Source organism: Brenneria tiliae (assembly GCF_023347575.1).
Classification (GTDB): domain Bacteria; phylum Pseudomonadota; class Gammaproteobacteria; order Enterobacterales; family Enterobacteriaceae; genus Brenneria; species Brenneria corticis.
Genome location: NZ_JAKPCB010000084.1, coordinates 1 through 56,993, shown reverse-complemented (window position 1 = coordinate 56,993; position 56,993 = coordinate 1). Strand labels below are relative to the sequence as shown.

53 protein-coding genes, 2 tRNA genes and 4 pseudogenes are annotated in these 56,993 nt (G+C 56.3%); 15 read left to right on the top strand and 44 right to left on the bottom strand.

From position 1 onward, the window contains the following. Positions 1 to 19 precede the first annotated feature (19 nt). The gene (locus tag MFP24_RS01960) at positions 20 to 1,504 is read left to right on the top strand and encodes a sensor domain-containing diguanylate cyclase (RefSeq protein ID WP_407061967.1); all 1,485 of its coding nucleotides are present in this window, start codon (positions 20 to 22) and stop codon (positions 1,502 to 1,504) included. Here MFP24_RS01960 and MFP24_RS01955 read toward each other — a convergent pair. After that, positions 1,499 to 2,410 carry an AEC family transporter gene (locus MFP24_RS01955; protein ID WP_249228889.1) on the bottom strand — a complete coding sequence of 304 codons (912 nt, stop codon included), beginning with the start codon at positions 2,408 to 2,410 and terminating at the stop codon, positions 1,499 to 1,501. The two genes, MFP24_RS01960 and MFP24_RS01955, sit on opposite strands and share 6 nt — an antisense overlap. Before the next feature lie 378 nt (positions 2,411 to 2,788). Further along, positions 2,789 to 2,956 carry a YqaE/Pmp3 family membrane protein gene (locus MFP24_RS01950; RefSeq protein ID WP_249228890.1) on the bottom strand — a complete coding sequence of 56 codons (168 nt, stop codon included), beginning with the start codon at positions 2,954 to 2,956 and terminating at the stop codon, positions 2,789 to 2,791. A 255-nt stretch (positions 2,957 to 3,211) separates the two neighbouring features. Between MFP24_RS01950 and MFP24_RS01945 the strand changes: the two genes are divergently transcribed. Further along, entirely contained in the window at positions 3,212 to 3,667 is a 456-nt protein-coding gene (locus tag MFP24_RS01945; RefSeq protein WP_249228891.1) for a cupin domain-containing protein, read from the top strand. Between the two features lie 204 nt (positions 3,668 to 3,871). Here MFP24_RS01945 and MFP24_RS01940 read toward each other — a convergent pair. Then, positions 3,872 to 3,961: transfer RNA gene (locus tag MFP24_RS01940), tRNA-Ser, on the bottom strand. A gap of 93 nt (positions 3,962 to 4,054) precedes the next feature. Between MFP24_RS01940 and mtfA the strand changes: the two genes are divergently transcribed. From mtfA to MFP24_RS01925, 3 genes are all read left to right on the top strand, one after another. Continuing rightward, positions 4,055 to 4,852 (top strand): DgsA anti-repressor MtfA, encoded by a 798-nt coding sequence (gene mtfA / locus MFP24_RS01935; RefSeq protein ID WP_249228892.1) that lies wholly within the window; start codon positions 4,055 to 4,057, stop codon positions 4,850 to 4,852. 108 nt (positions 4,853 to 4,960) lie between these two features. Continuing rightward, a tRNA-Asn gene (locus MFP24_RS01930) sits at positions 4,961 to 5,036 on the top strand. 308 nt (positions 5,037 to 5,344) lie between these two features. Further along, a complete protein-coding gene (locus tag MFP24_RS01925) occupies positions 5,345 to 5,734 on the top strand; it encodes a conjugal transfer protein TraG N-terminal domain-containing protein (protein WP_438839182.1) in 390 nt (129 codons plus the stop codon). A 7-nt stretch (positions 5,735 to 5,741) separates the two neighbouring features. On the opposite strand, the gene MFP24_RS01920 is transcribed toward MFP24_RS01925, so the two are convergent. From MFP24_RS01920 to MFP24_RS01885, 7 genes are all read right to left on the bottom strand, one after another. Beyond that, positions 5,742 to 6,032: a DUF3742 family protein gene (locus tag MFP24_RS01920; protein WP_249228893.1), complete on the bottom strand. Its 291-nt coding sequence runs from the start codon at positions 6,030 to 6,032 to the stop codon at positions 5,742 to 5,744. Positions 6,033 to 6,105: 73 nt separating this feature from the next. Further along, positions 6,106 to 6,522: a PIN domain-containing protein gene (locus MFP24_RS01915; protein WP_249228894.1), complete on the bottom strand. Its 417-nt coding sequence runs from the start codon at positions 6,520 to 6,522 to the stop codon at positions 6,106 to 6,108. Beyond that, on the bottom strand, positions 6,509 to 6,745 hold the full coding sequence (locus tag MFP24_RS01910; protein ID WP_249228895.1) for an AbrB/MazE/SpoVT family DNA-binding domain-containing protein: 237 nt from the start codon (positions 6,743 to 6,745) through the stop codon (positions 6,509 to 6,511). The genes MFP24_RS01915 and MFP24_RS01910 overlap by 14 nt, the downstream gene beginning before the upstream one ends. A gap of 313 nt (positions 6,746 to 7,058) precedes the next feature. Then, on the bottom strand, positions 7,059 to 7,484 hold the full coding sequence (locus MFP24_RS01900; protein WP_249228896.1) for an MFS transporter: 426 nt from the start codon (positions 7,482 to 7,484) through the stop codon (positions 7,059 to 7,061). Beyond that, positions 7,481 to 8,704, bottom strand: coding sequence for an MFS transporter (locus tag MFP24_RS01895; RefSeq protein WP_249228897.1), 1,224 nt, complete (start codon positions 8,702 to 8,704; stop codon positions 7,481 to 7,483). The genes MFP24_RS01900 and MFP24_RS01895 overlap by 4 nt, the downstream gene beginning before the upstream one ends. After that, the gene (locus MFP24_RS01890; RefSeq protein WP_249228935.1) at positions 8,701 to 9,744 is read right to left on the bottom strand and encodes a zinc-binding alcohol dehydrogenase family protein; all 1,044 of its coding nucleotides are present in this window, start codon (positions 9,742 to 9,744) and stop codon (positions 8,701 to 8,703) included. Before MFP24_RS01890 ends, MFP24_RS01895 begins: the two co-directional genes overlap by 4 nt. A 20-nt stretch (positions 9,745 to 9,764) precedes the next feature. After that, positions 9,765 to 10,955, bottom strand: coding sequence for a serine hydrolase domain-containing protein (locus MFP24_RS01885; protein WP_249228898.1), 1,191 nt, complete (start codon positions 10,953 to 10,955; stop codon positions 9,765 to 9,767). Between the two features lie 122 nt (positions 10,956 to 11,077). Here MFP24_RS01885 and MFP24_RS01880 point away from each other — a divergent pair, with 122 nt between their 5' ends. Next, positions 11,078 to 12,007 carry a LysR family transcriptional regulator gene (locus MFP24_RS01880; protein WP_249228899.1) on the top strand — a complete coding sequence of 310 codons (930 nt, stop codon included), beginning with the start codon at positions 11,078 to 11,080 and terminating at the stop codon, positions 12,005 to 12,007. A gap of 29 nt (positions 12,008 to 12,036) precedes the next feature. On the opposite strand, the gene MFP24_RS01875 is transcribed toward MFP24_RS01880, so the two are convergent. Next, positions 12,037 to 13,263: an MFS transporter gene (locus MFP24_RS01875; RefSeq protein ID WP_249228900.1), complete on the bottom strand. Its 1,227-nt coding sequence runs from the start codon at positions 13,261 to 13,263 to the stop codon at positions 12,037 to 12,039. Between the two features lie 109 nt (positions 13,264 to 13,372). Between MFP24_RS01875 and MFP24_RS01870 the strand changes: the two genes are divergently transcribed. Beyond that, complete coding sequence (locus MFP24_RS01870; protein WP_249228901.1) at positions 13,373 to 14,287, top strand: LysR family transcriptional regulator; 915 nt, start codon at positions 13,373 to 13,375, stop codon at positions 14,285 to 14,287. 132 nt (positions 14,288 to 14,419) lie between these two features. On the opposite strand, the gene MFP24_RS01865 is transcribed toward MFP24_RS01870, so the two are convergent. After that, complete coding sequence (locus MFP24_RS01865) at positions 14,420 to 15,118, bottom strand: FMN-dependent NADH-azoreductase (RefSeq protein WP_249228902.1); 699 nt, start codon at positions 15,116 to 15,118, stop codon at positions 14,420 to 14,422. Between the two features lie 115 nt (positions 15,119 to 15,233). Here MFP24_RS01865 and MFP24_RS01860 point away from each other — a divergent pair, with 115 nt between their 5' ends. Then, entirely contained in the window at positions 15,234 to 16,136 is a 903-nt protein-coding gene (locus MFP24_RS01860; protein WP_249228903.1) for a LysR substrate-binding domain-containing protein, read from the top strand. On the opposite strand, the gene MFP24_RS01855 is transcribed toward MFP24_RS01860, so the two are convergent. Beyond that, on the bottom strand, positions 16,126 to 16,437 hold the full coding sequence (locus MFP24_RS01855) for a DUF3363 domain-containing protein (protein WP_438839183.1): 312 nt from the start codon (positions 16,435 to 16,437) through the stop codon (positions 16,126 to 16,128). The two genes, MFP24_RS01860 and MFP24_RS01855, sit on opposite strands and share 11 nt — an antisense overlap. 77 nt (positions 16,438 to 16,514) lie before the next feature. Here MFP24_RS01855 and MFP24_RS01850 point away from each other — a divergent pair. Further along, a pseudogene (locus MFP24_RS01850) lies at positions 16,515 to 16,640 on the top strand (helix-turn-helix domain-containing protein); the annotation flags it as partial. A 92-nt stretch (positions 16,641 to 16,732) separates the two neighbouring features. On the opposite strand, the gene MFP24_RS01845 reads toward MFP24_RS01850, so the two are convergent. Genes MFP24_RS01845 through MFP24_RS01825 form a run of 5 tightly spaced genes read right to left on the bottom strand, consistent with a single transcriptional unit; the run spans position 16,733 to position 22,441 of the window. Then, positions 16,733 to 17,131: an Imm10 family immunity protein gene (locus tag MFP24_RS01845; RefSeq protein ID WP_249228904.1), complete on the bottom strand. Its 399-nt coding sequence runs from the start codon at positions 17,129 to 17,131 to the stop codon at positions 16,733 to 16,735. Continuing rightward, entirely contained in the window at positions 17,128 to 17,475 is a 348-nt protein-coding gene (locus MFP24_RS01840; RefSeq protein ID WP_263458380.1) for a hypothetical protein, read from the bottom strand. The genes MFP24_RS01845 and MFP24_RS01840 overlap by 4 nt, the downstream gene beginning before the upstream one ends. Before the next feature lie 33 nt (positions 17,476 to 17,508). Continuing rightward, on the bottom strand, positions 17,509 to 17,778 hold the full coding sequence (locus MFP24_RS01835; RefSeq protein WP_249228906.1) for a MafI family immunity protein: 270 nt from the start codon (positions 17,776 to 17,778) through the stop codon (positions 17,509 to 17,511). Further along, complete coding sequence (locus MFP24_RS01830; RefSeq protein ID WP_249228907.1) at positions 17,778 to 21,989, bottom strand: RHS repeat-associated core domain-containing protein; 4,212 nt, start codon at positions 21,987 to 21,989, stop codon at positions 17,778 to 17,780. Before MFP24_RS01830 ends, MFP24_RS01835 begins: the two co-directional genes overlap by 1 nt. An 11-nt stretch (positions 21,990 to 22,000) precedes the next feature. Next, positions 22,001 to 22,441, bottom strand: a complete 441-nt coding sequence (locus MFP24_RS01825; protein ID WP_249228908.1) for a DcrB-related protein — start codon at positions 22,439 to 22,441, stop codon at positions 22,001 to 22,003. A gap of 284 nt (positions 22,442 to 22,725) precedes the next feature. On the opposite strand from MFP24_RS01825, the gene MFP24_RS01820 reads away from it, so the two are divergent. Further along, positions 22,726 to 23,478, top strand: coding sequence for a hypothetical protein (locus tag MFP24_RS01820; protein ID WP_249228909.1), 753 nt, complete (start codon positions 22,726 to 22,728; stop codon positions 23,476 to 23,478). 82 nt (positions 23,479 to 23,560) lie between these two features. Here MFP24_RS01820 and MFP24_RS01815 read toward each other — a convergent pair. The 3 genes and pseudogenes from MFP24_RS01815 to MFP24_RS01805 all read right to left on the bottom strand — a co-directional run. Then, positions 23,561 to 23,683, bottom strand: a pseudogene (locus tag MFP24_RS01815) (IS256 family transposase); the annotation flags it as partial. A gap of 152 nt (positions 23,684 to 23,835) precedes the next feature. Continuing rightward, positions 23,836 to 23,991, bottom strand: a complete 156-nt coding sequence (locus tag MFP24_RS01810; protein ID WP_249228910.1) for a hypothetical protein — start codon at positions 23,989 to 23,991, stop codon at positions 23,836 to 23,838. Between the two features lie 263 nt (positions 23,992 to 24,254). Beyond that, positions 24,255 to 25,283, bottom strand: a complete 1,029-nt coding sequence (locus tag MFP24_RS01805; RefSeq protein ID WP_249228911.1) for an LLM class flavin-dependent oxidoreductase — start codon at positions 25,281 to 25,283, stop codon at positions 24,255 to 24,257. A 209-nt stretch (positions 25,284 to 25,492) separates the two neighbouring features. On the opposite strand from MFP24_RS01805, the pseudogene MFP24_RS01800 reads away from it, so the two are divergent. Next, positions 25,493 to 25,623: pseudogene (locus MFP24_RS01800) on the top strand (NadS family protein); the annotation flags it as partial. A gap of 50 nt (positions 25,624 to 25,673) precedes the next feature. Here the strand turns inward: MFP24_RS01800 and MFP24_RS01795 are convergent. Next, positions 25,674 to 26,213 carry a DUF2058 domain-containing protein gene (locus MFP24_RS01795; RefSeq protein ID WP_249228912.1) on the bottom strand — a complete coding sequence of 180 codons (540 nt, stop codon included), beginning with the start codon at positions 26,211 to 26,213 and terminating at the stop codon, positions 25,674 to 25,676. Between the two features lie 125 nt (positions 26,214 to 26,338). Continuing rightward, positions 26,339 to 26,443, bottom strand: a pseudogene (locus MFP24_RS01790) (oxidoreductase); the annotation flags it as partial. A gap of 226 nt (positions 26,444 to 26,669) precedes the next feature. Here MFP24_RS01790 and MFP24_RS01785 point away from each other — a divergent pair. Next, a complete protein-coding gene (locus tag MFP24_RS01785; RefSeq protein ID WP_263458379.1) occupies positions 26,670 to 27,950 on the top strand; it encodes an NTP/NDP exchange transporter in 1,281 nt (426 codons plus the stop codon). Between the two features lie 17 nt (positions 27,951 to 27,967). On the opposite strand, the gene MFP24_RS01780 is transcribed toward MFP24_RS01785, so the two are convergent. From MFP24_RS01780 to MFP24_RS01770, 3 genes are all read right to left on the bottom strand, one after another. Beyond that, the gene (locus MFP24_RS01780) at positions 27,968 to 28,249 is read right to left on the bottom strand and encodes a hypothetical protein (protein WP_249228914.1); all 282 of its coding nucleotides are present in this window, start codon (positions 28,247 to 28,249) and stop codon (positions 27,968 to 27,970) included. A 547-nt stretch (positions 28,250 to 28,796) separates the two neighbouring features. Then, positions 28,797 to 30,035, bottom strand: a complete 1,239-nt coding sequence (locus tag MFP24_RS01775; protein ID WP_249228915.1) for a winged helix-turn-helix domain-containing protein — start codon at positions 30,033 to 30,035, stop codon at positions 28,797 to 28,799. 196 nt (positions 30,036 to 30,231) lie between these two features. Beyond that, the gene (locus tag MFP24_RS01770; protein ID WP_249228916.1) at positions 30,232 to 31,902 is read right to left on the bottom strand and encodes a methyl-accepting chemotaxis protein; all 1,671 of its coding nucleotides are present in this window, start codon (positions 31,900 to 31,902) and stop codon (positions 30,232 to 30,234) included. 751 nt (positions 31,903 to 32,653) lie between these two features. Here MFP24_RS01770 and MFP24_RS01765 point away from each other — a divergent pair. Next, positions 32,654 to 33,556, top strand: a complete 903-nt coding sequence (locus MFP24_RS01765) for a helix-turn-helix domain-containing protein (protein ID WP_249228917.1) — start codon at positions 32,654 to 32,656, stop codon at positions 33,554 to 33,556. Positions 33,557 to 33,654: 98 nt separating this feature from the next. On the opposite strand, the gene MFP24_RS01760 is transcribed toward MFP24_RS01765, so the two are convergent. The 8 genes from MFP24_RS01760 to MFP24_RS01725 form a co-directional block, all read right to left on the bottom strand. After that, complete coding sequence (locus tag MFP24_RS01760; RefSeq protein WP_249228918.1) at positions 33,655 to 34,845, bottom strand: ABC transporter substrate-binding protein; 1,191 nt, start codon at positions 34,843 to 34,845, stop codon at positions 33,655 to 33,657. Positions 34,846 to 34,918: 73 nt separating this feature from the next. Beyond that, entirely contained in the window at positions 34,919 to 35,887 is a 969-nt protein-coding gene (locus tag MFP24_RS01755) for a branched-chain amino acid ABC transporter permease (protein WP_249228919.1), read from the bottom strand. Between the two features lie 14 nt (positions 35,888 to 35,901). Next, positions 35,902 to 36,765 carry a branched-chain amino acid ABC transporter permease gene (locus tag MFP24_RS01750; protein ID WP_249228920.1) on the bottom strand — a complete coding sequence of 288 codons (864 nt, stop codon included), beginning with the start codon at positions 36,763 to 36,765 and terminating at the stop codon, positions 35,902 to 35,904. A gap of 4 nt (positions 36,766 to 36,769) precedes the next feature. After that, complete coding sequence (locus tag MFP24_RS01745; protein ID WP_249228921.1) at positions 36,770 to 37,483, bottom strand: ABC transporter ATP-binding protein; 714 nt, start codon at positions 37,481 to 37,483, stop codon at positions 36,770 to 36,772. Further along, complete coding sequence (locus tag MFP24_RS01740) at positions 37,480 to 38,319, bottom strand: ABC transporter ATP-binding protein (RefSeq protein ID WP_249228922.1); 840 nt, start codon at positions 38,317 to 38,319, stop codon at positions 37,480 to 37,482. Before MFP24_RS01740 ends, MFP24_RS01745 begins: the two co-directional genes overlap by 4 nt. A 256-nt stretch (positions 38,320 to 38,575) precedes the next feature. Further along, on the bottom strand, positions 38,576 to 39,790 hold the full coding sequence (locus MFP24_RS01735) for an MFS transporter (protein ID WP_249228923.1): 1,215 nt from the start codon (positions 39,788 to 39,790) through the stop codon (positions 38,576 to 38,578). A gap of 147 nt (positions 39,791 to 39,937) precedes the next feature. After that, positions 39,938 to 41,125 (bottom strand): aminotransferase-like domain-containing protein, encoded by a 1,188-nt coding sequence (locus tag MFP24_RS01730; protein WP_249228924.1) that lies wholly within the window; start codon positions 41,123 to 41,125, stop codon positions 39,938 to 39,940. Positions 41,126 to 41,167: 42 nt separating this feature from the next. After that, positions 41,168 to 42,622 (bottom strand): amino acid permease, encoded by a 1,455-nt coding sequence (locus tag MFP24_RS01725; protein WP_249246712.1) that lies wholly within the window; start codon positions 42,620 to 42,622, stop codon positions 41,168 to 41,170. Between the two features lie 405 nt (positions 42,623 to 43,027). On the opposite strand from MFP24_RS01725, the gene MFP24_RS01720 reads away from it, so the two are divergent. After that, positions 43,028 to 43,927 (top strand): helix-turn-helix domain-containing protein, encoded by a 900-nt coding sequence (locus MFP24_RS01720; RefSeq protein WP_249228926.1) that lies wholly within the window; start codon positions 43,028 to 43,030, stop codon positions 43,925 to 43,927. Positions 43,928 to 43,986: 59 nt separating this feature from the next. On the opposite strand, the gene MFP24_RS01715 is transcribed toward MFP24_RS01720, so the two are convergent. From MFP24_RS01715 to dalD, 5 genes are all read right to left on the bottom strand, one after another. Beyond that, complete coding sequence (locus MFP24_RS01715) at positions 43,987 to 44,865, bottom strand: ABC transporter permease (protein WP_249228936.1); 879 nt, start codon at positions 44,863 to 44,865, stop codon at positions 43,987 to 43,989. A 115-nt stretch (positions 44,866 to 44,980) separates the two neighbouring features. Next, complete coding sequence (locus tag MFP24_RS01710; RefSeq protein ID WP_249228927.1) at positions 44,981 to 46,480, bottom strand: sugar ABC transporter ATP-binding protein; 1,500 nt, start codon at positions 46,478 to 46,480, stop codon at positions 44,981 to 44,983. Positions 46,481 to 46,528: 48 nt separating this feature from the next. Continuing rightward, on the bottom strand, positions 46,529 to 47,488 hold the full coding sequence (locus tag MFP24_RS01705) for a substrate-binding domain-containing protein (RefSeq protein ID WP_249228928.1): 960 nt from the start codon (positions 47,486 to 47,488) through the stop codon (positions 46,529 to 46,531). Between the two features lie 116 nt (positions 47,489 to 47,604). Then, positions 47,605 to 49,074: a xylulokinase gene (gene xylB, locus MFP24_RS01700; protein ID WP_249228929.1), complete on the bottom strand. Its 1,470-nt coding sequence runs from the start codon at positions 49,072 to 49,074 to the stop codon at positions 47,605 to 47,607. A gap of 32 nt (positions 49,075 to 49,106) precedes the next feature. Then, positions 49,107 to 50,507, bottom strand: a complete 1,401-nt coding sequence (dalD, locus tag MFP24_RS01695; protein ID WP_249228930.1) for a D-arabinitol 4-dehydrogenase — start codon at positions 50,505 to 50,507, stop codon at positions 49,107 to 49,109. A 185-nt stretch (positions 50,508 to 50,692) separates the two neighbouring features. Here dalD and MFP24_RS01690 point away from each other — a divergent pair, with 185 nt between their 5' ends. Beyond that, positions 50,693 to 51,655 (top strand): sugar-binding transcriptional regulator, encoded by a 963-nt coding sequence (locus MFP24_RS01690; protein WP_249228931.1) that lies wholly within the window; start codon positions 50,693 to 50,695, stop codon positions 51,653 to 51,655. 35 nt (positions 51,656 to 51,690) lie between these two features. Here the strand turns inward: MFP24_RS01690 and MFP24_RS01685 are convergent, their stop codons facing one another. The 5 genes from MFP24_RS01685 to MFP24_RS01665 form a co-directional block, all read right to left on the bottom strand. Continuing rightward, positions 51,691 to 52,632, bottom strand: a complete 942-nt coding sequence (locus MFP24_RS01685; RefSeq protein ID WP_249228932.1) for a glycyl-radical enzyme activating protein — start codon at positions 52,630 to 52,632, stop codon at positions 51,691 to 51,693. Between the two features lie 52 nt (positions 52,633 to 52,684). Further along, positions 52,685 to 55,174 carry a (2S)-3-sulfopropanediol dehydratase gene (gene hpsG, locus MFP24_RS01680; protein ID WP_249228933.1) on the bottom strand — a complete coding sequence of 830 codons (2,490 nt, stop codon included), beginning with the start codon at positions 55,172 to 55,174 and terminating at the stop codon, positions 52,685 to 52,687. Beyond that, on the bottom strand, positions 55,171 to 55,974 hold the full coding sequence (gene ssuB / locus MFP24_RS01675) for an aliphatic sulfonates ABC transporter ATP-binding protein (protein ID WP_009112174.1): 804 nt from the start codon (positions 55,972 to 55,974) through the stop codon (positions 55,171 to 55,173). Before ssuB ends, hpsG begins: the two co-directional genes overlap by 4 nt. Continuing rightward, positions 55,971 to 56,762, bottom strand: a complete 792-nt coding sequence (ssuC, locus tag MFP24_RS01670) for an aliphatic sulfonate ABC transporter permease SsuC (protein WP_249228934.1) — start codon at positions 56,760 to 56,762, stop codon at positions 55,971 to 55,973. The genes ssuB and ssuC overlap by 4 nt, the downstream gene beginning before the upstream one ends. 134 nt (positions 56,763 to 56,896) lie before the next feature. After that, a partial coding sequence (locus MFP24_RS01665) for an IS3 family transposase (RefSeq protein ID WP_249228937.1) occupies positions 56,897 to 56,993 on the bottom strand: 97 nt, incomplete at its 5' end.

Here is a 56,993-nt window from a genome sequence, read left to right as displayed (position 1 = left end):
TGCGTTGCTGACAGGATTGATGACAAATTCACTCTGGCTGAATAAACCACGGGCAATTGTGTTATTTGCCATCATGCTGCTCACCGCATTTCTGATTATTAGCTGGACCAGCTATGAAGTGGCAAAAAAATCGCTGGAGGCCGACATCAAAGAAAACACCCTGCCCCTGACCAGCGATAACGTCTACTCCGAAATCCAGCAAGACCTGCTGAAACCCATCTTTATCTCATCGCTGATGGCTCACGATACCTTTGTGCGCGACTGGGTGCTCAATAATGAAAACGACCCGCAGGCGATGATTCGCTATCTGAAAGAGATCGACCGCCGCTTCGACACCTTATTTTCCTTTTTTGCCTCCGAGAAAACCAGGCGCTTCTACGACCCCCTGCGCATTCAGCGCATTATCTCGCCGCAATCCCCCGAGGATCAGTGGTATTTTCAGGCCAAAGCCCTGTCGGACGACGTGCCCTACTTCACCGATATCCGCGTCGATCCCGAAGACCGCTCGCATATGGACATCTTTATCAACCACAAGGTTATGGATTATGAAGGCAATTTCCTTGGCGTTACCGGCATCGGCATTCCCGTCGAGCGGGTAAAACAGCTTATCGAAAAATACCAGCAGCGCTATAACCGGACGATCTATTTTGTCGATAAAACCGGTAACGTAACCTTGCATGGCAAAAGCTACGACCGACCGTTGAAGATCCAGCAACAGCCGGGGCTGTCGGCGTTTGCCACCGCCATTCTCACGGTGCCCGGCGGCGCTTATGAATACCAGTCACAGGGCAACAAAGTATTTCTTAATACCCGGCTGCTGCCCGAGTTTGACTGGTACCTGATGATAGAGCAAAACAGTCACCCGGGTGAGCGACGGCTTTTCGCCACGCTGATGAAAAATCTTAGCGTCAGCGTCGTCGTCAGCATCCTGTTTTTATTCCTGCTGTGGGTGACCATTGGCGGCTATCAGCGCCGTTTGGAGCAAATGGCGACCACGGATAAGCTGACCGGCATGATGAACCGTCAGGCTTTCGATTATTTCTTTAAGCGTCTGTACGCCAAACAGTCGGTTCAACATAAGCCCCTATCCATCCTGCTGATTGATCTTGATAATTTCAAACAGATCAACGATCGCTACGGGCACGGCGTGGGGGATTTGGTGTTGCAAAAAATAGCCCGGCTGCTTCAGCAGTCAATACGCCATAGCGATCGAGCATGCCGCTGGGGGGGCGAAGAATTCGTGGTCCTGCTGGATAACTGCAATATCGACAATGCGCTGCAACGCGCGGAAACGCTGCGCCGCGAGGTTGAAATAACGGCGGTGCCGTATCGCGACGAGGTCATTCATATCACTATCAGCTGCGGCGTAGCGCAATGCCGGCAGGATGAAACGCTGGATACGCTGATCAACCGGGCGGATATCGCGTTGTATCAGGCCAAGCAGCAAGGACGTAACCGGGTGGTCAAATCCGGCAACGCCGCCGACGGGTCGCCGTCCTTATGACTGCATCAGCGTCAACAACGTCGTCATGATGGTAATACTGATGATGACCGATAAGGAGTTGGCAAAGCTGGAGACCGACGCGTACATCACGCTGAATCTCGAGGTAAACAGAGGCGCCAGCGACGATACCGGCGAAAACACCGCCACCGCAAGCACCTGACGGATTTCCAGCGGCAGCGGCGTATAATAATAAAACGCGACGGCAAACAGGGTGGCTGCGCTATAGCGCAGCAACAGCACCTTGGCGACGTTCGCCAGCGCCGCCCGGTTAATATTGATTTCCAGCATCATGCCGATAATCAACATGGCAAGAAACGGGTTGGCGTTGCCGATGGTCGAGGTAATCAAGGTAATCTGGCTGGGAAGGTACAGATCAAACAGCGCGGCGATCAACAGCAGCATATAGACATCAAAGGGGATGGAGGAAAATAGCCGCTTAAAGGTATTTTTCAGGCCGGCGCTGCGCCCCGTAGCATGGGATGCCGCAACGTAGCTGCCGCCGGTACAGATAACGGAATTCCCGGCATCGAACAGACAGGTGGCGACGATGCCCACCGGCCCGAGAAAACTCTGGACGTAGGGCAAGGTAAAACAGCCGATGTTGTAGCCCGGCGAATTGATCATATAGAAGGCTTTCTTCTCATCCGGGCCTTTGCGGGCAATCCAATACCCCGCCCCCATCAGTAAAAGATTACACCCCAGCCCCAGCGCCACCAGAATCAGCAATGAATGATCGACCTTGAAGCTGGCGAACCCGGTGATCACCGCCGCCGGCAAGGTGATATTCATCATGATTTTCGACAGCGCCAGGCTATCGGAACGTTGCAATACGCCACGCTGCTTCAGCCAGTATCCGATAATAATAACAAAAACAAACGAGAAGGCTTTTATCAGCACATCAACCATCTTGATTCCCCGAACGCGACAAAGCTCGCTGCTGCATCCGCATTTTTAATTAATAGAATGGCAAGGCGCGGATACCTGTACATACTGCATATCTTGTTTTAGCGCACAACAGGCCGCTCGCCACCAGCGATAAAGACCCAAATCGATGATGAAACAGACGGTTTTAAGGCGTTGGCGACACGGATATGCGGTAGCAGCAATAGGCGATCAGAATAACATTTCTGGCTGCATACTGAACAGCATCATGGGAGGAATCTCTGGCGGGAATACGGCAAAAAACGGACGACGCCAATGGCGTCGTCCGTTCGAGATAATGCATCGTGCTATGTTATTTATCGTGCAAACCCGCGCGGTTACCGGATTCGGCGCGGCGCTTGCTCAAATACCGTCGGTTTTCGCCTGCACCCAAAAGGCGTGAATCAACCCCGGGAAATATCCCAGCAATGTCAGAATGATATTCAGGATAAATGCCCAGCCGATGCCTTTCCCCAACAGCACGCCCAGCGGCGGCAGAATAATAGTAAAAACGATGCGCCAAAAACCCATATCAACCTCCGTAATCTGATGATTGACTATGAAATTAGTACATAGGGCGCAATCTGACAAATTTACCCGGCGATAAAGGGTTGAATTTACTCGCGGCAGCGGCGCCGATTGAAGTAATCGGCGCAACCACCTGGCCCGCCGTCGCAGGATAGGCGTAGTATCCCGCACCGTGCGGCACGCGTTGCAACGCCTTCGTACAATACGGGCTTAAACAGATAGTGGTTAACTAACAACACATCACAGGGACTGCAGTTAATGAAAAAAGCAAAATTACTTCTTTTGGCGCTGGCCGGTTTATCCGTATCCATGGCCGGATACGGTGCGTCGTCAGCGGCGACAGAAAGCGCCGACGCGCGCATACCGGCAATCAAGCTAATCAATACGCCGGACAACCACTCGGCCTTTTTAACCGGAAGTATTCCGGCGTTGGAAAAGATCCCGGCGCAAAAATTCTGGATCAGCAACTCCACGGAAGATTGGGAGAAAAACGTTCATCCGGCGCCAAGAAAACAGTACGTCATCACGCTGAAAGGCACGCTGAAATTTAAAGTCAGCGACGGCGCCACATTTATCATTGCCCCTGGAACCGTGCTTCTTGCCGAAGATCTCCAGGGAGAAGGACACAGCTGGGAAATCATTGACGGCAACGAATGGGTACGAGCATACGTCCCTATCGTAGATGACAACGATTACTTTACTGCCGGAAAGTAACCACGCCTGCGCGGCAAGCCCCGATCACCGGGCTTGCTGATGATCATATCATCGCCTGGTACTCTGCCAAAACGCGCGCCGCGGCGCAGTTTTCCGTGTTACGCAGCCGGCTATTGCGGCATATTTGCAACGGGGATAACGGGGAGGCGATATATCAAGTGTGATGGATGTCGTAGACGTACAATGGGCTAACTGTTTGAATAGTGGCGGAGAGAGAGGGATTTGAACCCTCGGAGGGATTGCTCCCTCAACGGTTTTCGAGACCGTCCCGTTCAGCCGCTCCGGCATCTCTCCATTTAAGCGGTTGCTATAATGCCCGCTTTTGCGGCATTTTAACAGCACTAGCTCTTGTCTTTAAACTCAAGTGATGACTTTGCGAGCAACAGCATGATTAAGTGGCCGTGGAAAACAAATGAACTTCAGGCGGAACCGCCCGACCTCTGGCTGCCGGCAATCTCTATTCCGCTACTGGCGCCTTTGAACGACGCGGAGCGGCAGCGGCTGATTAATATCGCCGGCCAGTTGCTGAGGCAAAAACGCCTTATTCCCTTACAGGAACTGTCGTTAACGGAAATCATGCAGCAGCGCATCGCATTACTATTTGCTTTGCCGGTGCTGGAACTGGGCCTTGAATGCCTGAACGGCTTCCATGAAGTACTGATTTATCCCGGTCCCTTTATTGTCGATGACGAATGGCAAGACGATATCGGCCTGGTGCATACCGGCCAGATTGTCCAGTCGGGGCAGAGCTGGGACCAAGGGCCGATCGTCCTTAACTGGCAGGAAGTACAGGATTCATTCGACCTGTCCGGGTTTAATCTGGTTATTCATGAAGTGGCGCACAAGCTGGATATACGCAGCGGCGGCATCGCCACCGGCGTTCCACCAATCGCGCTGCGCGATATCGCCCTATGGGAACAGCATTTACACGCCGCGATGGAAGCGCTGCAGGAAGAAATTGATTTGGTGGGCGAAGCCGCGGCCAGCATGGATCCCTATGCCGCCCAGGACCCCGCCGAATGCTTTGCGGTACTTTCCGAATATTTCTTCAGCGCGCCGGAACTACTGGCTGAACGATTCCCGGCGTTATACCAATGTTTTACCGGGTTCTACCGTCAGGATCCGCTGAGCCGTCTCAAAGCATGGCAAAACAGTACCAACTACCGGGCGCCCGCGATTTATTAACCGGCGATAAATAAGAATTGTACAGGGTCTAAACAGTCGGACCACAACGCCGATTTTGCCGTTGACAGCACCGCAGACGCCGGATATGATGCGCCCCGTTCACACGATTCCCCCGTAGTTCAGTCGGTAGAACGGCGGACTGTTAATCCGTATGTCACTGGTTCGAGTCCAGTCGGGGGAGCCAATTCTTGTTCTGCGGATGTCTACTGACGTCCACAGGTCATTGAAAGATGGATAAAAATCATCTTTCCACGTTCCAACGACTTCCACTGAAATCCACCTGTATCCGATACTTTTAAGTCCATTATTAAGTCCATCGGAAAGAGGGAGGATTGCATTCGCATTGTTGCTATTAGCCCTGTGCAATTGGAAACCAGAATCCAGCTCTGACTTGTAATCAGGAGCGACGATTATGGCACTTTCCGATACCACCGTACGGCGGGCTAAAGCCACCGGTAAAGCCTATACCCTTTCCGATGATGCATCCCGCTCGTGCTGACTCTTGCCACCTACGATCTGAAAGCTTTTGTCACTGTCAGTTGCGTGCTCTTCGCCCTGTACTTCGTCGAATTTTGGTTCGAACTCGCGCGATGGGTGGATTCCACGATCCTCGATGCGCTGTATAGTCCTGCCGGATTCGGGAGCGATCGCCCTCATGCCAACTTCGACCCACTGATTGGGATCAACAATACTTTCGGCGACATGCTATTGAACTTCGTGATGGCGACGATGTTTATCGTACTTCCGTCCTTTTGGGTGGCAGCTTTAGCTTGGGCGGGATTTCGAATTGGTGGAATAGCCCAAAGTTTAGGCATGGGTACCAAAGAAGGCAAGGATAGGGGTGGAGCAGCCGTCAACAAGGTTACAAATAAGGTCTTGTAGGATTAGGCTAATACCGAACCATCTCAATCTTCGTCATCAGGATCATGCGGATCAACGCGTTGACCACTTGAGGAATGACGAGTAATACGGCCAACCAGAATCCCACGTAGTAAAGCAGAAGACCGAGGACAAACAGCCTGAAGCACCACGGCACTACCCTCGCAATGCCTGCCGGGACATTCCGCTTGATCAGCCAGGCAACAAAACGTTGCTCCTCTCCTACCCAATTTCGCCAGACTTGGCCCACATACTGGCCAATCCTGTGGGCACGGCTTTCAGAGTGCGAATCTTTTGCCATCTGCTTCACTCCTATCCCGAGTCGGCCTTTGCTGTAGCCGCACACAACATATCAGCGGCGGGATGAAGGCAACTCAGATTCTAACGAACGGATTCCTGATGGTGAGACTGTCTTCCAGGATCTGGCCGTGGTTCATGTCCTCACTGTACAGCGTCTGGCACCCGGCCACTGCGGCCGCGGCAACGATGCACGCATCATAGAACGACAACAGGTGCCGTTCGGCAATGTAGCGCGCCCGGTCATGCACCTCCACCGTCAGCGGCACCACATCGCAGAAGTTGCGAACCAGATCGAGAAAACTCCCGATATCCTGCCAGCTCATCGCCAGTTTACGACGACACACGGCGGCCACCTCGTTGAGAACCTGGACACTGATCACAGGGTTCGTCTTCAACAATGCCTCAGCGCCGTCGGCTTTGGCGGCATCATCGGACAACAGGTACAGCACAACGTTGCTGTCCAGGAAAGGCCGCAATTTACCCACGCTCATTGGCGTCGTCCCTGCTGAACTTGAAGTCCGCCGGCAGCTTGCCACGATAGCCGCGTAGCCGCTCCAGCAGTTCATCCGCGCCAGGCTTCTTCCTGACTGCAAACGTACGCGGGTCGTCTACCACGATCTCGATGTCATCGCCTTCTTGCAACTCCAAGGCTTCGACCAAACTTGCCGGCAATCGGATCGCCAAACTGTTGCCCCACTTTGATACCTGCATCATCGCCCCCTAAAGATATACATTATTTTATTGTATATCCATTTATTCAAGCCTGCAATCCTCTCGGATTCATCCATAAGCGCACCTAGTTCTTGTTTCTGCATCCTGATAGCGCGCAACAGCGGCGATTGTTCGATGTGCAGTTCTTCGGCTACGGCCTGGAAGCAGCGCAGGTGGCGCAGCGCCAAGCGTTCCCCCTCCCTCGTCCTCCTGTAACCCAGGCCGTTCCGTCAACGGCCGCATCGCCGCTCAACCCCGACCAGCGGGCTGGGCGGTCGCGTGGTATCCGCAGTGTGCTTTGCCAGCGCAGCGTCGTTCATGCGGCCTCGCTTGCCCACCAGGGTTTCCTGGCCAGCACCGTAGAAACCGCCAACGCCGCAAACAGCCAGCCGCTCCAAACCGTTCCCTGCATCCCTGCCGCGTCGATGAAGCCGCCGCCGACCGCCGCCCCCAGCACCACGCCGAAGCTGGGCGCCCAGGCCGACAGCAGGCTGCACAGGCTGAAGACCAGCAGCGAGGCGGCCAGCACCTTGCGCCGGTCGAAGCGCGACAGCCACAGCACCATGGCCGGCCCGCAGACCACGACCACGCCCGCGAACAGCGCCACCAGCCACCCGGCCAGCGCGACCGTGATGCCGTAACGCTCGACGACGGCCGGCAGGATGCCGACCACGCCGAACTCGACCGCATACAGGCCGAACAGGCCCAGTGCGATGAAGAACAATGGCCGGGTGCCGTTCATGGCCGCGCCCCGGTCCGTCGATCGGACATCGCCGGGCACGCGCCGGCCGCCAGCGCCGGGGCGGGAAAGCCATGCCGCCCGGCGGCCCACACCACCACCAGCGTTGCCGCCAGCAACCCCAGCAAGGCCGGTGCGAAGGCGTCGACGCCCAGGCGTTCGAGCAGCACGCCCCCGACGATGCCGCCGCCGGCAATCGCCGTGTTCCAGGCGGTGACCAGCATGGACTGCGCGACATCCGCGGCGTCTCCTGCCGTTTTGGCCAGTGCCGTCTGGAACAACGTCGCCGAACCGCCGAAGGCCAGGCCCCAGGCGGCCACCGCCGCATACACCACGCCGGGCGCATCGCCCGCCACGCCGAGTGTCAGCGCAGCCAGGCCGAACACGAACGTACTGGCAAGCGTCAGCACGCGTAGGTAGCGGTCGATCAGCACGCCAACGATCCAGATGCCCAGCAGGGATGAGACGCCGAACACCAGCAGCACCAGATCCGTCCGTTCGGCCATGCCCGCCGCCGCCAGGAACGGTGCGATGTAGGTATAAAGGATGTTGTGCGCCAGCACGAAGGCCAGCACCACGAACAGCACCGGCCGCACGCCGGGTACCGTGAACACCTGCCCCAGCGAAAAGCGCTTGCCCGTGGCCTGGCCGGCGAAGTCCGGCAACTTGATGCGCGCCCACACCATTAGCACCAGCGCCAGTGCGCTCATGATGCCGAAGCAAGTCCGCCACCCGACCAGATTGCCGAGGAAGGTGCCGGCCGGCACGCCCAGCGACAGCGCCAATGGCGTGCCGACCATCGCAATGGCTATGGCGCGCCCCTTTTGGTGCTCCGGCACCATGCGCGCGGCATAGCCCGCCAGCAGCGCCCACAGCAGCCCGGCCGACACGCCCGCGAGGAAGCGGGCCACCATCGTCAGGAGATAGCTGCCGGAGAACGTGGTCACAGTATTGGCGACGACGAAGCCCGCGATAGCCGCCAGCAGCAGCGGGCGCCGCCGCACGCCCTGCGTGGCGGCGGTCAGCGGGATGGCCGCCAGCAGCGAACCGATGGCGTAGATCGTGACGGTCTGGCCGACCCAGGCCTCGGACACCGCCAGGCCCTGCGCCATCTGCGGCAGCAGACCGGCCGGCAGCGCCTCGGTCAGGATAGTGATGAAGGCCGCCATGGCCAGCGCCAGCAGCGAGACCAGTGGCAGGCGGTCGTGGGCAGTGGCGCTCATCGTCCAGCCTCCCGCGCGGGTTGTGCCGTGTCGTCCACTGAACGTGCCACGACCACCTTGCCGGCGACGCCGCCGCCTTCCACCAGCCGATGGGCTTCGATCAGGCGGGTTGCGTCCAACGGATGGAGCACGTGGCTGACGGTCGAGCGCAGCACGCCCGCGTCCACCAGCGCGGCCACTTCGTCGAGGATGCGGTGCTGCGCGATCATGTCCGGCGTGCGGTACAGCGGACGGGTGAACACCATCTCCCAATGCAGCGACACGCTCTTGGCCTTGAAAGGCGCTGCGTCCAAGGTGTCGTGATCGTCGATGATCGCCAGCCGACCCTGCGGCGCGATCAGTTCGGCCAGATGGTCGGCGGTATGCGACAGCGCGGCGATGTGGGTGACGAGCGGCACCGGCAGCGCGCCGACCTGTGCCGGCAGTGGCAGCCGGTGGTCGATGACATGGTGGGCACCCAGGGCGAGGCACCAGTCGCGGCTTGGCGCGCGCGAGGCGGTGGCAACCACCGTCAGGCCGGTCAGGCTCCGGGCGAGTTGGATCAGCATGGAGCCGACCCCGCCAGCGCCGCCCAGAACCAACAGGCTACCGGCATCAGCCGGCTTGCCGGGTGCCACGCCTAGGCGGTCGAACAGCAGTTGCCAGGCCGTCAGCGCGGTCAGCGGCAGCGCCGCCGCTTCGGCGAAGCTCAGAGTACGGGGCATGTGGCCGACGATGCGCTCGTCCACCAGGTGGAACTGTGCATTACTCCCGGTGCGATCGAAGGAGCCAGCGTAGTAGACCTTCTGACCCGGTTGGAACAGCGTGACCGTTTGGCCGACGGCTTCGACGATTCCCGCCGCATCCCAGCCCAGCAAGCGGACGCCATCGGGCACTGCGACCGAACCCGCCCGGATCTTGGTGTCCACCGGATTGACCGAGACGGCATGAACCGCGACGCGCAAGTCGTGCGGCCCCGGCTCGGGACGCTCGGTTTCGATATCGGTCAGGCAGTCGAGATCGTCCAGCGTGGCACCGCGGCGAAACGCAATGGCCGCCATGTGTGCGGGTAGCGTCTTCATCACCGCACCTCCAGCGCGCCATAGACGGCATCGCGCAGGTCGGTGACGAAGCGGCCGGACATGCCTTCGTACAGCGTGTTGGTGAAGGCCACGACGCTCAGGCCCTGCGCGCGATCTACGAACCAGGAATGGCCATAGGCGCCGCCCCAGCGCCAGGTGGCTGCCGATTCCGGCGACGCGGCCAGCCGAGGGTCGCGCAGTACTGAGAAGCCCAGGCCAAAACCGAAGCCCGGTGCGGCGGCCAACTCAAGGCCACCGGTCTGGTCGCGTCCCATTTCCTCGACCAGTTCGCCGGGCAGCAACGCGCCGCCACCCTGGCGCAGGATTTCCAGCAGGCGCAGGAAATCCCCGGCCGTGCCGGCCATGCCGGCGCCACCCGACGGGTAGGCCTGCGCATCGAAGATGCGGGCCGGGCTGTAGGCGATGCCGACGGCGCCCTCGAAGGCCGAGACAATCTCACCCTCGGCCAGTTGATGCGGCTGCGGTGTGCCGTTCACATAGGCGGTGGCCACGCGCTCTGGCTCGCGCGCGACGAAACCGGTATCCACCATGTGTAGCGGGCCGGTCACCAGTTGGCGCACCGCGAAGTCCAGCGGCGCGCCATGCACCCGTTCGATCAAGGCACCCAGCACGTCGGTTGCCAGTGAATACCCCCAGGCGGTGCCCGGCTCGTACAGCAGCGACACGCTGGCGAGGCGGCGCAGGTTCTCGGCCAGGGAGATGCCGGATGCATCCATGCCATCCGAGACGCCGGCCCGCGCATAGGGAGCGTCTGTGTCAGCCTCGAAGAAGCGGTAGCCCAGCCCCGCCGTATGGCTGAGCAATTGCCGCGTCGTGATGCGCGCCTCGCGGCCATCGACCAACCGGGGCCGGAACCCGGGCAGCCAGCGCTCGATGCCCGCCTCCAGGTCGAGCCGCCCCTGCCCCACCAGCGCCAGCGCCGCCGTGGAGACGATGGGCTTGCTCACCGAAGCCAGCCGGAAGACCGTCTGCAGGGCCATCGGCCGTGCGCTTTCGCGGTCGGCGAAGCCGGCGGCCTGCTGGTGGATCAGTTCGCCATCGCGGGCGACCAGGACGACGGCACCGACCAGTCGCTGGTCGTCCAGTGCCTGCTGCACGGCGACCTGGATACGTGCGGACAGGTGCGCGGGCGGAACACCCTGGCGCAGGGGAAATTGCAGACTCGTCACGGCAAATACCTCGATTCAATAGGCAATGCCTTGACGATATAAATATCTCGATTAAAGAAAAAGTAGGCTACAGTTCCTTGATGTGCGGAACAAAATGTCCGCAATTGTGAGAGGAGCGGATTATGGACAGCCTGAATGGCTTCTTGGTGTTCGTACAGGTCGCCGAGACGCGCAGCTTCGTCGCCGCCGGCCGGCTGCTGGGTGTGTCGGCCTCGGCCGTCGGCAAAAGCGTGGCGCGGCTGGAAGAGAAGCTGGGGGTACGCCTGTTCCACCGCAGCACGCGCAGCGTCACGTTGACCGCCGAGGGCACGCTGTTCCTGGAGCGCAGCCGCCGCATCCTGGCCGAGATCGAGGCGGCGGAACTGGAGCTGTCGCAAGCCACCGCCGCACCGCGCGGTCGCCTGCGGGTGAGCCTGCCGCTGGTCAGCTCGCTGGTGCTGCCGGTACTCGGCGAGTTCATGCGCGAGTACCCCGAGATCGAGCTGGACCTGGACTTCACGGACCGGATGGTCGATGTGGTCGAGGAAGGCTTCGATGCCGTGGTGCGTACGGGCGAACCGGCCGACTCGCGCCTGTCGGCCCGTCGTCTGGGCACCTTCCAGATGCGGCTGGTGGCCTCGCCGGATTATCTGGCCCGCCGAGGCACGCCCGTGGCGCCCGCCGATCTGCGCCAGCACACCTGCCTGCACTATCGCTTTCCCAACAGCGGCAAGCTGGAGACCTGGGCGCTGCGGCAAATGCCCGGCGAGCCCGAATTGCAACTGCCCACCTCGATGATCTGCAACAACATCGAGACGCGCGTATGTTTTGCATTGCAGGGACTGGGGATCGCCTATCTGCCGGACTTCGCCATCCGCGAGCCATTGGCCGACGGCCGGCTTCACCCCATCCTCGCTGACCATGTAGAGCGCGCCGGCGTCTTCCATGTGCTGTGGCCGGCGAGCAAGCACCCCTCGCCGAAAGTGCGGGCGTTGGTGGACTTCCTGTGCGCACGGGTGTTTCCGGCTACGCTGAGCAAGCCCCCCAGACCCAGAGGTCAGCGCAGTCGATAACGCGGGGTGGCCCACGCCGCCTCCTTGGCTCACCGAGCTCGAACATCGTTCGAGGTCACTGAGCCTGCACCTGCCTCTCTTTGATCCAGCCAACCGCTCCACACCGTCAGCAGCAGGCCAATGCCGACCATGATCGCGCCGACCCACGGCGTTGCACCCAGCCCCAACCGGGATTCCGCCACCAACCCGCCGATGACAGCGCCAAGCGCAATGCCGGCATTCGCCGCCGACACGTTGATGGTCGAGGCGATGTCCACGTTGCCGGGCCGATGGCGCTGGGCAAGCTGCACGACGTACAGCGCCAGGCCCGGCACGTTGCAGAACATCAGCGCGCCTAGCACGCCCAGCGTCAGGATCGAGCCGAATATGGACGACGCGGTGAAGGTGAAGATCAGCAGCACCGCCGCCTGCGCGCCAAGCATCAGCGCCAGCGCCGGCACCACCTTCTTGTCGGAGACGCGCCCGCCAAGAAAATTGCCGACGATCACCGAGACACCGTAGAGGGCCAGCATCCACGCCACGCCGTTCGGGCCGAAGCCGGTGATGTCGGCCAGGATGCTGGGCAGATAGGCGAAGGCGACGAAGGTGCCGCCCCAGGCACAGAAGTTCATGCCGAACGCGATCAGCAGGCGTCCGCTGCCCAGCACCTTGACCTGTTCGATGAGGCTGCCGGCCGGCGCGATGTCGATCTTGCGCGGCAAGGTGGCCGCCATCGCCAGCAACGACACCAGACCGATGGCTGCGACAAACCAGTAGGCCATCGGCCAACCCAGGCGCTGGCCGATGGCGGTCGCAATCGGTACGCCGGCCGCGACCGCGATCGTCAGGCCGCCGAACACGATCGCCACCGCCGAGGCCCGCCGGTCTTCCCCCACGAGGCTCGCAGCGATCGCTGCGCCGACACCGAAGAAGATGCCATGCGGCAACGCGGAGACGATGCGCGCGACGATGAGGAATTCGTAGCTCGCGCTCAATGCGGCGGCGGCATTGGCCAGGACGAACAAGGTCATGACCGCCAGCATCAGCGTCTTGCGCGACAGGTTTCCCGTCAGCGCCGCGAGGATCGGCGATCCGAAGCTGACGCCCAGCGCATAGCCGCTGACGACCAGCCCGGCGCGCGCCAGGTTGACGCCGAAGTCGTCGGCTATCTGCGGCAGCACGCCGACGCTCGCGTACTCGGTGGTGCCGACGGCGAAGCCACCGACCATCATGGACAACAAAGCGGGCAAGGTGCCGCGCTGGGTGGAAACAGCCATCACGAACTCCGTAATAGATGAATTGAATCTATTCTTTCGGAGTGTAGAGAGAACAGCTATGATGAAATAGATGCTTCAGTTCAATTCACTATTGAAATGGATTCCTTGAATGTCTAGGCAAAACATCAATCGCGCCTTCGAGATGGAAGTGTTCATCGCGGTGGTCGCCGCCGAAGGCCTCACTGCGGCCGCCGAACCGTTGGGTATGACGGCCTCGGCCGTCAGCAAGCTCATCAATCGGTTGGAAACGCGCCTGGGGACGAAGCTGCTGCATCGCACCACGCGCAAGCTGCAACTCACGCCCGAAGGCAGCGCCTTCCATGAACGCTGCCTGCGCATCCTCGACGACATCGACTGCGCCGAGCACGAGGCCGCACAGGTGGGATCGCCGCGCGGGCGCGTACGGATCAATAGCCATGTGGCCTTCGGCGTCCATTACCTGCTGCCACGCCTGTCGGAATTTCTGCAACGCTACCCGGACGTTCAACTGGACGTGACGCTGAGCGACGTCGTGGTCGATCTGCTGGACGACCGCAGCGACGTCGCCATCCGCACCGGACCGCTGCCGGATTCGCGCCTGACCCAGCGCCGACTCGGCGCCAGCGGCCTGGTGGTGGTGGCCTCGCCGGACTACCTGCGCCGCGCCAGCACTCCTGAACGGCCCGAAGACCTGCACCAGCACCGGCGCCTGGGCTTCAACTACGCCCGGCATGTGGATGCCTGGCCCTTCATCGGCGGGGATGGCGCGCACATCGCCATCGCACCGTCGGGCGACCTGCGCCTGGGCGATGGCGAGAGCATGCGCCAGATGGCGCTGGCCGGGGTCGGTGTCGCCCGGCTGGCGCGTTACCACGTCGGAGCCGATCTTGCCTCTGGCAGGCTGGTGCCCTTGCTGGAAAAGCACGACTGCGGCGCAGTGGAAGACATCCATGCAGTGTTCGTCGGCCCAGGCCGCCATGTGCCGGCGAGGGTCAGGGTGCTGCTCGATTTCCTGGCCGAACGGGTGGCGCAGGATTTGGCTTGAGGCAATAGTCGGTTTTGACCGCTGCGACGTGGGCTCTTCCCTGTCAACGGCGATCTGGTCGTCACCGTGCGCCAATCATCCCGCGCATTTGCGATCGGCTGCCGACCTATGCCTTCCGCATCGCCAAATGCCTCAATCCATCTGGCTGGTCGGCGAGGCCACTCGGCTTGCCAGCAGCGACACCAGTCCGTCCACCGCAGCTTCGGCCTGCTGGATCGAATCGGCCAACCGCTGGTCGGCGAACTCGTCGTACTCGATGGCCACGCCGTGCACATCGGTCACGCCGATGTAGGCGAAGGCGGTGCGCACGGACGCTTCCACATGGTTGCACCCCGCCAGGCGCTGGCCTGCGTCGTATCCGTAATCCCCGCGCGAGGAAAGAATCACCAGGCGCTTACCGGCATTGGCCAGCAGCGGCCAGTACGGCTCGCCGCTGCGGCTTCGATCAAACCCGAAAGTCCGTCCCACGCGCACGATGTTGTCGATCCAGGCCTTGAACTGTGCCGGCGGGGCGAAGTTGTACATCGGCACGCCGGCGACGATGAGATCGGCATGCAGCAGTTCATCCACCAGCGTGTCGCTAGGCTGCAGCGCCTCTCGCATCCAGTCCTCGCGCTCGGATTCCGGCGTGAACGCGGCATGGATCCAGCGACCGGTGACGGGCGGCGGGGGCTCCTGGCCCACATCCCGGTAGATCACCTGTGTTTCGGGGTGTTGTGCCGTCCATTGCCGGACGAAACGGGCCGTCAGTCGGCGTGTGTGCGAGCCGTGGGGTGTCGCGTCGGAACCGCCTGGGCGGGCGCTGGCGTCGATGTGCAAAAGCGTGGTCATGCTGGTAATGCTCCTGATGGATGAAGTAAAATCACTCACACAAAGTTTCACCCGAGAAGAAAGCCCAAACAAACGATAATTTATCAGCCAATAGATGATATGGAATCATTCATAGATGACGACGCGCCTTCCCTCGCTCAGCGCATTGCGTGCCTTTGAGGCGGCAGCGCGACTGAGCAGTTTCAAGAAGGCTGCCGAGGAACTGGCCGTCACGGCCACCGCCATCAGCCACCGCATTCGCGTGCTGGAGGAAGACCTCGGACGCCCCTTGTTCGTGCGCAAGGTCCGCGCGGTCGAACTGACGCCGGATGGGCAGACCTTGCATGCGGCGGTCAGCAGCGGTTTCCAGGCCATCGCCATGGCGATCGAGCAGGTGCGCCGACCTCGCCGTGCGTCGGTAACGCTGTCGGCGACGCCGGCCTTCGCCACCAAATGGCTGGTGCCGAGGCTGGCCACGTTCCAGACCGTATATCCCGACATCGACCTGCACGTGCATGCGTCCAACGCGCCCGTCGATCTGAACGCTGGCACAGCGGACCTGGCGATCCGGTACGGCCACGGCCATTACCCGGGCCTCACCGCCACCTTGTTGCTGGAGGATCGTTTCGCCCCTGTCGCCAGTCCGACCATGCGGGCCGCGATACGCCAGGAGGCATCGCAATGGCCGCTGATCCATTTCGACTGGCATCGTCCCCTCCCCATGGATCTCACCTGGGCGGCCTGGATGCGCGAGAGCGGCCACCCGCCCTCCGACCTGTCCACCGGCATCCGCTATTCCGAGGAAAGCCACGCCATCCAGGCGGCTGTTGCAAGCCAGGGCATGGCCTTGCTCAGCCTTGTTCTGGTTGAGGAAGAACTACGTATGGGATTGCTGGAAATCGTGGCCGAACCGGTGCTCAAGGGCATGTCGTACCACGTCCTCAAGCCCGGCCGGCGGTCTGTATCCGACGCGGTGCTGGCCGTGGAAGACTGGCTGGTGCGCTCAGCCGAGACAACGCACTTCAACATCAGTCCATAGCCGGACCACGCTGCCGCCCAATCTCCCACGAGACTCCACCGTCGCGCACCGTGGCGGCGAGTTGCTGACCTAGCCACTGGTCGATCACCGGCCGCCACGGCACAAGCGAAAACCCCATACTGTCATCGAGCATCGCGTAACGCCCGCTGGCGAGCATGACGGAGCGCCGGTAGATGCCCGCCACGCGCTGCCCGTCTGCAGTGGGGCGGTGCTCCAGGCCGGTGTCGGCGGCAATGTCTTTCGCGCCCTGAGCCAGTTCCCGGTTGCGCAGCGTCCCCAGCAGGTTTCGGGCGAGGATCACGCGCTGCACGATGCCGGCCCGGCGCAGGGCTTCCAGGCGGCGGACATGGGCCGCGACGACTTCCTGCGGGTCGCGTCCGGCCCTGGCCGAAAGGCGAGTTGTTGATCGCAGAAAAGCTTGGCCTCCCCCCTTTCGAAATCTGGCCCAGCCGCTACTTCGATTCATACGGACAACCAATCCACAGGGACATAAGACGCAAGTAATGTCAGCCGCATCATCGCCTGGATGAAAATGGAAGAGCAGGCCAGGCGCGTTACCGGACCAGTTAATGCATCGTTCGAGCACTCGTTGGGAACTAGTTATTTTCTACCTTCAAAAGCACCCGACTTCCAGCAAACATTTCCTTCAAAGTGCCACTCAGTGCAGTTACTTCACCATCCAAATCTTCGGATTTGATAAATTTACCGACAAAACAAATACCTCCGAAATGCTGAGCATATTCTGGCTTTATGTGTACAGTTAAGCTCTCTTGCGTTAATAAAACCTCCGATATCGCTCCAGAAGCTTCGTATTCTGAGTGATGCGTTTGAAACCCTATATTGTCATCAACAGTAGCGTTATCCTCGTCATCCAAACGCGTTATGATGAAGAAATTGTGCGGCTTGATAGGATCATCACCCAATGCAACCGTAAGCACATCATTCTCTTTATAGCTTTTCACCACAGAAGCAGTAAAAACAATAGTTGCTGTCATTTCGCCACTCCTCCGCAACTGCCACCTTTGTTTGAGGAATTAGTTTTTGAGCGCCAAGTTCTGTCGCCCCCATGCTCAGTTGCAGGCCATTTATACTCCACATCAGCACCTGTTTGCGCTTTGAATACATTCATTTTACCCTTGCAGCTATTGCATGGCGGGTACTCACCTTGAATTACCAATTTGTCACCTGGCTCAGCGATTGAACTTAATTCACGAGTGATCCTAGCTTCTGTATGAGTAGCCAAGGTACTTTGAGGAAAACCTAAGGCTGCCTCATCTGGCGTCATATTACCACTCTGCCATACACCCGTAGCTTTTACGTTCCCTTGACTGTCAAACAGAGCACATCGCTGACCTATATATTTTGTTTATAATTAACATATATGTCTTGCTATCTTTTTGATAATAACATCTGTTTCTAAATCCATAATATTAGATAGCTTAACTATGATATTAAAATTATCATGGCTAATTTCCTTATCCTCTTCTGTGATAATATCAATCACAGTATCTAAAGCCAGCCCATACTCACCATGATCAATGAATTCTGTAATTTCATTTATTTCTTCAGGCGTAAATGCTTTACTCAAAGAAATAATTAATTCAGAGAAATTTTTTTCTATTTCTTGGTAGTCAACATTCATTATCGGGGGTTCCTAGGTACATTAGTTGGAAAACCTGACACAATATCACCGTTTCTTTCTTGGATTACTCTAATATCAATACCGTCACGAGTCCCATTCGTCACAGTTCTTCCTCCACGTCCCACAGTAGATGACAACGAAGGATCTGTAGCTATGTCAGATATCTCATGCATAATTTTGTCATCAGACCATCCTGATGGGAATTCGCTCTTACCTGGGTGGCCCGTTCCTGGTCGGTGCCCACCACCAGTAGCATCTCCATCAAGAATATGCTTACGACGTTGCGGAGTAGCGAGATCTACATGATCGTTAGATTTGGTCGAGCCACATGCAGTAAGACCAAGCGGATCGATCCAACTGAGCGGATTCGGCGCGTAGGCATACAGGTTCAGCCCGCCTTTCAGCCCTACCGGGTCCTGACTGGTAAAACGCCCGCATTCGGGATCATAGTAGCGGAACAGGTTAAAGTGCAGCCCGGTTTCGCTGTCTGCGTACTGTCCAGCATAGCGCAGCGGCTGGTCGATGACCGGCTTGCCCCCGCGCAGCATTTGGCTGTCCACCGTCTGATGGCGTACCCGACCGAACTCGCCGTACACGCCGCTCCAGCGCACTGTCCCGTCTTCGTCCGTCACCTCCAATGGGGCGCCGTTCAAGTCGGTGCCGTACCAGTACAGTTGACCGTGCGGCGCATCCCCCGCCTGGTCGATGCGTGCCAGCGGGGTATACGGCTCCGCCGGATCATAGGTGTACGTCCGGCGCGTGCCGTCGTCATGCAATGTCTGTAGCAGCCGCAACCCATGCCAGATAAAACGCGTTTCGTGCGTGCGCCGCTGCGTCCCCTGCCCGTTGATCACCCGTTTTCGGCTGCGCCGGCCGGCGGCGTCGTACTGATAGTGCGCCTCGAACTCCCCTTCCGGGCCGGTGCCGCGCGCGCGGATTAGCCGGTTGTCCGCGTCGTAGATGTAGTGCTGTTCGTCCGCGCCGCTGCGGCGCGTGATCAGGTTGCCCCAGGCGTCGTAGCGATTGAACAGGCGCTGCCACTGCGTCAGGCGGTTGTCACTCACCGGATGTGCACGTGCGTCGTCCAGCAGGTTGTCCGCCTCATCGTAGCGCAAGCGCTGATGCAGGCCCTGACGCGGCTCGGACTGGCTCAGCAACCTTCCCTGCGCATCGTAGCCGTAATGCACGTCACCGCGCAGCGCGTCGTTCACTCCGGCCAGTTCGTCGCGGGCGGTGTAACGGAACACCCGCCACAGCAGCCCCTCTTCCGGCCGGGTTATCCGACCGTCGTCGCTCAGCGCCCCGCAGCTCTGCCAGGCTCTGCGGCCGAGCGCATCATAGCCGCGCTGCTGCGTCAGGCTGCCCTGGCTGCGGGCTATCTCCCGGTGCAGTCGGTCGCGGGTGAATTCGCTCACCAGCTGCTTGTTGAACTTCACCGCGCTGGCATGCCCGGAGCCGTAGTACAGCCATTGCAGGCGGTCGCCCTGCGGCGTGGTCAGCGCCGTCAGGTTGTCCAACCCGTCAAACTCGGCCAACAGCTCGCCGTGCAGGCCCTGTTCGGCCACTCGCCGCCCGGCGGCGTCGTAGCGGATCTGCACGGTGTCCGGTTCGATGCCCAGCGCAATGCCGGCTTCGGTGGGCGTGCGCGTCAGCTCTGTCAGACGTCCGGCGCGATCGCGCCGGTAATGCCAGTGCGCCTGTTCTGTGGCATAGCCCATCAGCAGGCCGCCATCGTCGAACTGATACTGCTTCACCCGCAGCGGCAGGCCGCCTTCGACATCGGGCCGACCGGCCTCGGTACGCCGGACCGGGAAGCCGCGCTCGTCCCGCTCCAGCCGGTATTGCGTTTCATCCGGGCGGATTTCGCGCTCCAGCCTGCCTTCCGGGTCGTACTCGAAGCGGTATGCGCCGCCGTTGCCGTTATCGAGCGTGGTTAGGTGGCCGCGCGGGTCGTAGTCATAGATCAGTTCGCGCCCGATGCGATCGGTGACGCGGACCGGCAGGCCGAGGGCGTTGTACTGCCAGCGGATGCTGCTGCCCGCCGGGTCCTGCCACGCCGCCAGTCGATCTGCCTGCCAGGCGAAGGTCTCTTCGCTGCCATCGGCGCGAACGATGCGCGCCGGTCGGCCATCGGGATGCCAGTCGTATCGGGTGACCTGCCCTTGCGCATCGGTCTGTTTACGCAGTTGTCCCAGATTGTCATATTCGTAGGCCGTGGCGCTGCCCGAGCAGTCGGTGTAGCGAGTCACCAGGCCCTGGCGGTTCCACTCCAGACGCACCTCACCGCCCTGCGCATCGATAATGGCTTCCGGCAGGCTCTCCTGCTCATCGGGGTAGCGGTAACGGGTCACGTCGCCGGCCGGACCGGTCTGCGAAATGACCCGGCCCTGGTCGTCATAGTCGTTGCGGGTTGTCGCGCCGTCCGGCCCGATGACCGCCGTCATCCGGTCGCTGTTGCGCCACCACTGATAGCGGGTGCAACGTCCCTCCGGGTCCGTTTCTTCCGTCAACCGGTTGAACCGGTCCCAGCGGGTACGACGCACCGCGCCGCCCGGCAGGATGACCCCGCACAGCCCGGCCCGGTCATCGCCTGCCTGGTCGTCGTACAGCAGCGCGTACTGCCGCCCGTCCGGCGCCAGGTAGGCCGACACCGTGTCGTCGTCTTCCACCCGCCAGCGCATGACCGTGCCGTCGTCGCGCCGCACGCTGCGGCTGCCGCCAGCGAAGTCATACTCGATATGCAACTGCTCGCCGGCGCTGTTGCGGTAGCCGGTCACCCGCGGCAAGCCGTCAATCTCCTGCCAGCGGTATTCGTTCAGCAGCCCGGCCGCATCCCGGTGGCTGGCCATCAGCCCGTCGCGCCAGCCGAAGCGTCGCACTACGCTGCCGTCCCGGCCGCGCACCGCGATCAGCTGTCCCTCTTCATCGTAGTCATAGCGCACCAGCGTCAGCGGGCCGTTATCCGTGTACAGATCGACGCGGCTCAGCCGGGTGCCGTGGGCGGCGTATTGGTAGCCGCAGGCAATGCGCTGGCCGGCACAGTCCACGGCCTCCGTCAGCAGGCCCGCCTCATCGCGCTGGAAGTCGGTGGCGTTGCCGGTCGCGTCGATGATGCGGGCCAACTGCGACGGCCGGTCATCCTGCAGCGGCGGATAGCACCAGCGCTCGTCGTCCGGACCGTAGACCTGCCAGCTATCATCCGCCAGGTGCTCCAGCCAGCGCGACTCTGCTTTGCAGAACGTGCGATAGCCCGGCGGCACGTGCGGGAAACTGACGTAATCGCCCGAAGGCGCGCGCCACACCAGCCCGTCCTGATACGGCGCCAGCCAGGACTCGTGCGGCAGGCTCCAGCCGCGGCCCAGCGCGCTGTCGCCGGGATTGCCGCTGCGCCAGTAACGCTGCCAGCGTAGCGGCAGGCGCGAAGGTAGTTCAAAATCAAGGTCCTCCTCGCCATTGAGGAACTTCTGCCCGCTGACCACGTCCACCGGACGCGCTATGATCGCCCCCGCCGCTGCGGTCACCATCATCTGGCCGGTGCGGCAGAGAATACGCCCGAGCTTGTTGATGCCCGGCAGGCGCCCCAGCAACTCGCCCAGCCGGCCGGCCTTCGTCACGCCGCTGCCGACCCCCACCAGTCCGGCAAACAACAGCGTCAGGTCGGAGGCCTTGTACGCCCACTCCGGCACTTCGGGGCTGATCGCCATGGTGGTGACCGGGTCGCCGCCGATGAGCACATCGCCCGAGCCGCTCATTACGCCGGCATCGCAGTTGGTTTTGTCTCCGGTGCGTACCGCCGGGTAGCCGTTGATAAACACCTTCGAGGAGCCCTGCGCCATCTGCATCGAGGGGCCGTGGTCCGAGCATTCCACCAGGCTGAGGGTGGCGATGGCCGCCGGTTTGCCGTTGATAAAGACGTTATGAGAGCCGGTGAGGATTTTTCCTTTAACCGACATATTGCCCGCCCCGGCCTCGGCAATAGTGTCGCGCGCCGACGTGGCCGCCGCCGCCGCAACAGCGCCCACGGCAAAACTCAATGCGACCAGCACCAGGCCGGCGCCGATACAGGACGCTGCCAGACCGGCCATCATCAGCGCGCCGGCCGCGATACCGCCGGCAGCAGCCAACAGGCCGCCCACCAGGGTGCCGGCGATCATGCCGGCCATGGCATGGGAATGACCGATAGGATCATCAACGCGCGCGGCTTCAAACATATCAGGATCCCTTACTGATGGTCGGCTGGAATGAAGCTGCCGAGCAACGCCTGGAATAACGCCTTGTCCGCATCGCTGAGCTTGTCGTTTTTACTCTGGGTAAAAACCAATACCGACCCGTCAGTCAGGGCAAATACGGCCTGCTGCTGCCAGATGCGTTTGCCGTCGCGCAGATAGCTGGCCGGCACGCATTCACCTTGCACGGTTTGCCCCAGCGCCACTGGCTGGCGTGCATCGGAGCGCCAGCCTTTAAGATGCTGAGCCAGCAATTGCACTTGACGGTCAATATAAGCAGAGAGGGTTTCGGTCGGCTGTAAGGTATCGCGGGAAATATTTATCGAGGCGGCATGATCATCGTTGGGGGCAAAGACGTTAACGGTACGATCAACGTATCCGGCAGGCAGGGTCACACGGCCTTCGTGAAACCGGCGAATAGGGTCAGAAGAAGACATGGCAGCATCCTTTTGCTTAAATTTTTCTGATGCTTTGAATCTGCCACATTCTCCAAATGCAGACAATTAGAGAATGGAGGAAAATAGTGGAAACTAGCGCCAGCGCAATTATTACCGGAACCAGGCTTTTAGTACTGCCGACATGATTTGGATGTAATTGACATGGATCCTTTCGCCCAATTCAATCACCGGTATTTTTCATCAAGTCTCTCCTCAGCAATTAAAGTTTTCCCATCAGCTTACCGATAGTAGATTAAAGTTTGCTCAATACCGTCGGGGACGATATGGAAATCAATGCATTGAGTACATCGATAGCGGCCTGGCAGAGCAGACTGGCTGCTGCCAGCCAATCTGCCGACAAGCTTCAGCCTACGGTGCTGGAAGACAGCAGCGTGGCCAGCGCAACCATGGACGCCGAACGCCCCTCGGTAAAAGACACGTCTGTGCCGGCTGACCCAGGCAACTTTGATGTCTATCAGAAGATATCCAGGCCCGGGGCCGGCACTGTTGTGTACCGGCCGACCTCCGTCATTAGTAAAGATTTGGCGAATGCATTCGATGCTTTGACCACGAGCTATGCTTCTTTTCAGAAAGAACTCGCCACCACTAATCCACAGTTAGCCGAGAAATCATTCGGCTTCAGTGTGGGGGAGAACGGTCGGCTTGTGGTCATCGACTCGCAAGGTACCTTGGACACAGCGCAGACAAAACTGGTGGAACAGTCATTGAATGCATCCAGTGCCTTGGTAAGCGCTGCCAATAAAGTTGCGCAGTTGCAGATGGAATACGTCGAAGCCAGCCCCGTCTATAGCTATGGGAAATTCCATCTGGACCTGGAAAACTATGCCCAAACCATCGATCTCGGCCGTGCACTCGGCGTCGGCGTGAAAGATGGCCAAGAGAGGCAGAACAGCCTTTGGGACGTTCAATTGTGGCAGAAAGGAGAGAAACGTTACGATGGCTGGGAAAAACTAGTTGATGGGAAGTGGATTGCCGCTCCGGAATACCAACCTCAGAATATTACTGCGTATGCTTGAAAGCGGCGCCGGCAATGAGAGCGTTTAAAACCGGCCGGGCGAGATGAGAGCGTTCATAATTCTGTGTCACGTTAAAAAATCACTACAACGTTATTACTTTATCGAGGCGGCCTTCAAAATAAATCGCCAACTGGGACAATGTCAAATTCCAGCTCTGGATCGGCATTGTCCATTTTTCCTGCGCATTCATTAACCCCAGATAAAGCTCATCATCCACCTTAACCACCGTTTCCAGCACTTTACCTGACACCCTAACTCCAGTGGCTTTGCCATTCAGCAGCTTCTCACACTCTGATTCCTTAAATTGTGTAGCCTCATGGATAATCTGTAATGAAACTGCGTTAGTTACTTCCATTTTTACCTCCACATATTACCTATTTGCCACGCAGCAAGCGCGCCACCAGCCCAGCCGCCAGCAATTCCTGCTCCGCCAATTGATAACTGCCGCCCTGTTTCATTCAATTTATCATCTGCATTCATTACTTCATAAACCGCCACCGCAATGGCAAACACGACAAGTCCTTTCCCTGCCTGCGAAAACCTGAGCATATTTAAATTCACTTTGGGATTTGAACGCCCGGCAGAACTCCACTATGTCGCAGCCGGGGATCTATAGAGAATTGCGCAGCAACAGCAGCCATGTCTCCCTGAAAAGCAGAAATAACCTGCTCAAACTGCTCTTTTCCTCTTTTATCGAAAGGACTCAGAAGTGCTATATCCGTACAATCTCCCATTGGGCTATTCATTGCTTTGGTTAACGAGGGATAACGGAACGCTTATTCGTCGCGCCAGCCCATCGCCGGAGCAACATGTTGCAGAATGGATTCGATAACATGTACGTTGTAATCCACGCCCAGCTGATTCGGCACGGTCAGCAATAAAGTATCCGCTTCGGTAATCGCTTCATCCTGCTTCAGCTGTTCGATCAGCTTGTCCGGTTCTGCGGCATAGCTGCGACCGAAAATCGCGCGGGTTTTCTCATCAAGGAAACCGACCGTATCGCTGTCGGCACGGCTTGAGCCGAAATACATCCGGTCACGATCGTTCATCAGGGCAAAAATGCTGCGGCTGACCGAGACGCGCGGCGTACGCGTATGCCCCGCTTCCGCCCAGGCCTCGCGATACGCACGGATCTGTTTTGCCTGCTGAATGTGGAAAGGTTCGCCTGTTTCATCGTCTTTCAGCGTGGAACTTTGCAGGTTCATTCCCAGTTTCGCGGCCCACACCGCGGTCGCATTCGAACCGGCGCCCCACCAGATACGGTCGCGTAGACCTTCGGAATGAGGCTCAGGGCGCAACAGGCCCGGCGGGTTCGGGAACATCGGCTGTGGATTGGGTTTCGCAAAGCCTTCTCCACGCAACACGTCCAACAGCACTTCGGTGTGACGGCGCGCCATATCAGACTCGGTTTCCCCTTCGGAAGGGGCATAGCCGAAATAGCGCCAGCCATCAATCACCTGCTCAGGGGAGCCGCGGCTGATACCAAGTTGTAAACGCCCGCCGGAGATCAAATCCGCCGCTCCCGCATCCTCCGCCATATACAGCGGGTTTTCATAGCGCATGTCGATAACACCAGTGCCGATTTCAATACTCCGGGTTTTCGCTCCTATCGCTGCCAGCAGGGGAAACGGCGAGCTGAGCTGGCGGGCAAAGTGATGCACCCTGAAATAGGCGCCGTCCGCACCCAGTTCTTCGGCGGCAACAGCCAGATCGATGGATTGCAGCAGCGCGTCAGCGGCCGAACGGGTTCCGGACTGCGACGACGGCGTCCAGTGACCAAATGACAAAAATCCGATCTTTTTCATGACGTATTTATCCTGGTTGTCAGGGCAATTATCAGCAGGCGGGGCATCGTTCATAATGAAGCAAGCCTGTTCCAGCCTTGGGTTATCCCTACTTTACGCATTACCAGATGAGAATAAATATCGTATGTTTAACATAATGTATCAAATAAATTGACTGAGTAGCGCGAATTGCGGACGTTGCGCCTCAGTGGCATGGTGAACCAGGTAATGGGGTGCAGGTCAATACGATAAAAAGCGGGGAGGCCAAAAGACGTATCCAGTGGGGCTGGCCGCAAAGGTGTTGGCGACTGTCCAGAATAACACGGCGTTTTTCCATAAACTGGCTGGACATAAAATCTGAATGAAAAGCCCCGAGGGACTTTTCATACATAAACATCTGCAAAACGCTAATTACCACATCAAATCATCGGGCACTTTAAAATCGGCATACGGATCTTCTTCATCTTGCTCTTCCTGACTAAGCGCACTATTTAATACGATACTGTTCGCATCTCGCTGCGCAATTTTATCGGCTACGCTCGCGGGGATAATAGCGTATTGACTCTCGCCGCTGTTATCAACAACCAAACGAGCTATGGCGAGACGGCCACTAATCAGCTGAGCTTGAGTAAGCTTATCCACAACTATTTTTTTAATTAAATTATTATCCGTGAAGTTAAAACCAATATCGCCTTTTGAAATATCGATTCTGTTCATTTCAATAAGCTGCTTCACCTGAGCTTTATATTCTTTAGATAAAGCAGCCTGTTTTTGTTGTTCGCTTAGCTGTTTATCACGCTCAAGCTGTGCTTTTTTATTTTCTTCCACCGCCGCTCTTGCCTCACGAGCCTGAACTCGTGATTTTTTGGCCGTTCTTTGTACTTTGGCCACTTTTTTGCTGGTCACTAATCCCGCTTTTAGCATCTGCTCTTGTAAGGTGAGTTTTGTCATCTTCGTTTCTAAACCAGTTGAATAATTTGTGGGATTATACCTGTAATTTTTGAGGCTGTACCAGGTTGCAGGATCCGATCGCTGTGTGGCTTGAGTTTGAAGGGGTCTATCAGAGGCTGGCGTGACCTGCTCTCACGCCGTATCACACCGCTGCGGGCATCCCACGCCTGCGGACGGTAAGCCTGTCGGTCGGAGAGGATTGAGGTGCCTAAATTCGCAGTAGCACTATGTTCTCATGGCCTGGCAAATGGCGGTTTTCGCCCAGATGAAACATCGTGGTAGCGCCCGCTACCGGTATAAGTCAAGTCCTGCTTAATCAACTATTTTTATGAAAATATGCCCCCTGACAAGTGACCCGGGTAGGGTTATTGCGTAAGTTTAAAAGCAATATCCTGCTCTAAACCGGGTCAACATGCGAAGTTGCCTGATGTATTACCAAACCGGTGAGGACTTAATATGCCAAATTTCGCTGTACTACTGCGACGAGCGTTAAATATCAGGTCTGGAGAAACCAGTGCGATCATCACCGGATTTCTCATGCAGTTCAGCCTGTTCATCTGTTACTTTGCGATGCGCCCCATTCGAGAAACCATGGGGATCGCGGGGGGCATCGACAATTTGCCGTGGTTGTTTACAGCAACCTTCGTCGCAACCTTGGCCGTCAGCCCTCTTTTTGGCTGGATCGCATCCAAAGCAAAACGCCGACATATCGCCCGGTGGGTTTACAGTTTTTTCGTACTGAACATCGTGTTTTTTGCTGCCGCGATCCATTTCTATGGCGAGGCAGTCTGGATTGCACGCGTGTTTTTCGTCTGGCTGTCCGTTTTTAACCTCATCGCGGTTTCGCTCACCTGGAGCATACTGGTTGACGTATTCACGTCAGATCAGGCAAAGAGACTGTTCGCAGCCATGGCCGCGGGCGCCAGCCTTGGCGGGCTGGTCGGCCCCCTGCTAGGAGTGATGTTTGTGACCGTCATTGGCAACGGCGGACTTCTTATGATTTCCGCGTTCATGCTGGTCGTCACGATCTGTTGCGCAGAGCAACTGCATAAACTCCCCCGCTCCACTGCCATCGATTCGTCAGCGTCGAATCAGGAGCAAAACGTCGCACTGGGTGGCAACCCATTCGACGGAGCCATTCACGTATTCAGCACCCCGTTGCTGTTCGGCATTGCCCTTTTCGTCGTGCTGCTGGCCAGCGTCAGCACATTTCTTTATTTCGAACAAGCCAGGTTTGTTGCCGATCGCTTCACCGATAGAACGGAGCAAACGCAGTTCTTTTCCGGCATCGATGCTGTCGTGCAGTTTTTAACACTGACGATTCAGTTCTTCTTAACCGGCAGAATAGCCGCCGCCTTCGGTCTACGGGCACTGCTGCTTAGCGTTCCCATCGTGATGATTGGCGGATTCATCATGCTGAGCATATCGGCGATGCTGGGTATATTCGTCGTGGTCATGGTAATTCGCCGTGTAGGCGAATACGCCTTGGTCAGGCCAGGGAGAGAGATGCTTTTTACCTCGGTGGATACTTCCGACAAGTACAAGGCGAAGAACTTCATCGATAGCGTGGTCTACCGCGGCGCCGATGCGGTGAGCGGCTGGTTGAAGACGGCCTCCGACTTTCTGCTCAGCCCCCAGATGGGAGGGGTCGCAGGAGCCATTATAGCGCTGGCATGGTCTTTCTCGGCCATATGGGTCTTGCGTCTGCACCAACGAGCGGAGAACGCGCCGGCCTAAAACCCGGCCAACACATATCAGGGCTGAATATGTATAGCCTCTAATATGTCTTTAACATGATTTTTTGCCCGCCTAAGCAGTAACGGTTTTTCGTTTTCGTAATATTTAGTATTAATCAATCGTTCTTTAATCTCCCGGTAGGATTTTAAATGTGCGCGGAATTCCTCTCTTTCACTCGGACTCAGACACTTGATAACATTTTTAATAACGCTGAATGGAACTTTTGCTGTCAAATTAAGCGTTCCGATATCAAGCTCTCTGCGCCTTTCTTCAAAAAATAACACTAAAGGCTCAACCACCTTATTTCTTTCTCTCTTTTGTTTGTTTTTTCTGTATATCAGAAAAAAAACATACAACATGACTGCCAGAATAATAATATATATATACAATGCCATCCCTCAATTATTATATTTATATGTATATTAACTTTAGCAGAGTTGATTCTGTAGATCCAGACAGGTTTTATCCTTATTCGATAGCGATTCTTGCCCCCAATTCGGTCCTATTCAAAATCGAAAACCTTATAATAGTCGCATAATATGGTATTACCGTTGCTTTTACCGCTTATGCAGTAGGCGTGAAGTTACCACAACCCATTGTTTATTAAATCTTTATTAAAAAAATCATCTTGAATGATGCTATCATAAAGAGTAAAACAGCAATATATGATGCTATTTTGTTATATTTTTCCCATTGCAAAAAGTTCAGAGCCGGGACGTCCAAGATCTGTTTTTTTGACATTCGTCACAAATTTTTATTGGGAGCAATTTATATCGCGTTTGGCTAAGGATATTAACTTCTTAATAGAAAAATATTTTTATATTAAAACTAAAGAAAACCATTATTTCAAACAAACCGATCCAAAAGCGACCAGCCGTTGCCCCAGCTTGAACGCAGCTCGGCAGGAATATGCCTTATGGCGACTGATTCCGCGCCGTGCCAGCGCGCACAGCGGCTGAATGCCCCGGTGAGATCCTTAATGCGCCGCTCGGTGAGTTTTATGCCCTCTTCCAGATGCAGCGTTTTAATTTCAAACGTCTTCTCCCGACGATGGATTTTGGCGTCCACCCGTCCTATCAGCTCACCGCGGTTTAATATCGGCAGGGTGAAATAACCGTACCGGCGCAGGGCCTGCGGCGTATAGCACTCCAATCGATAGTCGAAACCAAACAACGTCAGCGCGCGTTTTCTGTCCCACACCACCGGGTCAAAAGGTGAAAGCAGCGTGGTTACCCTGGAGCTTATCCGCCCCTGTAGCGCCTGTTGCAGCAATTCGAACTGTGAGCGGTGGACATAATATTGCCCTTCCAGCCCGTCGACGTTCACCGCCGTGAGCTCCCCGCCGTGCAGCAAGCGGGAAATAACCTCGTCGGTTTTGATGCGCTTTAAGCGGTAGTAATCGGCCAACCATTCGGCTTTGAAAAGACCGAGGCACTCGGCGGAACGGCGCAACATCTCGATTTCGGCCTGGTCCTGGGACAAGGCCTGCGTGACGTCGTCCCAGCCGGGCAATACGCGTTCGGCGAGATCGTACACGCGATGAAAATTGCGCCGTTCCGCCACCATCAATTTTCCGGCGGTAAACAGCATTTCTAGGTGTCTTTTATGCGGTTTCCAGTCCCACCAGCCGCTGGACGAGGGTCTATCCGTACTGAAATCGGCCGAGCGCACCGGTCCGTTTTCAGCGATATGGCTCAACAGCGCGGTGATATCCTGCTGATGCGCTGCAAGCCATTCCGGTGAATATTTCCAACCCATTTTTTCAGGCCGCAGCATACGGTGGCGCAATAACGGGTAATCTTCGATGGGAATAAAGCAGGCTTCATGCGCCCAGTACTCAAACAGTTTGCCTTCGGCCAGCATCTCTTCCAGCCATGGCGTCGGATAATGTCCGAGGCGGCTAAAAAGCACCAGATAAGGGCTGCGCGCCACGACGCTGATGGTGTCGATTTGCAGCAATGCCATATTTCTGATGGCGGCGAGGAGATCGTCGCGGACGGGTTTACGCTTTAAGGGATGCTGCAGGCGTTGTGCGGCGAGGTGCAGGTTACGCGCGGCGGAGAGAGATATAACCGGTTGAGACATATCGGTATCCGTTGATGAAAATAAGATTACGGCTACCGATAACATATTTTGAGCGGAGCGTAAATTTACGCGCTGAAGTCAGGGAAGCAACGGTGAGGCCGCGCTGCGCCGAAGTGACGCTGTGGCGGCATAACATGCCGCGCGGAGTCATCAAGCTTGATTGTCACCGCCGGCAAGACGCCGACGGTGATTTTTATTAAAAGGTGGTCCAGTTCCCGTCGCCGGTGGCCGCTGATTTGCCGCCGACCGCCGGTTTATGCTCCAGAGCGACAGACGGCGCCGTAGCGGCGGAGGCTGGTTTGCCGGCCGCAGACGAACCCTGCTGTTCGCCCGACAGCCGAAATACGCTTACCCCCTGCTCCAGCTGCTCGGCCTGCTGTTGCAGCGACTGGGTGGCCGCCGCCGCCTCGTTCACCAGCGCCGCATTTTGCAGCGTGGTCTGTTCCATCTGGGTCACCGCCACATTCACCTGGTCAATCCCCAGTGACTGTTCCTGACTGGCGGCGCTGATTTCACTCACCAAATCGCTGACTTTGCGCACGCCGCCGACAATCTCCAGTATCGACGATCCGGCCTGTTCCACCAGCCGGTTGCCCGTTTCCACGGTCTGCACCGAGTGGTCGATCAGCTCCTTGATTTCCTTGGCCGCCGACGCGCTGCGCTGGGCCAGGCTGCGCACCTCGCTGGCCACCACCGCGAAGCCCCTGCCCTGCTCGCCGGCGCGGGCGGCTTCCACCGCCGCGTTAAGCGCCAGAATATTGGTCTGGAAGGCGATGCTGTCGATCACCCCGATAATGTCCACAATCTTCTTGGATGAGGTGTCGATCGCTCCCATGGTCTGCACCACTTCGTTCACCAGCTGCCCGCCCGACTGGGCCTGACCGGCGGTGGACTGCGCCATCTGGTTGGCCTGTTTGGCGTTGTCAGCGTTCTGGCGCACGGTGGACGCCAGCTGCTCGATGGCGGCCGCCGTCTCCTGCAACGCGCTGGACTGCTCTTCGGTACGGCTGGAAAGGTCGAGGTTGCCGGCGGAGATTTGCGAAGACGCCCCGGCGATGGATTCCGCCCCCTGGCGCACCTCGCCGACGATGGTGCGCAGCCGGACGGTCATGTTCCGCAAGGCATGGAGCAGCAGCGCGGTCTCATCCCGCCCTTCCGGACGCACATCCTGGGTGAGATCGCCGTCGGCCACCGCATTGGTGATCCGCACCGCGTGTTCCAGCGGCCGCACGATGCTGCGGGTAAGCACCCAGGCCAGCAGCGAACCGGCCACCGCGATCAGCAGGCCGATAATGCCCAGAAAGAGATAGCCGTTGCTGGCTCCCCGGGAGATATCCGCGCCCAGTTGGTCGATGCTGGCGCGCTGAAAGTCGCGCAGGGCCTGCAGCGTCTCCAGATAGTTACTCGCCGCCGGCCGGAAATCCTGCTCGAAAAGCGCTAAAGCCTGTTCAAGCTGGCCGCTCGACTTCACGGTGATGATAAGATCGCGCACTTTGATATAGCTCTGACGAACCTCGTTCAGCTTATCGAATAACGCTTTCTCCTGCGGACCGGCGATGCGCCCGGCAAATTCGGCCTGCCGTTCGCTGGAACCCTTGCTGGCAACGGCGTTTTCCGCCGCGAACAGTTCGGATAACGCATCGTCGCTGCTGCGGGCTATGGCGGTGGTGCGCTGCACGCTGGCGCTGATAACGCCGAACCAGTCCGTCACCAGCCTCTCCTTCTGCAACGGCTCCTGCATCATCTGCCGGGTACGTTGATCAATCTGTTGCAGCTGATAGATACCGCAAGCCAGCATCACCAGAGAAAAGACGATAAGCACGCCAAATCCCACCGCCAGCCGAATACCGATTCTATAGTTCTTCACTTTCTCACTTCCTTCGTGTGGATAAGGCCTGCCCGATGCAAACCTTTGCGTTAATGCCGCGCGTATTGATTGCATCCGTTTAACATCAGTCACATCCCGGCTTGTAATGGGAGGTTGCCGCAGAGCTTGAGGTGCGTGGAAAATGGTGCTTGCCATCTTGTGAAACCGCGTCGAACGAGCGGTTATGAAATCTTGCCACCAGAGACCTCGCACTTCGGGTGAGCACGTGCGCGTTATGACTGAAAATATTTCTAACGCCTGTTATTTATCGGCTGACGGCATAAGAAGTTTACGTTTATGATCGACAAAAACGATCAAAAATAATATTTTAATAGGTTGCGTAAATTAAATGAGTAATTTTGATCGTTAGATTCTATTTTGATCCGGAGGTATATGCGGTTTCCAGCGCCGCGCGAGCGCGCAAACGGATATGTGTTGTCGCCTGACAAGTCTTCTGCGTAGTTCTACTGCGTGTGCAATCTGATTTATTCAATAAACCGCTGTAGCCATCCGGGCCAAAATATTGGCGACGTAGACCTGATAGCGCGCCGTTGTCGGTGGCGCCGGCGTTGAGAAAAGCCATATAAGCATCAAGGAATCCGCCGCCGCCGTCAGGCAGTCCCCTACTACTCAGATTTCTGAGATGGTCCGAATATTGCATTACAAGGCAACGGGCCAGCCATAGAGCTCCAGATCAATGCAGTCCATAAATAGCAAAAAGAGTTATATGCGGTGAAAGAGGGTCAACATTATGCAGAGTCCAATATGGCGCAGCTACTCTGATTTCTATCAACGCTCTCCTTATGCGGTCTTTCCTCAGGAACACCGGCACTCTCAGGGCCGTTTGCCCTTCAGTATGATACGCGTTGAACAAGGCGCGCATAACTTCATTGATCCGCCGCTGGACGAGACTATCCTTGCCTTGCCGTTATCGGTAGAAAGTCAATGCAACTGGTTATGGACCATCAATGGACGAACGCATAAGCAGAAGGCTCATGTCGGTCAGATGCTGGTTGTACCCGCAGGTATCGAAAGCCAATGGGAAGTCGACGGAAATCGCACTATGTTGGTGCTAACGCTCCCAAATGAAACAGTACGTAAAATCCTGGGCGGCGCCTGTCCCGATCAGATTGGCCAAACATTCTGGCAACTGTCGGAAAATACCTGGTCAGACCCGCTGGTTGAAACATTACTTGCGCATCTGTGGGAGAACTCGGCAGGACAAAATATGGCGCAGGGCTATTTGGCCGATGGTTTGTTAATCACCATTCTCTCCCAGCTGCTTATCAGGGCTGACGCCGACCTGGCTACAAATATGTCGGTGATCCTCCCGCAATGGCGCATCAAGAGAGTCAATCAATTCGTAAACGCCAACATCAGCAATGAAATCAGTATCGATGATTTAGCCGAAGCGGCAGGTTTAAGTCGCCGGCATTTTGCTCGTAGTTTCCAGCAAAAAATGGGGGAAACGCCTCATCGCTGGCTAATGAATCAGCGACTGGAAAAAGCCAAAACATTGCTCTTGGAAACTCATGAGTCAATTTGCGATATTGCTCATCATTGCGGCTTTTCAAGTCAAAGCCATTTGACCACGGCGTTAAAACAAGTCACCGGGATGACGCCTGCGCGCTGGCGTCTGCGATTCAAAATTTAACCACCGCGGGCATTTGCACAAAAATTCAGTCGCTGATTGAACATATCAATACGCGAAAGCGCCCCCCGCCATCAACCGGAAGGGGGCTGCTTAAAAATTTACTCCATGTTGCTGATAAACTTATAGTCTTTATCCGCAACATTAAATAAGGCGTATGAACCAGGGACATCGCCATTGGCATCAAAACTCAGCGAACCAGACGCGCCTTGATAATGAATCGGTTTACCGGATTCAATCAGGGCTTTGGCCTTACTCCATTCGCCGGGCAAAATGGCATCGCCCTCTGTACCGGAAATGGCCCTCAGCGCAGAAGAAATCCCGGCTTTATCGCCTTTGGCCTTTTCTATCGCCAGCGCCAGCATAAATACGGCGTCATAGCCCGTATTAGTAAAAACCGCGTTCGGATCGCCGCTTACCGCTTTAAATTGCTGGTTAAACAGCTCTGACGCCGTGGAGGTGGTACTCACCGGCGAAGAGACGAGTAAAGTCGATAAATTTTCCGCGCCCAGTGACTTAATCAACGTCGACGTTTTCATGCCCTCGCCGCCGACGATATTCTGGAAGAAGTCATTTTCCAGCACTTCGCGCATAACGGTCAGTCCGGAAGTATCCGCATAGTCAAAAATGACCAGGGTGTCGGCGCCCGCCCTGGCAAGGCTGGCGAGGTCGGTACGATAGGAACTTTTGTTTTCTTCATGGGCCGCATAGCCGGAAATTTTGCCGCCTTTAGCTTCAAATTCTTTTCTAAAGGATTCAGCCAATCCTTTGCCGTAATCGTTATTCAGGAAAGAAACCGCAACCTCTTTTGTTCCTCTCTTGAGCAATGTGCGGGCCAACACCTGTCCCTGATACTCATCCGAAGCCACGGTACGGAATACCAGATCGTTATCTTTTAACGCGGTAATTTGGGGCGATGTGCCCGCCGGGGTGACAAGCACCACGCCGGCGGGAATGGTGACTGAATTTGCCGCCGCCAATACCGCGCCGGAACACCACGGACCGGCAACGGCTATCACGCGCGAAACATTAACCACTTTTGAGGCCGCATCGGCGCCAAGCTGCGGATTACAGCCATCATCCGCAGTAATCCCGACCAGTTTTTCCCCCTTGAGAATACCGCCCTGCTCATTAACCTGTTTTATCGCCAAGTCGTAAGCCTTCATAATTTGGGGAGCCATGGCCGCAGTGCCGCCCGTCATACCGCCAAGCAATCCAATATTAACATCGGCAAAAGATGACGTTGCCATCAAAGCCGAGCATAAACCCAACGCCAGATATTTTTTCTTCATACATCCCCCGGATGAATATTTGTTTAAATTAGCGAGACGTTCTTTGCGCTAATACAATTTACCGCCCTATGTACTACTTCTCTTTGCCGTTATCTAAAACAGGTTCATTGTTGTTACGCGGCGCTTTACGTAATACTTCGGGAAATAGTCCCTCAGGCCGAAAACGCAACACGAGCTGTAACAACAAACCGATTAAAAATAAGCGGATATATTTCGCCTTTAATGCCCATTCGGCCGGCAGTTGATCGGTAACCAATTCAGAACACGACCAGATAACCCATATAATCAGCGCCCCCGCCAGGACGCCGCGCCCATTACCGGAGCCGCCCAGAATGACCATAATCCAGGCTAAAAAGGTGATCAGCATCGGGTCGATGGCGTCAGGCGTGATCGCTCGGGTGAAATGTACATAGAGCGCCCCGGCCAATCCCATAAAGGCTGAGCCCAAAATAAAGGCTTCCAGTTGACGTTTGGCGACATTTTTACCCATGGCGCGAGCGGCAATTTCGTTATCACGAATCGCCCGCATCATTCTTCCCCAGGGCGAGCGGGCCTGACGCTCAATCAACAGATAGACCGCCAGCAAAATGACGGCGCTAAGTGCAAGATAGGCCCATTGCGAATACGCATAAGATAAGTCGCCGAAAGGTCTGGGCACGCCGCTAATTCCGCGAGCGGAATTAGTCAGCCACTCTTCCGAACGCGCAACCAGACGAATGGTTTCAGCAAATCCTAATGAAACGATAGACAAATAATCCGATCGAAACCTTAAGCATATTTTTCCTATCGGCCACGCCAGCAAACAGGAAAAAAGCATGGCGCCGACCATTCCCAAAATCACAGGTAATTCAAAGCCGCCTAATCGGCCTGCTACCGCCGGGGAGGTTAATATCGCCGAAGAGTACGCACCGACCGCAAAGAAACCCGCGACTCCCGCATTAAATAGCCCCGCATATCCCCATTGAATATTCAGACCTATCGCAAGGCAACCGTAGATACAAACAAAAATCGCCAAATATACCGGGTAATTAAGCCATTCCATAAAGATATCCTCTTTTACAGTATTTTCCCACGGAATATGCCTGTAGGTCTGATTAACAATACCAATAACAGAATGGCGATGGCGCTAACCATTTTGTATTCGGCCGGTAAGAATAAGACGGAGATTTCTTCGGCGATACCGACGATAAACCCGCCGACTACCGCACCGCTTATTCGCCCTACGCCGCCAAGAATCGCGGCGGAAAACATCGGCAATAACATATTCCAGCCCATCATCGATTTGACTTCGGAATTAAGGCCGAGAAGAAATCCTGACGCCGCGCATAATCCGCCGACAATCATCCAGGTCAGCGTGATAACTTTTTTATTATCTATCCCCGACAAAAGCGCCAAATCAGGATTGTCCGACATCGCGCGCATCGCCTTACCCCATTTACTTCGGGTAAGGAAAAAATTCAGTATAAAAACAATTCCCAAGACGATAGCGACGGTAATAATTTCATCTTCTTTAATGCGTATGCCAAACCAGTTACTCGGACGAGAAATACCCTGAACATAATTTTCGGTATTCACGCCCCAGACAACCTGAACCACTGAACGCAGCATCAGCGCCACGCCGAACGATGCGATAGTCGTGATGATTTTCGGCCTGTTACGCAAATTGGCATAAAATAAACGGTCCAGGCCGACGCCAATCAATCCGGTGAATACAATCGCAAGCAATAATGCCGCATATAATGGTAAGGCCAGCGTAGTAGTAAAAAATAACGCCAGGAATGCGCCGAAAGTCGACAGGTCGCCATGAGCAAAATGCCCATGACGCATAATGGAGTAAACCAAGGTAATACCGATAGCACCCAGCGCATAGATGGAACCCTGAACGATACCGGGGATCAAATAGAAATTAATAAAGTCCATCAAATTAGCCACCTAAAAACATTTCTGCAACCTGTTTATCAGCCAGTAATGAGGCCCCGGTGCCTTCGTGCCGATTACGCCCTGAGGCCAGGACATAACCACGATCGGCAAATGCTAAAGCTTGTTTCGCATGCTGCTCTACCAACAAAATCGCCACGCCGGTATCGCGAATATCGCGGCAAAGCTGAAAGATTTGCTCCATATACTTTGGCGACAGGCCCGCAGTGGGTTCATCCAACAGCAGAACTTCAGGATCCAGCATTAATGCTCTTCCCATCGCGACCATCTGACGCTGACCGCCGGATAAACTGCCGGCAAGGGCTTTTCTTTTCTGTTTTAAATCAGGAAATAATTGATAGATACGTTCGGCCGACGCGTTAATATCCGCCTTACCCGATTTCAGAAAGGCGCCCATTTCAAGATTTTCCTGCACGCTCATATCGGCAAAAACATTATTTACCTGTGGAACATAACAAACGCCGGAATTAACAATCTGGTTCGTTGGTTTACCGACAAGTTCGGTATGTCCTACCGTTATCGAACCGGAACGAATGTTGATAAGGCCAAAAATAGATTTCATGGCCGTTGATTTACCGGCGCCGTTCGGACCTACGATGACCACGATTTCCCGGCGGGAAACCTCCATGGAGAGATCGAAAAGAATATCGGTATCTCCGTATCCCCCACAAACCTGTTTGACGCTTAATAAGGCACTCATGCGACGGCACTCCCAGATTCACCCAAATAGGCTTCTAATACGCGGGGGTCGGACCGGACGGTGGCGAAATCGCCTTCGATAAGCACGCGCCCTTCCGCCATACAGATAACCGGATGGCACAGGCGTTCAATCATGCCCATATCATGCTCGATTAAAATAAAGCTGTAGCCGCGGACCTGGTTCAGATAGAGGATTTTTTCCTCCAGCTTTCTTAAAAGCGTACGGTTTACGCCCGCGGCGGGTTCATCCAGCAACACCAGCTCGGCATCCGTCATGATGGTTCTGCCAAGTTCCAGTAATTTCTTTTGTCCTCCGGAAATTTGTCCGGCGCGTTGATAAGCAATATGGGTCAATTCGAGAAAGGCCAGCGTTTCCCACGCCTTATTGCGGACATCTTCCTCGAACTTTTCAACTTTGTTGGGTTGAAACCAATTGGTCAGTAATGATTCTCCCGGTTGCCCCGGCGCAACCATCATTAAATTTTCCAGTACCGAAAGATGATGAAATTCATGAGGGATCTGAAATGTTCTGACCAATCCCTGATGAAAACGCTGGTCGGGCGTTAACTGGCTAATATCTCTTCCCTGATAAATTATTTTCCCGGAACTTGGCGTATAAGCGCCGGCAATCAAATTAAATAACGTTGTTTTCCCTGCGCCATTTGGCCCAACCAAACCCGTTATTTCTCCTTTATTTATAGAAATGGAGCAATCATTTATTGCTCTAAATAAACCAAAATTCATGACCAGATTTTCACAGCGAAGAATAGCCTCGAATAAAGGTGATTCCACTGTAGAAGAAACATTTGGGTCATGCTGTATGGCTTGCTGATTCATAAATCGTTTCCCCGGAATTATCTTGTCTATCACGAAATATAAGTGAGGCTTGTAACTTGATACTATCGACAGTGTTAGCGAGTTGCTTTCATCAAAAGGCCACTTTTTTCAACGTAGGGCCTAATCACGGCCTCATATCGGCCCGCTATTCCCTTTACTAAAAAATAAATACAAAACAATTGGTTATAATTAACCCATGCGTACCATTTCTCGCAATATATGGGTTGATCGGTCATCTATTTTATTTTTAACGCGGCTAGTTAACCTTATGCACTTCAATGGCATCCTTAAGTCGTGGCGCTTTAAAGAAAAACAAAGAACAAGAGACGAGTATTGCGAAGAAAAGAAGATAGACGATCTCTATTAAGCCGACAAAATTACCCAGCATGCCAGCCAATAATATAACTAATGCAGCGGCGCAATAGGTTACCGCGGCATAGTAAGAACTTCGAGCGCCGTGTTCCGATGCCGATACGCCCAGTGTAATCATTATCAGACACAGTCTATAGGATATCCCAACCCCCAACCCGATGATACCTAAGGCGATGATCGCCGTCTCCGAGGACCCGGTCAGTCCTGAAAGGATGATTAAAGAACCGCCGACCACCAGAGAAATGATACCCGACGCCGAAGGCATTTTCCCGGTAAGCCACGGGCTGCCTAATTGCCCCGCCGCACATAATACCAGCATGACAATAACGCCATATCTGCTTGCCGCCATCATATGAAGAGAATCAAAAAAGGACGGAAGAAAAACGATCGCCGTACTAATTGCAATCCACGACACGCATCCGACGCCGATTGGCACAAGATAATCAAAAGCCGAAAATTTTATTGCGATATTTTGCGATTTACGATAAGTGAGAATATTTTGATTGGTATTTCTATTACAAATCAAAACCATGGCTAATAAAATCAGCAGAACAAAACTGGCGACGGCATGAATATAAAAAACCAGGTGCATTGATTTATCACCCAAATGATTCACGCACCACTGCGACAAAGATGTTCCCAGCACCGCGCCAACCAAGTTGCCCGTCGCCGATAATGAACGCCCCTTAACGCCTAGCGCCGCGACGACCAGCGCCGCCGCCGCTCCCGTACCAAGACCACCGGCAATACCCGCTATCGCCCGGCCGGCAAGTATGCCGCTTTCCGTAGCCGTTCCCAGCAGTAAGTCGGAAATGATGGCCATCGACAAAGCCGCGCAGATAAAGTAAGGCGACCATCTGACAACCGAAGGTTTCGCCAGCGCGAGCAGCACGCCAATCAAAATGCCGACATAGCAGACAAACGTCAGCGACATCAGGAAAGGGGTGAACCCCAATACATTTTTGTAGAGGGGTATCAGCGGCGTGGTTAAATTGGTCCCGGCAAGCAGCAGGCTAAAACTGGCGGCGGCAATCAAACCCTGTGCCGAACGTAACAGTTCTGACGGGAAAGTTATATTTAAAGCAGTCTGCGTGTTCATCGAATTGATTAAAAACCTCTATGTATTTCCAACTTGCTCACCAGGTTTACAGCCAGGAACAATACATACTCCCTTGCTGCAACTAATCCGCCGCTAACACACTAGCCTCACTTTAGCCGATATATGCGTCCCTGCATCGTTGGTATATCAGAGCACCGACTTAAGCAAAGCGCCTAAAGAAGATATTCCTTTGACGATGTTTGTGTCGGTATGCGTCGAATAACTCAATCTTGCATAGTTTTTTTGCTGTTTTGTGGCGAAGAAACTCCCGCCGGGAACATAGGCCACTTGAGCCAGGGGAACCGCTTTCTCCATTAAAAAGGCTTCGGTATTAAACCCTGCGGGAAACTCCATCCATGTGAACATTCCGCCGCTTGGATTGGTAAAACGAACATTGTCCGGAAATGTCTCGGCAATGGTATTCAGCATCAGCTCTTTTTTGCGTAAATATACGCGACGAACGTTTTCAATATGCTTATCGATATCATAGGTATCGAGATAGAGGGAAACCGCACTCATATTCAGCGTGCTGCACTGGGTATCGGCCGCCAGTTTCAGCAGTCCCAACTTCTCAGTCAGTAATGGCGATGCGACGGACCAGCCAACGCGTAATCCAGGCGCCAGCGTCTTTGAAAAACTGCCAAGATAAATGACGCGTCCTTCGGTATCCATGCTCTTGATTGTGGGCAGCTTTTCACCCTGATAGCGGATTTCACGATAAGGCGTATCTTCAAGAATAATAAAATCATATTCGTTTGCCAGAGCGATCAGCTTCTTCCGTCTCTCTAACGATAAAGTAATCCCGGTCGGATTATGAAAATCAGGAACGGTATAAAGAAATTTAATTTTACCCTGTTTCTTTAAGCACCCTTCCAATGCGTCCGTCATCAGACCATTCTCATCCATGGGGATGGAAAGGTACTCGGGCTGATAGGGGTTAAACGCTATCAGCGCGCCCAAAAAGGTCGGGGCCTCAGTGACAATAATATCTCCCTTATCAATCAGCAGTTTGGCGACAAGATCCAAACCTTGCTGCCCTCCCTGAAGGATCAGAATATTTTCCTGAGTACAGACAACCCCATCGGCATTCATCCTTTCCGCGACCTGTTCGCGCAATCGGGGAATACCTGCGGAATGCGTGTATTGCAGCGCAGTATCAGCAGGCCCGGAAAGCAAGCTGGTATAGATATTATTCAATTCTTTAATTGGGAACATATTTGCATCGGGATAACCGCCACCGAAGGAAATAATGTCAGGGTCCGCACCGAATTTCAGCAACTGTCGGATAGCAGAAGGTTTAACGCGTTCAATTCTCTCAGCAAAAAATTTGTTCATTTCACATATTCCAATTGTTTGTAACTGCGTTGTTCACCGGATTTAATTAATTTCCGTCCTGATCCCATTTCTTAAAATAATACTTCTCTCTGACCTTGAACGGACCAGATAAACCACGGTTAAACCGAGAAACCATAGTGGCGTAAGCAGCAACGCTCTACGCGTATCTGGCTCGAACGAAAGGAGCACGATAACAAAAGCAAAGAAAGCCAGAGCAAACCATGACATGAATATTCCTGCCGGCATTTTGAACGTTGATTTAGCATGTAATTCCGGACGTTTCTTACGATAAGCCAGGTAAGAAACCAGGATCATCGCCCATGTAAAAATAAATAGAATGGCAGAAACCGTTGATACCAGAGTGAAAACGGTCATGACGTTTGGAATGATGAAAAGCAGCGTCGTCCCGATTAACATGCTTAAACCAGAAAACAGCAGCGCCGGAACAGGTACTGACGAGTTAGCCAGTTTTTTAAATAACGCCGGGGCATCTTTTTCAACGGAAAGTCCATACAGCATCCGGCTAGTGGAAAATACCCCGCTATTGGCAGCGGACATGGCGGATGATGTAACAACGAAATTGATCACGGCGGCCGCGGCGGGAAGACCCGATAGCATAAACAATTGAACGAACGGACTACGGTCAGGAACGATATATTCCCAGGAAGAGACCGAGATAACAACGATTATCGACAAGACATAAAATAGCAGCACCCTTATCGGTACGGAATTGATTGCCTTAGGTAAAGTGCGAACAGGATCCCTGGTTTCCGCAGCGGTGGTACCGATAAGCTCAATACCGGCAAAGGAAAATATCGCGATTTGAAATCCGGCGAAGAAACCAAAAACCCCATGCGGGAATAACGTTTCTTTGTTGGTAACATGCCTTAAGGATGCCTGCACGCCGTCTGGTGAAACGAACGAAGTCGCGATTAAATAGATGCCGGTTATAATAAGAGCGCAAATAGTAATCACTTTTATCAAAGCAAACCAGAACTCAAGTTCCCCAAATACTTTTACGGTAAATAAATTTAATGTCACCAGGAACAGTAATGTTGATATCGCCGGTATCCAGGTCGGAAGATCGGGGAACCAAAACTGCACAAAGCTGCCGATAACGACATAATCCGCAATGGCGCCAACCACCCAGGTAAGCCAATAGGACCATCCGATAAAGAAACCGGCCCAGGGCCCCAAATAAGCGGATGCGAAATCAGCAAAGGATTTGAACTTTAAATTAGAGAGTAATAACTCCCCCATTGCCCGCATGACCAGAAAAAGGAAAAAACCGATAATGGCATAGGTAAAAATAATTGATGTTCCAGACATACTTATGGTTTTCCCCGCGCCCATAAATAATCCGGTTCCTATTGCTCCGCCAATAGATATCAATTGAATATGTCTGTTTGATAAACCCCGATGCAGAGACTCATCTTTTATTTCAGAATAATTATGACCGCCGAGGAGGTCACCTTTCAAAGGTTTGTCTGTGCTCATCACCATACTTCACTTCTCTTTGTAAAAAATTAATTCATATGATTAACCACACTTATTTCCCGGGTAATCATGATGTTTTGATAAAAAACCCCTGCCTGCAAAATCATCTCTTCGTGTGTCCTCTTGGTTCAACCTATTCAATTTCCGGAATGCCTGTCAACGCGGCGCGCCGGCTAATTTCACCAAAACCGCTCGGCGCGTCTTTTTTATGTAATTTATGTCTTTATGGAAAAATAAATCTCCGCTACCCATTTTCTCGCATGCTTTACCCGGCACGATTCTTGCTTCTTGCAAGAGTACGGGTAGAAAAGAGATGCGGTTTGTCTATATCCAGGGGATGGGATATCAGCCTCAAGTTTTTATCGACTCAATGGCATCCATATTTTTACTGAGGTTTTAAAGCTCATGCGTAACGATACATGGTCAACTTATTCTGAGTTCTACCGAAAATCCGGCTACTCTTCCTTTTCACAGCAGCATCGTGAATCCAAAGGAAAGTTTCCGTTCCGGATGATTCTGGTTGAACAAAATGCCCACAACTTTACGGATCCGGCACTGGAAGAGACCATTATCGCTTTACCCCTAAAAACCGAGCACAACTGTCGATGGTCATGGAGTATTAATGACCGTAATTACACCCGGATATCGCAGCCGGGACGGATGTTGGTTGTGCCTTCAAACACCACCAGCGAATGGGAGGTTAACGCACGACGCACCGTTTTGGTGCTCGCCGTCCCGAACAAAACGACAAAAATGATCCTTGGTGGTGCATGCCCCACCACGTTAGAAAATATGTTCGATCCGCTCACCTCGGATACCTGGGAAGAGCCGCTGGTTGAGCAAATGATGAACCGACTGTGGCTGTGCGCAAATTCAGGTTCATTGAATAATAGTTATCTGGCCGATGGCCTTATTATGTCCATCATTTCCCAGCTGCTTATTATTGCCGGCACCCAGCTTGATAATCCGCAGATTGCGCTGCCGCAGTGGCGCATGAAGCGCGTCAAAGAATATGTATTCAGTCGTCTTGCAGACGAGATCTCGCTAAATGATTTAGCTGATGCGGCCGGACTCAGCGTCAGGCATTTTTCACGTAACTTTCAGAAAGAGACGGGAGAAACGCCTCTGCGCTGGGTCATGAAATTAAGAGCGGAAAAATCGATGGATTTACTGAAAAACCCGGCGCTTTCACTACATGACATTGCTGAAACCTGCGGCTTTTCCAGTCAAAGCCATTTCACGACGGCGCTGAAAAATCTGACCGGGTTAACCCCATATAAATGGCGGCAGTTGCATCGCCAGTAGTGATATAGCCGAAGATACCGGCGCGTGCTCAGCCTGCACGCGCCGCGGCCCGCCCCGCTCTATGCCCGCGCCCGGGATTTAAAGCTCTCCAGCATTACGGCGACGATAATGATCACCCCCTTTACCACCTGCTGGTTATAGCCGGAAATATTCATTAAATTCATCAGGTTGGAAATAATACTCAGGATCAGCACGCCGATAATGGTATTGACCACCGTGCCGCGTCCTCCCGCCAGGCTGGCGCCGCCCACCACCACCGCGGCGATCACGTCCAGTTCAAAGCCGATGGACATTACCGGCGACCCCACGCCCGTACGGGTGGAGGCCAGCACGCCGGCCAGGCCGCACGCCAGTCCGCTCAGGGCATAGACGGCGAATTTGTACCAATCCACCCTGACGCCGGCAAAGCGGGTGGCGGTTTCATTGGAGCCGATGGACACCACCAGACGGCCAAATACCGTGTAGCGATAAACAAAATGCGCCAGCAGCGCAAAAGCGATAAACACATAGACCGGCAGCGGCAATCCCAACAGGTAGCCGGTGCCGAAATTCACATAGGACACATCGTCAATAAAAATCGGCTGTCCCTTGGCGGCGATCAGCGCCACGCCGCGGGCGATGGTCATCATGGCCAGCGTGGCGATAAACGGAGCGATATTGAAAAAGGTCACCAGGCTCCCGGCGGCGGCCCCCACCAGCGTGGCGATACCGGCGCCGGCGATTATCGCCGGCATCAAACCGATCTCCGGGATCAGCAGCGCCACCGCCACCGAGACCAGCGCCATAATAGACCCCACGGAGAGGTCGATGCCGCCGGTCAGGATGACAAACAGCATGCCGATGGCCGCCAGCCCGAGCGGCACGCTCTGCCTTAAGACGTTGGTAATATTCTCCGGCGTGTAAAAACGATCGGATAAAAAATTGGCCACGATCAACATGACGAAAAACACCAGCAGCGTCGAGTTGTTGGCAAAAAAATGCAGCGTCTTGCTCCGCAATGCGAAACCCGTGTTTTTGGTCGAGTCTTTTATCGTTTCCATAATCTTTCCTCAGCTACGCTAAAGCACGTTTGGGTATGGCGAAGCGCATAATGTTCTCTTCGGTGATCTGCTCGCCGTGCAGTTCGGCGGTGATGGTCCCTTCGCTCATCACATACACCCGATGAGCCAGGGAGATGACCTCGATCATTTCCGAAGAAATCACAATAATGGCGTAGCCCTTTTCGGCTAATTCATGAATCACGTTATAAATTTCCACCTTGGCGCCGACATCCACGCCGCGGGTAGGTTCGTCAAGGATCAGCAGATCGCATTCGGTGGCCAGCCATTTGGCGATCACCACTTTTTGCTGGTTCCCGCCGCTGAGGCTGGAAATAGGATCTTCCACCGAACCCAATTTAATCGACAGCCGCTGACGCGACTGTTCGCTCACCTCCCGCTCGCGGCGGTAATTTAAAATGCCGAAGCGGTAACAAACACGTTTTAAATTCGATAACGTCATATTCTCCCGGATGGGCCGGGATAGAATGGCGCCCTGCTCTTTGCGGCTCTCCGGCACCAGGCCGATACCCTGGCGCATGGCGTCGGCGGGATGGCGCACGGCGATCTCCCTGCCGTTTTTCACAATCCGCCCGGCGGTCATGCGGTCCAGGCCGAACAGACAGCGGGAAATTTCCGTGCGCCCGGAGCCCACCAGCCCCGCCAGGCCGACGATTTCGCCTTTTCTGGCGCTGAGATTGATATCTTTCAGCAGCGACTGGGTGGACATGCCGTAGACCTCAAGCACGGTTTCTTGCCGGGGAATGTTTTTCGGCGGATAAAGGTTTTCGAATTTACGCCCCACCATGCTGGAAATAATGTCATCTTCGGTGCAGGTGGCGGGGTCCAGGTCGGTCACCGTTTCGCCGTCCTTGATCACCGTAATCGCGTCGGCGATGGCGAATATCTCCTCCAGACGGTGGGAGATATACAGAATGGTCACCCCCTGGCCTTTCAGCAGCTTTAACTGGCCGAACAGGATATCGATCTCCCGGTGCGACAGTACCGCCGAGGGTTCGTCCAGGATCAGGATCTTTACGTCCCTGGCCAGCGACTTGGCGATTTCCACCATTTGCTGGTAGGCGACGCTCAGAGAGCCGAGCCGGGCCGTGGGGGGAATATGAAAGCCCAGGTTGGAGAGTACCCGGGCGGCCTTCTGGTTCAGTTTTTTCCAGTTGACCAACCGGCCGCCGAAGCCGAGATCGCCGAGGAAAATATTTTCCGCCACGGTGAGGTCCGGGGCCAGCGCCAGCTCCTGGTAGATAATGCCGATATGATTTTCCCGGCTCTGCTTCGGCGACGTGAAGTGGACCTCTTCGCCATTGATATGGATGGTTCCGCCGTCCTTGACATAGATGCCGGACAGAATCTTCATCAGGGTGGATTTACCGGCGCCGTTTTCTCCCACTATGGCGTGGATACTGCCCTTCTTCACTTTCAAATCAATGTTTTTCAGCGCATGGACGCCGCCAAAACTTTTTTTAACCTGCTCGATAACGACCGCATACTGGTCCATGAAAATACCTCATTTTCAGCCCCCCTGGTTCGCCAGGGGGGAAGCGACTTAGAAAAGCGATTCAGGATCGTAGACTTTCTTCACGTTATCTTTGGTGATCAGAACGGTGGGGGTATAGACGTAATCCGGGAAATCCTTATTGCCCGCCTGGTATTTAGCGATAATATCCAGCACGGTGGCCGTCAGGGTATTGGGGTTATTGGCGGCCGTCGCCTGCAGGTCGCCGCGCTCCACGGCTTCCAGCCCTCTTTTATAGCCGTCGTGGGCGAAGACTTTTACCTCCTGCAGCTTATTGGCGCCTTTTAACGACAGTATCGCCCCCAGCGCCATATCATCCATTTCGCTGTAGACGCAGTTAATCTTGCTGCCGTGGGCGACGACGATATCCTCCATGGCTTTCAGGCCGCCCTGCTGGTCCCAGTTTCCCCAGCCCTGGCTGACGATGGTCAGGTTGGTCTGGTTATATTTGCGCAACTGGGCTTCCATCACCCCGCGGATAAAGTTGGAGCGCCGGGCCTCGCCCACCAGATTCCCCTGGTTGCCGCTGATCAGCACGCAGTTCATCGGCTTGTTGCCGAATTGCTCCACCGCATATTCGCCGATGGCGATATTGTTTCTGGCGTTGTTGGCCTGAACGCGGGTAATCACCGGCGCATCCAGGGAAATATCGCTATCGAGAATAACGGTGGGAATGCCCGCGCGTTTGGCGATTTGGGTAATGCGCAGGCCCGCTTCGGGATCCTGCGGATTCAGCACCAGATAATTAATCCCCTGGGAAATCATATCTTCAACGTCCGAAATCTGCTTGGTCAGATCCCCGCGCGCATCGGTGGTAATCAGATCGTAGCCGCGCTCTTTGGCATGGATCTTCATATACTCGGTCAGCCCGTTGAAAAAGGCGCCGTTAAGGGTGCGGTTGGCGAAACCCACTTTGATTTTATCTTCGGCATGTGCGGAAACCGTTACTGCTGCTGCGGCCAGAAGAAGACCCGCTAATACTTTTTTCATCTGTCTCTTTCCTTCTCTTTTTGCGATGGGGTAGACGTCAGGTAGGGCTAAGCCGTCTACTTCTTATGGTATTTGCCGCCGGCCTGGCTGCCGTACTTCCCGGCCCGCGCCGGGAATTATTGAACCCTTGTCCTGGCCTCCACCTGCTGACGGTAAAACAGCCGGTAACGGGCCAAACGGCCGCGCAGCCGTTCGGCCCGCTCGGCGTCGGCGATAAACCGGCTATCGATCGCCGGTTTGGCGCACACCTGCGCCTCATCGCCGCCCGCCGCCAGCCAGCCGAGGCGCGCGGCGCCCAATGCGCCGCCGGCCGCGCCGTCCCGGTGCGTCACCACCGGGATATCCATCACGTCGGCAATCAGCTGCGCCCACCAGGGGCTGCGCGCGCCGCCGCCGATCAGCGAAAACTGTTCGATGCGGCTGCCGGCCTGCTTCATCACTTCCAGCCCGTCAGCCAGGCCGAAGGCGACGCCCTCCAACACCGCGTAGGCCAGCGCGGCGCGCTCGGTGGAGTGCGTCATGCCGTGGAAGGATCCGCTGGCGATAGAGTCGTTATGGGGCGTGCGTTCGCCGGAAAGATAGGGCAGGAAGATCGGCGCCCGCAGCTGCTCGTCCCTGCTCAGCTCGGCCACTTCGGCCAGCAGGGTGGGTTCGTCGGTACGCAAAATGCGGCACAGCCAGCGCAGCGCGCTGGCGGCGGTAAGCATGACGCTCATCTGGTGCCAGCGCTGCGGCAGAGCATGGCAGAACGCATGCACCGCCGACTGCGGATTGGGGCGAAAACTTTCGTTGACCACAAAAATCACCCCGGAGGTGCCCAGGGAGATAAACGCATCGCCGCTGTTCACCGCCCCGATCCCCACGGCGCTGGCGGCGTTATCCCCGCCGCCGCCGGCGATGATGACCGTTTCCGCCAGCCCCCATTCGCGGGCCACATCCGCCTTCAGGCGGGCGGAAGGCGCGGAGCCCTCCACCAGCGCGGGCATATGGTCACGCGTCAGACCGCAGGCTTGCAGCAGCGCGTCCGACCAGTCCCGTTTGGCGACGTCCAGCCACAGGGTTCCCGCCGCATCGGACATGTCGGAGACTTTCTCGCCGCTCATCATCAGACGCAGATAATCCTTCGGCAACAGCACGGTGTTGATGCGGGAGAAGGTTTGCGGTTCGTGCTTAGCCACCCACAGCAGCTTGGGGGCGGTAAAACCGGGCATCGCCAGATTACCGGCGATGCGATGCAGTTCCGGCGCCCGCGCGGTCAGTTCGTCGCACTCCGCGGCGCAGCGGGTGTCATTCCACAGAATGGCCGGCCGGAGAACCCGATCGGCGGCGTCAAGCAGCACCGCGCCGTGCATCTGCCCGGACAGGCCGATGCTGCGAATGCCCGGCCAGATATCCCCGTGGCGGGCGCGTAACCGGCCGATGGCCCGGTTGGCGGCCGCCCACCACTGGGCCGGGTCCTGTTCCGACCACTGCGGGTGCGGCCGCTGCACGGTCAGCGCTTCGCCTTCGCCGGCGACCAGCGTTCCCGCGTCGTCGATAATGACGATTTTTATCTCCGAGGTGCCTAAATCAAGACCGAGATACATAATCGCTCCCTCTGGGTTAAGGTAGGGTGAAATTAATGGCTGACGGCCAGCGGCGCATTGGCCCGCGCCCAGGCATCAAGCCGGGCAACGGTCTCGCGCAGCAACTGTTCGAACTCCTCTTTGGCGGCCAGCGGCCCGAACAGCTTCTCATCGCGGGCGTAGACGGCGAGGGGGTCGGCCGAAGCGAACATGGCGTGGGTGGCCGCCTCATCCAGAATGCCGTCCTGATAGTCGTACGGCAGCGTTCCCTCATGCCAGCGGCGCATAAAGATAAAAAACAGCGCCGGCAGCGCCGCGGTGGCCCTGGGCTGCCGGCCGCGGGCGTAGCACTCGATCAGCGTCGGGGTGATAAATCCCGGAATTTTGGAAAACCCGTCGGCCGCCACCCGCTGATTGGTATCGCGGATATAGGGATTGCCGAATCTTTCCAGCACCACGTCGCGGTATTGGCCGAGATCCAGCGGACTGGGGGTCAGCGACGGGATCACATCCTCGGTCACGTAGTCATAGGCCATCCGGCGGATAGCGTCGGTGCCGGTGCTTTCATGGATATAGGACTGGCCGATCAGCGTGCCGGCCCAGGCGATGCAGCTGTGGCTGGCGTTGAGGATGCGGATTTTCGCCTCTTCATAGGGCACCACCGAATCCACCATCTCGACGGCGACGTTTTCCAGCGCCGGGCGCCCGGCGATAAAGTTATCCTCCACCACCCACTGAATAAAGGATTCCCCCATCACCGGCGCCCGGTCGTCCACCCCAAGATTTTCTTTGACGCGGGCGGCGATATCGGCGGACGGCCGCGGCGTAATGCGATCGACCATGGTGTTCGGCGTGGTGCTATGGACGTTCACCCAGGCCAGTAAATCGCCCTCGCCCTGCAGGGTCAGAAATTCGCTCAGCCCGTCGTGAAAACGTTCGCCGTTGTGGCGCACATTGTCGCAGCTCAGCAGCGTGACCCCGCCGCTGTTCCGCGCCCGGCGGGTACGGAGAATATGCGCGACGGCGCCGTAAATGGTGCGCACGCCGCCCTGCAGGTCGGCCTGGATGTCGGCGTTGGATTGATCCAGCCTGAAATGGGTGTCGAGGTAATAGCCGCCTTCGGTCACGGTAAAGGAGATCACCCGCGTTGCCGCGTCCGCCCCCTGCTCAATCAGCGCCGACAGCTGCGGGTCCCAGGGGATAATGGTGCGCAGAGAGGTGATTTTTTCATAGCTGCGCTCCCCGGCCGGCGTTACGGTTTCCAGTACGTATTCTCCATTTTGTTGCGCCAGGGTCTCCAGCAGCGGATTGGCGTCGTCGCGAATATTGCCCAGCGCTATCGACCAGCGCCGATCGCCCTGCAGCAACAGGCGGTGCAGGTACCAGGCCTGATGCGCGCGGTGAAATGAACCGGCGCCGATATGCATCCAGGTAAAGTGCTCTAAGGTGGTCATAATATCTATTACCTCGCAACAGGATGATGAGCATAAGCTCACAAAATGAGTAATTGCCTGGAAAAAGAGCATAGTTGAAGAATAGCTCAATGAATGAGCTTTAGCTCACATATCGGAAATGAGCGATTTACCCACCTGTCGCCGGCGGGTTATAGTTTTAACACTGCTAAAAGTGAGTACCACCAATGAGTAAAACCGATAGGAAATTGGATCACGCCGCGCGTGCCGCCTGGATGTATTACGTGGCGGGCAAAACCCAGCATGAGATCGCCGAGCTATTGGGGGTTTCCCGCCAGGCGGCCCAGCGGCTGGTGGCGCTGGCCTCCGAGCACGGCCTGGTCAGGGTCAATATCACCCATCCGGTCGCCGACTGCACCGCCTTGTCCCAGCGGTTGGCCCACCATTTTCGCCTGTCGACCAGCCTGGTGGTGCCCTCCGCCGGCATGGACGGCGCCAGCCTTAACCGGATGATCGCCGTGGCCGGCGCCGAGCTGATGGCGCAGTTTATCCACCGGGAATCCCCGCAGGTCATCGCGGTGGGTTCGGGACGGGCGCTGCGCTCCACCATCAACGAGCTGCCGCAAATCGATCGTCCCCAGCACAGCTGCGTATCGCTTATCGGCGCCATCGCCGCGGACGGTTCCTGTACCCGTTACGACGTCCCGCTGTGGATGGCGGAGAAAACCCAGGGCAAATATTTTATTTTGCCGGCGCCGCTATTCGCCGACAATCTGACGGATAAAGAGCTGTGGTGCAATCACCGCATCTATCGCATGGTCACCGAGAAAGCGGCGCAGGCGGACGTCACCTTTATCGGCATCGGCCAGATGAACTATCACTGTCCGCTGCATTACGACGGTTTTATCACCACCGAAGAAGTGGAGAGCCTGACGGCGGCGGGGGTGACGGCGGAGATCGTGGGACACTTTATCGGCGCCGACGGCCAGCGGGTGCCGAGCGCGATGGACGACCGCCTGACCAGCGTCACCATCAGGCAATATCCCGAAAAACCGGTTATCGCCTTTGCCGGCGGAGAGGAGAAGTTCCGCGCCATTCAGGCGGTGCTGCGCGGCGGCTGGATTACCGGTCTGGTCACCGATGAAGATAGCGCCAGAAAACTGTTGGCCGCTTCAGCGCGCGATCTTTAAAGACCGCGCAGCCTCCCGGCGCAAATCGGCCCCGCTCACCCGGCCGGCACGCCGTAGCGCGCGCCGCAGCGCATGGCGGCATGCCGGATAATATCGGCGGCGGCGTTATTCTCAAGCCGTTGCTCGTCGGGAAAATAGTCCCGGCCCAGCAGGCGGTATTTGTCGCTGCCCAAACGGTGGTAAGGCAGGATTTCGTAGCTGACGTGCGGCAGCGACAGCACGACATCGACGATTTGGTCGATATCCTCCCGCGTGGCGTTAAATCCCACAATCAGCGGGGTACGAACATGGATGGGCAGGTCGGGAAATTCCCGGCGCAGCCGCAGCAGGTTGCGCAGAATGCGCCGGTTGCCGCGCTGCGTAAAGCGGCGGTGCCGTTGGTCGTTCAGGCTTTTCACATCAAAGTAGACGGCGTCGGTGTAAGCGGCCAGCGCGCGCAATACCGACCAGTTCCCATCCCCGCAGGTCTCCAGCAGCGTATTGATGTGGTGTTTCCTGGCTTCCCGCAACAGCGCCAGCGAAAAGTCCCCCTGCATCAGCGGCTCGCCGCCGCTCAGCGTTAAGCCGCCCCCGGAGCGCAGATAAAAAATCGCGTCGGACTCGACGATATCCAGCACCTGGCGTACCGTCATGCGCTCGCCGAAGTGGTGCAAAGCCCGCGTCGGGCAAGGAGCGAAGCATTGCAGGCAGTTCGAGCAGCGGCGGCGATCGATTTGCACCTCTCCCGCGGGCGTATAAGCCAGCGCCGCCGCCGGGCATTGATGCTCGCACAGGCCGCAGACCGCGCGCCCCAGACACTTGCGCCCATCAACGGCGATTTCCGGCCTGCCGTGCTGGGACTCGGGATTACTGCACCACGCGCAGCGCAGCGGGCAGCCTTTGAGAAACACCAGGGTGCGGATGCCCGCGCCGTCATGCAGGGAGTAGCGCTGAGTATTAAACACCCAGCCGGTCGGCTGTTCAGCGGGAAGCGGCATAGTTTATTTACCCTAATCGGGCGGCGGATAATGCAGCCGCGACGGCGGGCGCCTAGAACATTTCATGACCGGTGCGGGCGATCAGATCGTCCTGTAAATCCGGCGACAAATCGGTGAAATAGGCGCTGTAGCCGGCAATGCGCACAATCAGCCCCCGGTAGCGTTCCGGATCGGCCTTGGCCGCCAGCAGGGTTTCGCGGTTGATCACGTTAAATTGCACGTGCCACAATTTCAGGTCGCACCAGGAGCGGATCAAATCGCATAATTTCCGCGTGCCCGTCTCCCCGGCGACCACGGACGGGGTGAATTTGATATTCAGCAGGCGCGCCGCCCGCTCGCGGAACTGATAGTTTTTGGTCTGATAATTCGACAGCAGCACCGCCGTCGGCCCTTTGGCGTCGCATCCCTGAGACGCCGAGGAGCCGTCCGACAGCGGCATCCAGGCTTTACGGCCGTTTGGCGTGGCATGCACCACCTTGCCGAACGGCACATGGGAGGTGAACGGCACCAGCCGCAGATCGAGATGCCCCCCCAGGGTTTGCGAATACTGGCGGGTGAATTCCAGGCAGACTTTATCCAGCGCCTTGCCGATATCGTCGGCATAGGGATCGTTGTTGCCGTATTTGGGCGCGTTCATCAGCAGGGCGCGCAGCACCTGATGATGTTCGAAATTGTTTTCCAGCGCCTCCAGCAATTGCCGCATGGAGATGCGCCGCTCTTCGTAGACCAGCTTTTTAATCGCCGCCAGCGAATCAATCACCGTGCCGTAGCCCATAAACTCGAAGTAGCCTAAATCAATCCCGCCCTCAATCACCGGCTGGTGAATATCCTTGCAGGCGTCCATGGCTAAATCATGCAGCGCCGTTCCCAGCGGCCAGGCAAAATGCCTGGCGCGCAAATCGATGATGATCTTTTGCTGAATAAAGGCGTGGCGCAGAAAATTGATATGCTGGCGGAGATAGGCCTGCCAGAACGCCTCCCACGTGGGGAAATCCAGCGGGTCGCCGGTTTCCAGCCCCAGCGGCTCGGCGCCGTAGCGTTGCATCCGTCCGTTATACAGCGTCATTTCCAGCGCCGCCGGGAAATTGATATAGGCGCAGGGGCTGGTATAGGTATCAAGATTCGGCATCCGGCATTCGGCGCAGCCGGAAACCGCATAGTCATAGGCCTGCTCGAACCCGGCCCCTTTGGAGAGCAATAAGGGAACCACCTCTTCGTCATTGATCAATTTGGGAAAGCCGGTGCCTTCTTTAATGGTCTGCGCGATATCGTGCAGGAAACGCGCCGGCGTGCGGTTGTGAATACGGGCGGCCAGATCCGGATAATGCAGCGGGAATTCGCGTTTGGAGCGTAAAAACAGGTGCGACAAGGGGTTGGTGGCATCCATGCCCTGCGGCGTCTGCCCGCCGATGGTCACCGCCTCCCAGTGGGCATAGCCTTCGTTAAAGGCGCCGCCGGTGGGCGAAATATATAAATCCACAAACTGCGCCATGGCAACCCACATGCAGGAGAGCCATTCCAGCGCCTGCTCGTCATTCAATATCCCCTGCTCTACGTCGCGCTGATAGTAAGGGAAAAGATACTGGTCCATACGGCCGTTGGAAATAATGGTGCCGGTTTTCTGCTCCAGACGGGAAAAAAGCTGGGTAAACCACTGCGCCTGCAGCGCATCGCGGAAATCGCGCGCCGGATGTTCCGGCACCCATTCACAGCGTTCGGCGATCTCCAGCAGTTCCTGCCGCCGCCGCGGATCGTTTTCTTTTTGCGCCAGCGCTGCGGCAAGCCGCGCATGGCGCTGCGCCCACAGCACGATGGCGTCGGCGGCGATAATAATCGCCTGCAGGAACGGCGCTTTCTCCACGTTATCGACCGGATTAAACGGGTCCAGCTGCGCCAGGCGCTGCTCGGCGTCCTGCCGGATGCCTTTGAAACCGCGCTTCAATACCTTTTCATAATCATGCACCCATTGAATGGAGGAGCGAAAAGAGGAGGTTTCATTGACGATAAAGCGTGAAGTCTGGCGATCGGCGGGGTCGTAAGTCAGGCGCAGCGTCTCTTCCGGCAGCGCCTGGGATAAATGCTCATGGTAGGTTTTGCCCTGCCAGTAGGGAGTGATCTCTTCGCGGATCACCGCGCCGTCCCGCTTATCGATGATAAACGGCGATTCCCGCCGCGCGGGAAGCTGACTGATGGCGGCGTCGAGAAAATCCCCGTCCAGCTCGGGATAGAGAATGCCATAGCGCCCCGGTTTACCGGCGCGGCCGACGATCAGCTGTTCGTCGTCGATATACACGGTGATGTTCTGCGCGATGTGATACATCGCTTTCGCCCAGCGCAGAATCAGCAATTGCCCTTCGGTGGCGCGCATCGACTCGGTGAAATAGCGGGCGCGCTCAACGTCGATGGCGGGTTTCCCCTGCAGGATGTCGGCCAATATGCGCTCGGTTCTGCGCGAACCGGCCGCGTCGTCACGCGGAGGGGTATCCTGGGAGTGTAAAAGACGCGCCTCCTGCGGGCTTAATACCAGCGCTTCCTGACTCATTGCCGCCCCTCGTGATACTTGAGGCCGCTATCCGCCTCGTCCCCGGCGCGCTTCTCGTCATGGCGATTAAAGATATGTTCCAGAATCTCCTGCTCCAGCGCCGCCAGGCGGGCCTGCCCGCGCTGACGGGGCCGCGGCAGATCGATCTGCAAATCCAGGCCGATATTTCCCTGTTCGATAAGGATCACCCGATCGGCGATGCCGACCGCTTCGCTGACGTCATGGGTCACCAGCAACACGGTAAAGCCCTGTTCCAGCCACAGGCTTTCAATCAGCTGCTGCATCTCAATGCGCGTCAGCGCATCCAGCGCGCCCAGCGGTTCATCAAGCAGCAGCAGACGCGGGCGATGAATCAGCGCCCTGGCCAGCGCCACGCGCTGTTTCTGCCCGCCGGAGAGCGCCGCCGGCCAGTCGTTTTCCCGACCGGACAGCCCCACCGCCTCCAGCGCTTCCCGCGCCTTGGGCTTCCAGTCGCCCTTCAGGCCGAGGCCGATATTTTCAATCACCGTTTTCCACGGCAGCAGTCTGGCATCCTGAAACATCAGACGGATATCCTGCTGCAATTGATGCAGCGGCTGATTGCCCGACAGCAGCCGTCCCGAACTGGGTTTCTCCAGCCCGGCCAGCAGCCGCAGCAGCGTGCTCTTGCCGCAGCCGCTGCGCCCGACCACCGCGATAAACTGTCCGGCGGGGATCTGCAGGTCCAGGTTGTGCAATACGGATCGCTGATTAAACTGTTTATCGAGCCGCTGCGTAACCAGCGGAATGCCCTGATTAACGGCGTAAATACGTGCGCTCATGCCGCACCTCCGGCAGATTGATACGAGGGATGCCAGCGCAGCCAGCTGCGTTCCAGCAGGCGGGCGGCGACGTCGGCCAGTTTGCCAAGCACGGCGTACAGAATAATCGCCATCACCACCACGTCGGTTTGCAGAAACTCGCGGGCGTTCATCGCCAGATAGCCGATCCCGGAGCTGGCGGAAATGGTTTCCGCCACAATCAGCGTCAGCCACATCAATCCCAGCGCAAAGCGCACGCCGACCAGAATGGACGGCAGCGCGCCGGGAAGGATCACCTGGCGAAACAGCGAGAAACCGGAGAGCCCGTAATTACGCGCCATCTCCACCAGCCCGGCATCCACGTGCCGCACGCCGTGATAGGTGTTCAGATAGATAGGGAAAAAGGTGCCCAGCGCCACCAGGAAAATCTTGGCGGATTCATCAATGCCGAACCAGAGAATCACCAGCGGGATCAGCGCCAGATGCGGGACATTACGCACCATCTGCACCGTACTGTCGATCAGTAAGGCGCCGAAGCGCGACAGTCCGGTAATCAATCCCAGCAATAACCCGATGCCGCCGCCGATGCCGAACCCCACCGCCGCCCGCCAGCTGCTGATCGCCAGGTGTTGCCATAGCTCGCCGCTGTAGGCCAGCGTCCAGCCCGCTTTCAGCACCGCGCCGGGCGCCGGCAATATCCGGGTGGACAGCCAGCCGGCCGTCACCGCCCCTTGCCAGACGGCGATCAGCAGTAGCGGAATCAGCCAGGGTGTCAGGCGTGCCGCCGCCGATTTAAGCCATACGTTCATCGTCGATTTAATACACCATAAAATAGGGAACCATAACGCATCCTAATATTTATTAAACGGTAGTCTGAAATACCCGTTATTAATAAGGATAGAAATTATTTGTCTGATCTGTCCCTGAAATTATTCCCACCTAATTATGCCGCCATTTCATAATCCACCGGCGTTTGATAACCCAGCGTTGAGTGCCTGCGACGGCGATTGTAAAACACCTCAATATAATCAAACAGGGCG

Coding starts and splice junctions, on each gene's coding strand:
- MFP24_RS01870 (WP_249228901.1), top strand. CDS start 13,373: ATGTCTAGGCAAAACATCAATCGCGCCTTCGAGATGGAAGTGTTCATC.
- MFP24_RS01890 (WP_249228935.1), bottom strand. CDS start 9,744: ATGGCGGCCATTGCGTTTCGCCGCGGTGCCACGCTGGACGATCTCGAC.
- mtfA (WP_249228892.1), top strand. CDS start 4,055: ATGATTAAGTGGCCGTGGAAAACAAATGAACTTCAGGCGGAACCGCCC.
- MFP24_RS01785 (WP_263458379.1), top strand. CDS start 26,670: ATGCCAAATTTCGCTGTACTACTGCGACGAGCGTTAAATATCAGGTCT.
- MFP24_RS01825 (WP_249228908.1), bottom strand. CDS start 22,441: ATGTCTTCTTCTGACCCTATTCGCCGGTTTCACGAAGGCCGTGTGACC.
- MFP24_RS01865 (WP_249228902.1), bottom strand. CDS start 15,118: ATGACCACGCTTTTGCACATCGACGCCAGCGCCCGCCCAGGCGGTTCC.
- MFP24_RS01720 (WP_249228926.1), top strand. CDS start 43,028: ATGCGTAACGATACATGGTCAACTTATTCTGAGTTCTACCGAAAATCC.
- MFP24_RS01920 (WP_249228893.1), bottom strand. CDS start 6,032: ATGGCAAAAGATTCGCACTCTGAAAGCCGTGCCCACAGGATTGGCCAG.
- MFP24_RS01740 (WP_249228922.1), bottom strand. CDS start 38,319: ATGAATCAGCAAGCCATACAGCATGACCCAAATGTTTCTTCTACAGTG.
- MFP24_RS01715 (WP_249228936.1), bottom strand. CDS start 44,865: ATGTTGATCGTGGCCAATTTTTTATCCGATCGTTTTTACACGCCGGAG.
- MFP24_RS01860 (WP_249228903.1), top strand. CDS start 15,234: ATGACGACGCGCCTTCCCTCGCTCAGCGCATTGCGTGCCTTTGAGGCG.
- MFP24_RS01745 (WP_249228921.1), bottom strand. CDS start 37,483: ATGAGTGCCTTATTAAGCGTCAAACAGGTTTGTGGGGGATACGGAGAT.
- MFP24_RS01830 (WP_249228907.1), bottom strand. CDS start 21,989: ATGTTTGAAGCCGCGCGCGTTGATGATCCTATCGGTCATTCCCATGCC.
- MFP24_RS01750 (WP_249228920.1), bottom strand. CDS start 36,765: ATGGACTTTATTAATTTCTATTTGATCCCCGGTATCGTTCAGGGTTCC.
- dalD (WP_249228930.1), bottom strand. CDS start 50,507: ATGACCACCTTAGAGCACTTTACCTGGATGCATATCGGCGCCGGTTCA.
- MFP24_RS01875 (WP_249228900.1), bottom strand. CDS start 13,263: ATGGCTGTTTCCACCCAGCGCGGCACCTTGCCCGCTTTGTTGTCCATG.
- MFP24_RS01795 (WP_249228912.1), bottom strand. CDS start 26,213: ATGACAAAACTCACCTTACAAGAGCAGATGCTAAAAGCGGGATTAGTG.
- MFP24_RS01895 (WP_249228897.1), bottom strand. CDS start 8,704: ATGAGCGCCACTGCCCACGACCGCCTGCCACTGGTCTCGCTGCTGGCG.
- MFP24_RS01945 (WP_249228891.1), top strand. CDS start 3,212: ATGAAAAAAGCAAAATTACTTCTTTTGGCGCTGGCCGGTTTATCCGTA.
- MFP24_RS01950 (WP_249228890.1), bottom strand. CDS start 2,956: ATGGGTTTTTGGCGCATCGTTTTTACTATTATTCTGCCGCCGCTGGGC.
- MFP24_RS01760 (WP_249228918.1), bottom strand. CDS start 34,845: ATGAAGAAAAAATATCTGGCGTTGGGTTTATGCTCGGCTTTGATGGCA.
- MFP24_RS01845 (WP_249228904.1), bottom strand. CDS start 17,131: ATGACAGCAACTATTGTTTTTACTGCTTCTGTGGTGAAAAGCTATAAA.
- MFP24_RS01775 (WP_249228915.1), bottom strand. CDS start 30,035: ATGTCTCAACCGGTTATATCTCTCTCCGCCGCGCGTAACCTGCACCTC.
- xylB (WP_249228929.1), bottom strand. CDS start 49,074: ATGTATCTCGGTCTTGATTTAGGCACCTCGGAGATAAAAATCGTCATT.
- MFP24_RS01915 (WP_249228894.1), bottom strand. CDS start 6,522: ATGAGCGTGGGTAAATTGCGGCCTTTCCTGGACAGCAACGTTGTGCTG.
- hpsG (WP_249228933.1), bottom strand. CDS start 55,174: ATGAGTCAGGAAGCGCTGGTATTAAGCCCGCAGGAGGCGCGTCTTTTA.
- ssuC (WP_249228934.1), bottom strand. CDS start 56,762: ATGAACGTATGGCTTAAATCGGCGGCGGCACGCCTGACACCCTGGCTG.
- MFP24_RS01910 (WP_249228895.1), bottom strand. CDS start 6,745: ATGATGCAGGTATCAAAGTGGGGCAACAGTTTGGCGATCCGATTGCCG.
- MFP24_RS01820 (WP_249228909.1), top strand. CDS start 22,726: ATGGAAATCAATGCATTGAGTACATCGATAGCGGCCTGGCAGAGCAGA.
- MFP24_RS01735 (WP_249228923.1), bottom strand. CDS start 39,790: ATGAACACGCAGACTGCTTTAAATATAACTTTCCCGTCAGAACTGTTA.
- MFP24_RS01730 (WP_249228924.1), bottom strand. CDS start 41,125: ATGAACAAATTTTTTGCTGAGAGAATTGAACGCGTTAAACCTTCTGCT.
- MFP24_RS01705 (WP_249228928.1), bottom strand. CDS start 47,488: ATGAAAAAAGTATTAGCGGGTCTTCTTCTGGCCGCAGCAGCAGTAACG.
- MFP24_RS01835 (WP_249228906.1), bottom strand. CDS start 17,778: ATGAATGTTGACTACCAAGAAATAGAAAAAAATTTCTCTGAATTAATT.
- MFP24_RS01710 (WP_249228927.1), bottom strand. CDS start 46,480: ATGGACCAGTATGCGGTCGTTATCGAGCAGGTTAAAAAAAGTTTTGGC.
- MFP24_RS01690 (WP_249228931.1), top strand. CDS start 50,693: ATGAGTAAAACCGATAGGAAATTGGATCACGCCGCGCGTGCCGCCTGG.
- MFP24_RS01805 (WP_249228911.1), bottom strand. CDS start 25,283: ATGAAAAAGATCGGATTTTTGTCATTTGGTCACTGGACGCCGTCGTCG.
- MFP24_RS01685 (WP_249228932.1), bottom strand. CDS start 52,632: ATGCCGCTTCCCGCTGAACAGCCGACCGGCTGGGTGTTTAATACTCAG.
- MFP24_RS01880 (WP_249228899.1), top strand. CDS start 11,078: ATGGACAGCCTGAATGGCTTCTTGGTGTTCGTACAGGTCGCCGAGACG.
- MFP24_RS01755 (WP_249228919.1), bottom strand. CDS start 35,887: ATGGAATGGCTTAATTACCCGGTATATTTGGCGATTTTTGTTTGTATC.
- MFP24_RS01900 (WP_249228896.1), bottom strand. CDS start 7,484: ATGAACGGCACCCGGCCATTGTTCTTCATCGCACTGGGCCTGTTCGGC.
- MFP24_RS01960 (WP_407061967.1), top strand. CDS start 20: ATGACAAATTCACTCTGGCTGAATAAACCACGGGCAATTGTGTTATTT.
- MFP24_RS01955 (WP_249228889.1), bottom strand. CDS start 2,410: ATGGTTGATGTGCTGATAAAAGCCTTCTCGTTTGTTTTTGTTATTATT.
- MFP24_RS01725 (WP_249246712.1), bottom strand. CDS start 42,622: ATGAGCACAGACAAACCTTTGAAAGGTGACCTCCTCGGCGGTCATAAT.
- ssuB (WP_009112174.1), bottom strand. CDS start 55,974: ATGAGCGCACGTATTTACGCCGTTAATCAGGGCATTCCGCTGGTTACG.
- MFP24_RS01765 (WP_249228917.1), top strand. CDS start 32,654: ATGCAGAGTCCAATATGGCGCAGCTACTCTGATTTCTATCAACGCTCT.